The sequence below is a fragment of the Corynebacterium sp. HMSC073D01 genome, from assembly GCF_001815555.1.
Classification (GTDB): Bacteria; Actinomycetota; Actinomycetes; order Mycobacteriales; family Mycobacteriaceae; genus Corynebacterium; species Corynebacterium glucuronolyticum.
Map to the genome: position 1 here is coordinate 1 of NZ_KV821013.1, position 57671 is coordinate 57671.

At 56.8% G+C, this 57671-nt stretch carries 45 protein-coding genes (1 of these 45 running past the window's edge); 36 read left to right on the forward strand and 9 right to left on the reverse strand.

The window, feature by feature from the left end:
* Nucleotides 1-646 precede the first annotated feature (646 nt).
* The 23 genes from HMPREF3044_RS00300 (at nucleotide 647) to HMPREF3044_RS00410 (ending at nucleotide 28836) form a co-directional block, all read left to right on the forward strand.
* Nucleotides 647-1213: a copper resistance CopC family protein gene (locus HMPREF3044_RS00300; RefSeq protein WP_232621837.1), complete on the forward strand. Its 567-nt coding sequence runs from the start codon at nucleotides 647-649 to the stop codon at nucleotides 1211-1213.
* Nucleotides 1214-1352: 139 nt separating this feature from the next.
* Nucleotides 1353-2009: a copper chaperone PCu(A)C gene (locus HMPREF3044_RS00305; protein ID WP_005389858.1), complete on the forward strand. Its 657-nt coding sequence runs from the start codon at nucleotides 1353-1355 to the stop codon at nucleotides 2007-2009.
* Between the two features lie 84 nt (nucleotides 2010-2093).
* Nucleotides 2094-3356: a Dyp-type peroxidase gene (locus tag HMPREF3044_RS00310; RefSeq protein ID WP_070738901.1), complete on the forward strand. Its 1263-nt coding sequence runs from the start codon at nucleotides 2094-2096 to the stop codon at nucleotides 3354-3356.
* A 529-nt stretch (nucleotides 3357-3885) separates the two neighbouring features.
* On the forward strand, nucleotides 3886-5955 hold the full coding sequence (gene thrS, locus HMPREF3044_RS00315; protein WP_005389862.1) for a threonine--tRNA ligase: 2070 nt from the start codon (nucleotides 3886-3888) through the stop codon (nucleotides 5953-5955).
* Nucleotides 5948-6505, forward strand: a complete 558-nt coding sequence (locus HMPREF3044_RS00320) for an HIT family protein (protein ID WP_196793931.1) — start codon at nucleotides 5948-5950, stop codon at nucleotides 6503-6505. The genes thrS and HMPREF3044_RS00320 overlap by 8 nt, the downstream gene beginning before the upstream one ends.
* Nucleotides 6506-6507: 2 nt before the next feature.
* Complete coding sequence (pgsA, locus tag HMPREF3044_RS00325) at nucleotides 6508-7152, forward strand: phosphatidylinositol phosphate synthase (protein ID WP_005389865.1); 645 nt, start codon at nucleotides 6508-6510, stop codon at nucleotides 7150-7152.
* A gap of 401 nt (nucleotides 7153-7553) precedes the next feature.
* Nucleotides 7554-8363, forward strand: a complete 810-nt coding sequence (locus tag HMPREF3044_RS00330) for a phosphatidylinositol mannoside acyltransferase (RefSeq protein ID WP_005389866.1) — start codon at nucleotides 7554-7556, stop codon at nucleotides 8361-8363.
* A gap of 212 nt (nucleotides 8364-8575) precedes the next feature.
* On the forward strand, nucleotides 8576-9727 hold the full coding sequence (locus HMPREF3044_RS00335) for a glycosyltransferase family 4 protein (protein ID WP_070738902.1): 1152 nt from the start codon (nucleotides 8576-8578) through the stop codon (nucleotides 9725-9727).
* Entirely contained in the window at nucleotides 9724-10422 is a 699-nt protein-coding gene (locus HMPREF3044_RS00340) for a hypothetical protein (protein ID WP_070738903.1), read from the forward strand. The genes HMPREF3044_RS00335 and HMPREF3044_RS00340 overlap by 4 nt, the downstream gene beginning before the upstream one ends.
* A gap of 259 nt (nucleotides 10423-10681) precedes the next feature.
* On the forward strand, nucleotides 10682-11608 hold the full coding sequence (gene pdxS / locus HMPREF3044_RS00345; RefSeq protein ID WP_005389870.1) for a pyridoxal 5'-phosphate synthase lyase subunit PdxS: 927 nt from the start codon (nucleotides 10682-10684) through the stop codon (nucleotides 11606-11608).
* A gap of 585 nt (nucleotides 11609-12193) precedes the next feature.
* On the forward strand, nucleotides 12194-12913 hold the full coding sequence (locus HMPREF3044_RS00350) for a pyroglutamyl-peptidase I family protein (protein WP_231286052.1): 720 nt from the start codon (nucleotides 12194-12196) through the stop codon (nucleotides 12911-12913).
* The gene (locus HMPREF3044_RS00355) at nucleotides 12897-13760 is read left to right on the forward strand and encodes an acyl-CoA thioesterase (protein ID WP_005389875.1); all 864 of its coding nucleotides are present in this window, start codon (nucleotides 12897-12899) and stop codon (nucleotides 13758-13760) included. Before HMPREF3044_RS00350 ends, HMPREF3044_RS00355 begins: the two co-directional genes overlap by 17 nt.
* A 4-nt stretch (nucleotides 13761-13764) precedes the next feature.
* Nucleotides 13765-14400 (forward strand): pyridoxal 5'-phosphate synthase glutaminase subunit PdxT, encoded by a 636-nt coding sequence (gene pdxT / locus HMPREF3044_RS00360; RefSeq protein ID WP_005389876.1) that lies wholly within the window; start codon nucleotides 13765-13767, stop codon nucleotides 14398-14400.
* A gap of 339 nt (nucleotides 14401-14739) precedes the next feature.
* The gene (locus HMPREF3044_RS00365) at nucleotides 14740-15498 is read left to right on the forward strand and encodes a YebC/PmpR family DNA-binding transcriptional regulator (protein ID WP_005389877.1); all 759 of its coding nucleotides are present in this window, start codon (nucleotides 14740-14742) and stop codon (nucleotides 15496-15498) included.
* A gap of 480 nt (nucleotides 15499-15978) precedes the next feature.
* Nucleotides 15979-16647, forward strand: coding sequence for a crossover junction endodeoxyribonuclease RuvC (ruvC, locus tag HMPREF3044_RS00370; RefSeq protein ID WP_005394121.1), 669 nt, complete (start codon nucleotides 15979-15981; stop codon nucleotides 16645-16647).
* Nucleotides 16648-16961: 314 nt separating this feature from the next.
* Nucleotides 16962-17564, forward strand: a complete 603-nt coding sequence (ruvA, locus tag HMPREF3044_RS00375) for a Holliday junction branch migration protein RuvA (protein ID WP_005389879.1) — start codon at nucleotides 16962-16964, stop codon at nucleotides 17562-17564.
* 156 nt (nucleotides 17565-17720) lie between these two features.
* Nucleotides 17721-18818, forward strand: a complete 1098-nt coding sequence (ruvB, locus tag HMPREF3044_RS00380) for a Holliday junction branch migration DNA helicase RuvB (protein WP_005389880.1) — start codon at nucleotides 17721-17723, stop codon at nucleotides 18816-18818.
* Between the two features lie 579 nt (nucleotides 18819-19397).
* Nucleotides 19398-19802, forward strand: a complete 405-nt coding sequence (gene yajC / locus HMPREF3044_RS00385; RefSeq protein ID WP_005389881.1) for a preprotein translocase subunit YajC — start codon at nucleotides 19398-19400, stop codon at nucleotides 19800-19802.
* Between the two features lie 576 nt (nucleotides 19803-20378).
* Nucleotides 20379-22496: a protein translocase subunit SecD gene (gene secD / locus HMPREF3044_RS00390; protein ID WP_005389882.1), complete on the forward strand. Its 2118-nt coding sequence runs from the start codon at nucleotides 20379-20381 to the stop codon at nucleotides 22494-22496.
* A gap of 2 nt (nucleotides 22497-22498) precedes the next feature.
* Nucleotides 22499-23737: a protein translocase subunit SecF gene (gene secF, locus HMPREF3044_RS00395; protein WP_005394110.1), complete on the forward strand. Its 1239-nt coding sequence runs from the start codon at nucleotides 22499-22501 to the stop codon at nucleotides 23735-23737.
* Between the two features lie 564 nt (nucleotides 23738-24301).
* Nucleotides 24302-25984, forward strand: coding sequence for an ABC transporter substrate-binding protein (locus HMPREF3044_RS00400; RefSeq protein WP_005394108.1), 1683 nt, complete (start codon nucleotides 24302-24304; stop codon nucleotides 25982-25984).
* A gap of 7 nt (nucleotides 25985-25991) precedes the next feature.
* Nucleotides 25992-26534 (forward strand): adenine phosphoribosyltransferase, encoded by a 543-nt coding sequence (locus HMPREF3044_RS00405; RefSeq protein ID WP_070738904.1) that lies wholly within the window; start codon nucleotides 25992-25994, stop codon nucleotides 26532-26534.
* A 10-nt stretch (nucleotides 26535-26544) separates the two neighbouring features.
* Nucleotides 26545-28836: a RelA/SpoT family protein gene (locus HMPREF3044_RS00410; RefSeq protein ID WP_005394105.1), complete on the forward strand. Its 2292-nt coding sequence runs from the start codon at nucleotides 26545-26547 to the stop codon at nucleotides 28834-28836.
* Nucleotides 28837-29128: 292 nt separating this feature from the next.
* Here the strand turns inward: HMPREF3044_RS00410 and HMPREF3044_RS00415 are convergent, their stop codons facing one another.
* The 3 genes from HMPREF3044_RS00415 to HMPREF3044_RS00425 all read right to left on the reverse strand — a co-directional run bounded on the left by HMPREF3044_RS00415 (nucleotide 29129) and on the right by HMPREF3044_RS00425 (nucleotide 31403).
* Nucleotides 29129-29536: a hypothetical protein gene (locus HMPREF3044_RS00415; protein WP_005394104.1), complete on the reverse strand. Its 408-nt coding sequence runs from the start codon at nucleotides 29534-29536 to the stop codon at nucleotides 29129-29131.
* A gap of 283 nt (nucleotides 29537-29819) precedes the next feature.
* Nucleotides 29820-30203, reverse strand: coding sequence for a hypothetical protein (locus HMPREF3044_RS00420; protein ID WP_232621838.1), 384 nt, complete (start codon nucleotides 30201-30203; stop codon nucleotides 29820-29822).
* Nucleotides 30204-30515: 312 nt separating this feature from the next.
* Nucleotides 30516-31403, reverse strand: coding sequence for a peptidylprolyl isomerase (locus HMPREF3044_RS00425; protein WP_005389889.1), 888 nt, complete (start codon nucleotides 31401-31403; stop codon nucleotides 30516-30518).
* A 452-nt stretch (nucleotides 31404-31855) separates the two neighbouring features.
* Here HMPREF3044_RS00425 and HMPREF3044_RS00430 point away from each other — a divergent pair, with 452 nt between their 5' ends.
* Both HMPREF3044_RS00430 and hisS read left to right on the forward strand, forming a co-directional pair.
* Nucleotides 31856-32494, forward strand: coding sequence for an MBL fold metallo-hydrolase (locus HMPREF3044_RS00430; RefSeq protein ID WP_070738952.1), 639 nt, complete (start codon nucleotides 31856-31858; stop codon nucleotides 32492-32494).
* A 545-nt stretch (nucleotides 32495-33039) separates the two neighbouring features.
* Nucleotides 33040-34302, forward strand: coding sequence for a histidine--tRNA ligase (gene hisS / locus HMPREF3044_RS00435; protein ID WP_040428818.1), 1263 nt, complete (start codon nucleotides 33040-33042; stop codon nucleotides 34300-34302).
* A 171-nt stretch (nucleotides 34303-34473) separates the two neighbouring features.
* Here the strand turns inward: hisS and HMPREF3044_RS00440 are convergent, their stop codons facing one another.
* The 6 genes from HMPREF3044_RS00440 to HMPREF3044_RS12830 form a co-directional block, all read right to left on the reverse strand.
* A complete protein-coding gene (locus HMPREF3044_RS00440; protein ID WP_005389892.1) occupies nucleotides 34474-35874 on the reverse strand; it encodes an L-serine ammonia-lyase in 1401 nt (466 codons plus the stop codon).
* Between the two features lie 536 nt (nucleotides 35875-36410).
* On the reverse strand, nucleotides 36411-37061 hold the full coding sequence (locus HMPREF3044_RS00445; RefSeq protein ID WP_070738906.1) for an FMN reductase: 651 nt from the start codon (nucleotides 37059-37061) through the stop codon (nucleotides 36411-36413).
* A 3-nt stretch (nucleotides 37062-37064) separates the two neighbouring features.
* A complete protein-coding gene (locus tag HMPREF3044_RS00450) occupies nucleotides 37065-38177 on the reverse strand; it encodes an LLM class flavin-dependent oxidoreductase (protein ID WP_070738907.1) in 1113 nt (370 codons plus the stop codon).
* Between the two features lie 316 nt (nucleotides 38178-38493).
* Nucleotides 38494-39228 (reverse strand): CBS domain-containing protein, encoded by a 735-nt coding sequence (locus HMPREF3044_RS00455; protein ID WP_070738908.1) that lies wholly within the window; start codon nucleotides 39226-39228, stop codon nucleotides 38494-38496.
* A 691-nt stretch (nucleotides 39229-39919) separates the two neighbouring features.
* The gene (locus HMPREF3044_RS00460; protein WP_070738909.1) at nucleotides 39920-40816 is read right to left on the reverse strand and encodes a KPN_02809 family neutral zinc metallopeptidase; all 897 of its coding nucleotides are present in this window, start codon (nucleotides 40814-40816) and stop codon (nucleotides 39920-39922) included.
* Nucleotides 40817-40891: 75 nt separating this feature from the next.
* Nucleotides 40892-41152, reverse strand: a complete 261-nt coding sequence (locus tag HMPREF3044_RS12830) for a hypothetical protein (RefSeq protein ID WP_141759610.1) — start codon at nucleotides 41150-41152, stop codon at nucleotides 40892-40894.
* A 318-nt stretch (nucleotides 41153-41470) separates the two neighbouring features.
* Here HMPREF3044_RS12830 and aspS point away from each other — a divergent pair, with 318 nt between their 5' ends.
* The 11 genes from aspS to aroB form a co-directional block, all read left to right on the forward strand.
* The gene (gene aspS / locus HMPREF3044_RS00470) at nucleotides 41471-43279 is read left to right on the forward strand and encodes an aspartate--tRNA ligase (protein WP_070738911.1); all 1809 of its coding nucleotides are present in this window, start codon (nucleotides 41471-41473) and stop codon (nucleotides 43277-43279) included.
* A gap of 375 nt (nucleotides 43280-43654) precedes the next feature.
* Nucleotides 43655-44890, forward strand: a complete 1236-nt coding sequence (locus HMPREF3044_RS00475) for an aminoglycoside phosphotransferase/choline kinase family protein (protein ID WP_070738912.1) — start codon at nucleotides 43655-43657, stop codon at nucleotides 44888-44890.
* A 4-nt stretch (nucleotides 44891-44894) separates the two neighbouring features.
* Nucleotides 44895-46619: a replication-associated recombination protein A gene (locus HMPREF3044_RS00480; protein ID WP_070738913.1), complete on the forward strand. Its 1725-nt coding sequence runs from the start codon at nucleotides 44895-44897 to the stop codon at nucleotides 46617-46619.
* Between the two features lie 136 nt (nucleotides 46620-46755).
* Nucleotides 46756-49425 (forward strand): alanine--tRNA ligase, encoded by a 2670-nt coding sequence (alaS, locus tag HMPREF3044_RS00485; protein WP_070738914.1) that lies wholly within the window; start codon nucleotides 46756-46758, stop codon nucleotides 49423-49425.
* Between the two features lie 192 nt (nucleotides 49426-49617).
* Complete coding sequence (gene ruvX / locus HMPREF3044_RS00490) at nucleotides 49618-50187, forward strand: Holliday junction resolvase RuvX (RefSeq protein ID WP_005389904.1); 570 nt, start codon at nucleotides 49618-49620, stop codon at nucleotides 50185-50187.
* Between the two features lie 753 nt (nucleotides 50188-50940).
* Nucleotides 50941-52035 (forward strand): endolytic transglycosylase MltG, encoded by a 1095-nt coding sequence (gene mltG, locus HMPREF3044_RS00495; RefSeq protein WP_005389906.1) that lies wholly within the window; start codon nucleotides 50941-50943, stop codon nucleotides 52033-52035.
* Between the two features lie 756 nt (nucleotides 52036-52791).
* Nucleotides 52792-53607, forward strand: coding sequence for a shikimate dehydrogenase (locus tag HMPREF3044_RS00500; protein ID WP_070738915.1), 816 nt, complete (start codon nucleotides 52792-52794; stop codon nucleotides 53605-53607).
* A 152-nt stretch (nucleotides 53608-53759) separates the two neighbouring features.
* On the forward strand, nucleotides 53760-54263 hold the full coding sequence (locus HMPREF3044_RS00505; protein ID WP_005389909.1) for a prepilin peptidase: 504 nt from the start codon (nucleotides 53760-53762) through the stop codon (nucleotides 54261-54263).
* A 231-nt stretch (nucleotides 54264-54494) separates the two neighbouring features.
* Nucleotides 54495-55715: a chorismate synthase gene (aroC, locus tag HMPREF3044_RS00510; protein ID WP_070738916.1), complete on the forward strand. Its 1221-nt coding sequence runs from the start codon at nucleotides 54495-54497 to the stop codon at nucleotides 55713-55715.
* On the forward strand, nucleotides 55699-56214 hold the full coding sequence (locus tag HMPREF3044_RS00515) for a shikimate kinase (RefSeq protein ID WP_070738917.1): 516 nt from the start codon (nucleotides 55699-55701) through the stop codon (nucleotides 56212-56214). The genes aroC and HMPREF3044_RS00515 overlap by 17 nt, the downstream gene beginning before the upstream one ends.
* 499 nt (nucleotides 56215-56713) lie before the next feature.
* Nucleotides 56714-57671, forward strand: the 5' portion of a protein-coding gene (aroB, locus tag HMPREF3044_RS00520; RefSeq protein ID WP_070738918.1) for a 3-dehydroquinate synthase. It continues 128 nt past the right edge of the window; 958 of the gene's 1086 nt are visible here — the first part of the coding sequence; its start codon is at nucleotides 56714-56716; its stop codon lies off the right edge, out of view.

The following is a 57671-nucleotide window of genomic DNA, read 5'->3' on the forward strand; positions in this document are numbered from 1 at the left end:
GCGTTTCATTGGCCCGTGGCAAACAGGGCAGTTCGGTCTTGGTGTACTCATTCAATAAGGATCGAATACTGCCATTAGCACATTTGGACCGGGAAGTGGTGGAACCCGAAGGATCAGCCCCGGACGCCCTCACGCCGAGAGCGTAACATCAATGTTTCACCAGCCCACAGAGTAAAAACAACTCTAATTAGACACACGTTTTGGCGCTTAACCCGGGGGGTCTAGCTTCTGCCTGCCCATCCAGATCCTCGGAAGGGTTAGGAATCGGAGTGTGGGGGATCTTGGTGGAATCGATGGCGCGGATCAGGAGTGAGGTCTGGAGCCTTCCTCGTTAGGTGGAAAGGGTAGATGGGGATGGGTAGTGCATCTTCTATACGTTTTGAATTTCAGATATGTTGGGCCTTACTTGTGAAAGGTGAGGCGGGTTCTCTAGGCTGGTGTTTGGTTGGTATAACCAATACATAGGCAAGACTGTTTATCTCGGAATAAGTGATTGGTTGGAGTGAAAAATACGCGGTGCGATTGACCCCAAAAGGGGGTCATTGGAACTTAGCTGGATATTTCTTCGACTAATTGGGGTGACTGGAAAGTGACCCCAATCACTGGATTCGGGCCTTCCGGTCGATGAGAAAGGATGTACATACACGTGGCTTTGGTTCAGGACGCTTTCCTGCGGCTCGGTGCAATTGCAGTGGCGACACCACTGATGCTCGGTGGATTCGCTCCACTCGCGGCAGCTCATGATGTCGTCATGCACGCAACGCCCGAGGATAAGTCTGTAGTCGAAGAGTTCCCACACGAGATCGTGCTGGAATTCTCTGGCATCCCAAAGCCGAACTTCAATACCGTTGCAATTTCGAACTCCGACACAAAGGAAGTACTGTTCACTGGTCAACCTGACCTGGACAAACAATATGTATCTCTGAAGATTCCGGAGGATATTGACCCCGGTCCGGGTAACTATCTCGTTGGCTACCAGATCACCTCGTCGGATGGTCACGCCACCCGTGGCGGTACGACTTTTTCGGTTGGTGATCCCAATGCGGCAGCAAGCGAGACATCCGATGACCCAGCTGGCGGTGCCACAACTGTGGCGACCGCTAACACGGAATCCACTGACAACGGTGGCATCCCCGTGTGGGCGTGGGGACTCGGTGCAGTACTTGTTCTCGTCATCGTGGGAGGTGTGGGCTTCGCCCTCACTCGAAAATAGCGGACTCGCTGTGGACAGCAGGCGGGCAAAAGCAGCGCTTTCTCGTCAGTTGAGTAGCGAATTGATGTTTAACCCACATGTGCGCGTGTGCGTGTGTGTCACGTGTTGATAGGCCTTAAGGCGAAAGGAAAATAATTACATGAAGATTCAGGTTTCTCTCGTTGCAGTGGCTATGGCAGGAGCCATGGCACTCGCAGGTTGCTCCTCCACCGGCGAGAGCGCAAGCACCACCGCAGCTGACAACACGACGGCAGCAACCTCGACGGCTGTGAAGGCTAGCGACGAGAAATCCGCAGATGCTCTTTCATTCGAGGAGGCATTTGTGAAAGCTAAGCCTGAAGGCAAGGATATGACCGGCATCTTCGGTCACCTCGTGAACTCCTCCGACAAGGACATCCACATTGTCAAGGTGTCCGGGTCAGTCGATGCCAAGATGTGGCAGCTGCATGAGATGCAAGGTACCACCATGGTTGAGATGGAAGACGGCTTCGTCGTTCCTGCCGGTGGATCCTACGAGCTGAAGCCCGGTGGCAGCCATGCCATGATCATGGGCTACAGCCCGGAGATTGCCGCTGGCGACTCTCTCGATGTCACCTTCGAGGATGCCGACGGTAACAGCTACGAGTTCAAGGACATCCCGGTGCGTGACATCCAGTCCGGCATCGAGAACTACGGTCCGGATGGACAGGCTCAGGTGGATAACGGCATGGAAGACATGCACATGAATCACGAGGGTGGAGACATGGGCCACGGTGAGCACATGGAGCATGGCGACCACGCCGATTCCGCAAAGTAACGTTCACAATTTTTCCCATCAATCCAAACGGTCTCGCTGTACGAGCGTCGCGTGGCTGTTTATGAAGAGAGTGAGTAAGTAACAATGGCGCATGAGGACACTCATCATTCGCTTAGTCGACGCGGCTTCCTTGTCGGGTCTTCGGCACTCGCTGGTTCAGCACTGGCTGCTCCCGCATTTGCCAAGGATTCCTTGGACAAGAAAGCCAAAGAACAGGACATCACCGGGGACGGCCCAAATTCTGACATGCCTCTGAAGAACACAGAGGTGGAATTCGAAGGCGAGCACCAGGCGGGTATTTCCACCCCGCCCCAAGCGTTTGCCAACGTCTTAGGGTTCAATCTGTACCGTGATGTCAAGCGTGATGATGCTAAGCGTCTCTTGCGTCTGTGGACAGAGGATGCTCGACGGTTGACCACCGGCAAAACGCCGGTGGGTGACCTCGAGCCTGAACTCGCATGGACCCCCGCGAACCTCACGATGACGTGCGGGCTGGGGGAGCCATTCTTTGACAAGCTTGGACTAACAGATCAGAAGCCGAGCTGGCTGCATGACATCGACGCGTTTTCCAAGGATAAGCTGGAAGATGAATGGGGGCAGACCGATATCTGTGTGCAGATTTGTGCAGATGATCCGATTACCCTGGCCCATGCAACCCGACACTTCATCCGCTCTTCCGTTCGCTATGCCGAGGTGAAGTGGCTGCAGCACGGCTTCCTCCACGCCTCCGGAAGCGTCGAGAAGGGGGCAACGGGCCGTAACCTGTTCGGCTTTAAGGACGGTACGGTGAATCCCTCCTCCGATGAGGAATACGCTGACCAGGTCTGGATTGACGAAGGGCCGGATTGGGCGAAGGACGGGACGTGTCTCGTCGTTCGCCGTATTGCCTACAACATGGATGAGTGGGAGAAGCTCGACCGTGCTTCCCGCGAGATGGTCTTCGGGCGCACAATGACTGAAGGCGCTCCGCTGTCCGGCGGCGACGAGTTCACGCCGGCTGACTACAAGAAGACCGATGAGCTTGGACTTCCGGTCATTGATCCGATGAGCCATATGGCGCGGGCGGTCAATCCAGATGACGAGCCGAACCAGAAGTTGAAACGCCGGGCGTACAACTATGATCTGCCACCGGTTCCCGGAGACATTGATCGATCGAATTCCGGTCTTATCTTTATCTGCTTCCAAAAGAACCCTGAGGAGCAGTTCACGGCCATCCAAAAGAGGCTTGACCAGGCTGATCGACTCAATCAGTGGACTACGCATATCGGCTCTTCCGTGTACTTCTGCCCGCCAGGTGTGGGTGAAGGCCGCGACACGTACTGGGCTGAGGGACTACTTGAGTCATAAGCCTTCGAAGGCGATGAGTTGATGAGGTGCATCGATGTGTAAAGCATATCGGTGCACCTCGGTCTGTGTGGGGTCGACCAACGTCCGCTTGCCAGAAGCAACGCGCAGAGGTGGCACGTCGTCGTGCCTCTACGGGACAGTCCATGCTCATGTTGTGTCATGTCTAGGGCATTGACTTATGCTGATCTGTGGGGATCTATGCGGCCCTTTGAGGACCTATGGGGGCGGAGATCCGCTGTGGGGCGGAGCCATTGCGATGCGAGGCGATGCAGTGGGGGGATGCACCGACCGGCGGGCATACTCGTGCGCTGTCGGCCCCGAATAATCATCTCTTTATAAGGCCGGTACAGCGTTGTCCACGGTTGGGGAGTACGATGACACCAGCTCTGCTTTCAAACGTCGACAAGCAACCACGAGGAAAGCGCACGTTGCGTAACTACCGTGCCAGCGTGGCGTCGGAAAGCCTGGGCGACCTTCCTATTACCAGGGGAGGGGAAACAGAAAATGCGGGTGACGTTGCCGGCCAGGTATGTCGGTGCGCACCCCCAACATGAAAGTGGAATCCACTGTGACTGAATTTTTGGTGCCCGCTGGCGTCCCCGCCGGCAAGGCTATGCGCGAACTGGATCTCCCATCCAAGGGACCTGACGCCGTCGTTTGCGTCAAGACCGCGGAGGGTGACCTCAAAGACCTGTCCTTCACCCCGGAGGTAGACACGACGATGACCACAGTCATCGCCGCATCCGATGAGGGGCGCGGAGTCATTCGTCACTCCGCCACACACGTAATGGCGCAAGCCGTCCAGGCCGAATTCCCCGGCACGAAGCTCGGAATCGGCCCGGCTGTAGAGAACGGTTTCTACTACGATTTCGGCACCGAGCGCTCCTTTACCCCTGAAGATCTGAAGAAGATCGAGAAGCGGATGAAGAAGATCATCAAGACCGGCCAGCGTTTCGAGCGCTTCGCCTGGGAATCACTTGATGAGGCACGCACCGCAATGGCGGAGGAGCCGTACAAGCTGGAGCTCATTGAGGATAAGTCCAAGGGGACCGTCCTCGATGAGGCTGCCGATGTGGACGCTCACGGTGAACTCACAGGCTACCGCAACGTCAACCCGCGGACGAACGAAACCGAGTGGTTCGACCTCTGCCGCGGTCCGGCACACGTCCCCACCACCCGCTACATTCCAGCGTTCAAACTTCTGCGTTCGTCCGCTGCATATTGGAAAGGTGACCAGTCCCGCGACGGCATGCAGCGCATCTACGGCACCGCCTGGGAGTCTAAGGAGGCTCTCGACGATTACCTCACCATGCTGGAAGAGGCAGAAAAGCGTGACCACCGCCGTCTTGGCCAGGAGCTGGATCTGTTTAGCTTCCCTGACGAGATCGGCTCAGGTTTCCCGGTATTCCACCCGGACGGAGGAATCATCCGCCTGGAGATGGAGGAACACTCCCGTCGCCGGCACCTGGAGAATGGCTACTCCTTTGTGAACACGCCTCACATCACCAAGGGCGACCTCTTCCAAAAGTCCGGTCACTTGGACTTCTACGCGGACGGAATGTTCCCGCCCATGCAATTGGATGGCGAGTACGACGAGGACGGCAACTGCACCAAGCAGCCGCAGGACTACTACGCCAAGCCGATGAACTGCCCGATGCACAACCTTATTTATGCTTCCCGTGGCCGTTCCTACCGTGAGCTGCCGCTTCGCCTGTTCGAGTTCGGCACCGTGTACCGCTACGAGAAGTCCGGCGTGGTGCACGGCCTCACCCGTGCCCGCGGCTTCACACAGGATGATGCTCACATCTACTGCACCGAGGAGCAGCTCGAGGACGAGCTGACCGGCGTATTGAACTTCATTTTGAGCCTGCTCAAAGACTATGGCCTCAATGACTTCTACCTAGAACTCTCCACGAAGGATCCGAACAAGTTCGTGGGATCTGACGAAATCTGGGAGAAGTCCACGGCGATCCTCGAGCGCGTAGCCAAGGCCTCCGGGCTTGAGCTTGTTCCTGATCCCGCCGGCGCAGCTTTCTATGGACCGAAGATCTCCGTTCAGGCTCGCGACGCCATCGGTCGTACGTGGCAGATGTCCACGGTGCAGTTGGACTTCAACCTGCCCGAGCGTTTCGAGTTGGAGTACACCGCCTCTGACGGCTCCAAGAAGCGCCCGATCATGATCCACCGCGCACTGTTTGGCTCCATTGAGCGTTTCTTCGGTGTGCTTCTCGAGCACTACGCCGGTGCGTTCCCGGCTTGGCTCGCCCCGCACCAGGTCACCGGTATCCCGGTTGCCGACGAGTTTGTCGATTACCTGGAAGGTGTCATCGGCAAGCTGAAGGCGCAGGGAATCCGCGCCGAGGTGGACACCTCGGATGACCGGATGCAGAAGAAGATCCGCAACCACACGACGGGCAAGGTCCCGTTCATGTTGCTGGCTGGTGCTCGCGACCAGGAGGCCGGGGCTGTCAGCTTCCGCTTCCTTGATGGTTCCCAGGTAAACGGTGTTCCTGCGGACAAGGCTGTAGAAATCATCACGTCGTGGGTCCGTTCCCGCAAGAACGAGCAGCCCAGTAAGGACACCATCAACCTTGACTAGTGGTGAAGAAGCGAGTCGTTCTGACCGGTTGGAGCGCCTGTGGGCGCCCTACCGGCAGAGCTACATCGTCAATGATGATCGCAAGAAGGTGAGTGATCCTTTCGTGGTTATCCCGGAGATGGAGGACCGCGAAGGCCTCATCGTCGCTCGTGGCACAACCTGCTACGCGGTGATGAACAAGTTTCCGTACAACGCCGGTCACCTCCTCATCGTCCCTTTCCGCAAGGTGGCGGACTTGGAGGAGCTAACTGAGGATGAGTACCGGGAGATTATGGATTGGGCGCGCGTCGCCGTCCGCGTGATCAAAGAGGTCAGCTCACCCGATGCGATGAACGTTGGCTTCAACCTTGGTCGCGCATCTGGCGGTTCCGTCGGTGAGCATCTCCACCTGCACATCGTGCCACGGTGGTCGGGTGACTCGAACTTCATGACGATCATCGACGCAACCAAGGTTCTTCCGCAAACTCTCCAGCAGACCCGTGATCTGCTCGCGCGCGCGTGGCACGACGCGGAGTGGGCTCCCGGTGACGTGGTGTTGGGGGAGGAGTAGCTGTGCTCAGCGTTCATGGACGAAAGCCTGCGCGCGTCATAGTTGAGCCCGTTGCTGACCTTGCTCTCAGGGCGGGACTGACCCCCAACACGGTGACCGTCGTTGGGGCGGTATTGACCACGTTGGCGGCTGTTGTCCTCATTCCTACTGGGCACCTTGTGGCAGCAGCGGTCGTGTCTGGTTTGTTTTCTGCCTTCGACATGATCGATGGCACCATGGCCAGGCGCAGCGGTGGCGGTACGCGGTTCGGTTCAACGCTTGATGCTTCATGCGATCGGATCACCGACGGCGCACTCTTTTCCGCCATCATCTGGTGGGAGGTGTTCGTCGCCGGGACGGATCGGGCGACTGTTGCCGCCACCTTTGTGGCCCTGATTGGTTCCCAGGTGACGAGCTACGTCAAGGCGCGTGGCGAGGCAAGCGGTTTCCGGATGGTCGGTGGACTCATTGAGCGCCCGGAGCGGCTAATTATCGGCTACCTTGGCATCGCGCTAGCTGGTTTCGGTGTCCCTTGGGGCTTCGAGGTCGCAATGTGGGTCTTGGCTGTTGGCTCTGTGTGGACTGTCATTCAGCGACTCATCATGGCGTCCCGCGATCCGCTGGCCGGCAAGATGAGTGCCCCTCCGGCCGGTGCCGAGGATCAATAATCTCGAACCGCTGGAGACCTCAGGTTGAGCCCTCCCACTCTGCTGAGTGGGAGGGTTTTCGTTTTCTGAGGGTTCAGGCTTGTCGACGATTACGTGATCGGTGGCGTCTGCTTAGTCACGCGCCTTGTAGCTTGTACGCCTGACTCCGATCCACATCACTGTTGCCGTCGGGATAGACCCCGTGGGCGCCGTCGGGGATAGGAACCCTGTGGGCGCCGTTGGGGCAGTTGTGCGGATGGGGCCTCGTTCCAGCTTCAGTGCACGCGCTGATTGCAAGGCTCTCAAGGGAAAAGCGATCTCTAATTACCAGAACAGAATCGGGCGGAAACACAAGCTGATAGGTTGGTAGGGTGAACTCCAATGGAAGAAAAACCAGTCTAATTCCGTTGTTTTGGCGGTTAGTGAAAAAACACGAATGGACGGCGGCTGGTTACGTTCTCGGTTGGTCCGTTGTCTCCCTGCTGCCAGAATCGTGGGGCCGGGCACTCTTTCGGTTCGCTGCGCGCCGCGTGGGCGGTAATGCACAGTTGGAGAAGAACCTGACTCGCGTGCTAGGCCGTCCCGCCTCTAGAGAAGAAGTACGACGCGGACTGGAGTCGTATGCCCGTTACTGGTATGAAGCCTTCGCTCTCCACAAGATCGTTCCAGATACCCTCACCATCGAGGGGATAAACAACCTCGACCGTGATCGCGGTGCCATCATCACGCTTACCCACAGTGGAAATTGGGATTTGGCCGGTGTAGCCCTCGTGCTCGAAGTAGATGGCTTCTCCACCGTTGCCGAGCATCTTCAGCCCGAAGAGCTCTACCAGGCCTTTGTCTCCTACAGAGAGGAGTTGGGCTTCACGGTGTATCCGCACGATTCTCACCCGCTCACGAATCTTGAAAAGGATGTATCGAGTGGCTCTGTCGTGGCCATGATGGGGGAACGAGATCTGAAAGGCCGCGGTGTAGCCGTTTCATTTTTTGGGGAGGCAGCGACCTTCCCGGCAGGGCCTGCTGTGCTCGCTCAGCGCACAGGGGCACCGCTGCATGTTGCAGATGTCTACTTCACAGGCTCCGGCTGGGGTCTCTCGTTGCGGCCGGCGATTCCTGTGACGACAGTTGAAGAGACCACGCAGCGCATTGCCGATGAATTTGAAGAAACGCTATCCGCTCACCCCACCGATTGGCATATGCTACAACCCGTGTGGCTTGCGGACAGGACATAGCCGGATAGGCACGGGACGGATAGGGGAAGCCCGACGAACCTTGCCGAAGCTCGCTGCAGCCCACTGAAGCTTATCGATTCCAACGAAGCCTACCGAAGCTGGCTGCAGCACACTGAAGCCAGCCGAAGTCCCGCAGGTCAGGTGATAGGTGGTGGTATTACGGATGGTGGCGCGCCGAAACCTCAGGTTTTGTGACTAGAGTTAGTTCAATCATGCGTGTCGGAATTGTCTGCCCCTATTCTTTTGACGAACCAGGTGGCGTCCAAAACCACGTGCTCGAGCTGGCGAACACCCTCATCGCCTCCGGGCACGATGTTCGTGTACTCGGACCGTGTTCTCCCTCCACACCACACGTTCCCTCGTTTGTGACCCGTGGTGGAGCAGCAATCGGGGTTCCCTACAACGGATCAGTAGCCCGCATCGCCATTGGACCCCATGTCACGAGAATAACGAGGCGTTTCATCGAAGATGGGGGGTTCGATGTGCTCCATATTCACGAGCCCAATTCACCCAGCTTCTCGATGGAAGCACTACGGCTTGCCCACGGACCAATCGTCGCCACCTACCACGCATCTGCAGAAAAATCTTTCCTGCTCAAAGTCGCGCAGGCGACTTTCCTCACTCCGATGTTGGAAAAGATCGGGGGCGGAATTGCCGTTTCGGACATGGCCCGGCAATGGCAGGTTCAGCAGCTCGGAGGTGACCCTGTAGCCATCCCCAACGGAATCCATGTCCAAACCTTTGCAGAACAGACGCACCGTACGCAGCCTCGCCGTCTTGCGTTCGTAGGGAGGCTCGATGAGCCTCGGAAAGGCCTCGACATTCTCCTCGGTGCCCTGGAACAGATCAATAATCAGGACGGATGCGAGTATCACCTTGACGTAATCGGGGGCGGAAAACCCCGACAGTCCACTCCTCGGATTACCTATCACGGCCGGGTTACCGATGAGGAGAAGGCGCGACTTTTGGGTGAAGCGAGCATCTTCATCGCACCGAATACTGGTGGCGAGAGTTTTGGTATCATCTTGGTTGAAGCGATGGCCGCTGGGTGCGCCGTCGTTGCCTCGGACATTCCCGCTTTCCGTGCAGTACTTGGAGATGCCGGGCTCACCTTTGCCAATGGGAATAGTGGCGCATTGGCCCGAGTCCTTCAGAGGCTGTTGCACGATCCAGATCTGTTAGCTGACCTTCGTGGACGAGGGGAGAAACAGGCTGTGCAGTACGACTGGTCTGTTGTGGCCAAGAAGGTGCTGCAGGTGTACGAGACGGTGGCGGATGGTCACCCCGTGACATGCAAGCCACTGCGACGTTATCGTCCGAGCTTCCTGCGACAGCTGCAGCCCGGGAAGGGGAACCGAGCATGAGTCACGCAGGTGTTCTTCTTCTCGGAGTCATCCTCACCGCCGTTTTCTTGTGGTGCTACTTCACCGCCCAGCGCCTCAATCGCTTGCATATTCGCATGGATAGAGCCCGCGACTCGCTGGAGGGTGCACTCAACCGGCGGGCAGCTGTCATCGGGGCGCTGTATCCGTCACTGACCGCGCAAGCGACGGCACTCGAGGATATTCCGCTCACGTACGAGAATTTTTCTGATCGTAGAGCCGCTGAAAATGAGCTCCTGCGGCGACTCCCCGCTTCGGTTTCAGGTGACGGGTTCCTCGTAACTGATAGCAACGAGGCATCCATGGTTAAGGAGGAAACAACGACAGGGGAGGAGCCCCCGACTAAGGAGACCGCCCCGCCAAAGGAGACCACCCCGCCTAAAGAGACCACCCCATCGGGGGAGGGCACCTCGATAGGGGAAGAGACAGTCGAAAACGACGTGGCTGCGGTGAGAAAAGTACGCACAGACACAGTGCTCAATGCAGAGTCTGCTGTGACCGCAGAGGCGGCCGAGGGGGCGAGAGCACTAGTGGCTCTGTCGGATGCGAACGTTCGCGTTCATCTCGCCACGCGGTTCTATAACCAGGCAGTGACAGATACGCGCCATGTGAGGCACCGCCCGCTGGTTAAACTCCTTCACCTTGCTGGAAATGCACCCAACCCCGCCTATTTCTAACCGTGGCAGCGCGCCTCACCGTTGAGCTCCTCCTTTCCCCAGTCGACTGTGCCGGCTACCGTGCCTAGCTACGTGAAGGTGAGACGGAGCGTCGACAAGCCCCGGTCTTGTCCGCCGGAAACCGTGTGCTTTCGGGCACTTCAACTGGTGAAAAGCCTGCATCCATCTTCAGTTCAATTTTCTCGTCGGAATTGGTTTTCTAAAAGTTAACCTGGGATTCATGCAGCCGCTATGATTGGTGGGGGATTCCGGTCTCAAGATGACTACGAAAGAAGGAGATCTAGTGTCTGATAATCAGGCTCAAACCGAACACGGTACCGCTCGCGTGAAGCGCGGCTTGGCTGAAATGCTCAAGGGCGGCGTCATTATGGACGTTGTCAACCCGGAGCAGGCCAAGATTGCTGAGGATGCCGGCGCTACTGCCGTGATGGCTCTCGAGCGTGTTCCTGCCGATATTCGCGCCGAGGGTGGCGTGTCCCGCATGAGTGACCCGGACATGATCGATGGGATTATTGACGCGGTCTCTATTCCGGTGATGGCGAAGGCTCGTATTGGCCACTTCGTTGAGGCACAGGTTCTCCAGTCCCTGGGCGTTGACTTCATTGATGAGTCTGAGGTGTTGACCCCTGCGGATTACAAGAACCACATCGATAAGTTCCAGTTCACCGTGCCGTTCGTATGCGGTGCAACCAACCTTGGTGAGGCACTGCGTCGCATCAACGAGGGTGCTGCGATGATCCGTTCTAAGGGTGAAGCAGGCACGGGCGATGTGTCCAACGCTGTCACCCACATGCGCACCATCCGCGCGGAGATCAACCGCCTGTCCTCTATGGCTGAAGATGAGCTTTATGTTGCGGCTAAGGAGCTCGGTGCACCGTATGCTCTTGTCCGCGAGGTAGCTGAAAACGGCAAGCTCCCCGTCGTGCTCTTTACGGCTGGCGGTATCGCAACGCCTGCCGATGCTGCGATGATGATGCAGCTGGGCGCCGAGGGCGTATTCGTCGGTTCCGGCATTTTCAAGTCGGGCGATCCGGAGAAGCGCGCAAAGGCTATCGTCCAGGCCACGCAGAACTACGATGATCCGGACACCATCGCTCAGGTGTCCCGCTCGCTGGGTGAGGCCATGGTGGGCATCAACGTCGATGACCTGCCTAAGGATCACCGCCTGGCTGACCGCGGCTGGTAGTGAGCGCCATCTAACAACCAAGCCCATCCGGTTTGATTTTGCCCCTTATGGGGGCAAATCCGGGTGGGCATTTTGCTGGGCAGGGTGCCTCGTTTCGGGCTGATCACATTCTAAAGTACGTAGTTGTTCCCATGCTGTGGGCAGACCAAGGAGCCTGCACAGCTCGTTTCGCGTCGGGGACGAGAAACACAAAGAGGAAACAACAGGTCATAGCCACGTTTACGCTAGTGGCGCCAGGCGCTCTGGTGGTGCCAGCTACGATGCAGACCGCTGTGGCGGTGGCTCAGGTAGCAGTGCGGGCAGACTCAATTGGTGAGAGCAATGGGCGTAGGAATCCAGGCTGGGATTTACATGGGTACACGTAGTGCTGAGGCACAATAGGGGGTAACCGCAGCGGAGAGGGCTACCATCAGATGGGGTGCCCCTGTTCCATTAGTGAAATGGATGGTGCGGGACGCGTGAATCCATAGTATGGAGCGGCGCGGTTAGAGAATCGCTTGAATGAGCACCGCGTAAATTAATTCGGCACCGCTCACAAGCTCGCTGCCGCATCGCAGTCAGATCTGCGGATTAGAAGGATGAAAAGTGGCCATAATTACCGGTTTCGAACCATTTGGTGGACGGACAGAAAACGCCTCGTGGCGCGTGGCGGAACGCGTTGCGGGAACCTTCGCGGAGGAGGGGTTTGACATCCAAGCGAAACAGGTACCCGTGGAGTTTGATGCGATTGGCCCCTTTCTTGCGCATCACAGGCGCGAGACCATCATCAGCATTGGCGAGGCTGCTGTTGCAGATCGTGCCCGCCTGGAGATAGCGGGGCGCCTGTGGCAGCATGGCACAGACAATACCGGAAAGTACTTTAACCGCCCGCTGGCCTCCATCCTCCTTTCGCGGACCCACGAATCTCTAGTAGCTCGTGTGCAGGCAAACACGACGGGGAGTGAAACATCTCTCCCACAGCGTGAAACCAATGACGGAGCTCGGCGCCGATCCGGGGTACGGGTTCTCTACGACGGCCCTCGTCCACCGGCCGCAGTGATCGGCGAAAACGGACTCGAGTATGCGGTACGAGCACCTGAAAATGTAGTAAATCTTGCGCGTAAAGCCGGATTGGCCATTTCAAGCGACGCGGGGCTGTACATTTGTAACACAACGACGGCTCTCGGCTACGCGTTTTTGAATACGTTTGCGTTTCTTCACGTTCCTGCAGTTGAACCGTCAGAGAAAACACTCACTGCGGTCAGCGCGTTTGTCCGCTCCCTACTCGTACACGCACACGGAGGTGACCATGAAGTCCAAGATTGAGAAAACACTGAGCCTGGAGCGCATTGATACCGATATCTTCGTCGGTCCGATCGTCGAATCGCACTTCATCCGCACATTTGGTGGACAAATCGCTGCACAGACCCTTGTCGCGGCGACACAAACAGTGGACTCCGATCACACCGTCCACTCGCTTCACGGTTATTTCATCAGGCCCGGTAGGGCAGAGCTGCAAACAGTATTCCTTGTGGAGCGAATTCGCGACGGCCGCAGTTTCGTGTCCCGCCAGGTTAAGGCTGTCCAGGAGGGCAAACCGATCTTCATCATGCAGGCCAGCTTCCACCGACGGGGAGACACAGGCATTGAGCACGCGGACCGAATGCGTGATGTGCCCTCTGCGGACGAGCTCCCGGAGGGGCCACTCGAATCCATGAACGCCACATATCGCGCACTGCTCGAAGAATGGAGTGATTGGGACATTCGTGTCGTACCGCCGGATCGTTACCAGCACAACCCCTATACGCCATCTCAGCAGGTGGTGTGGTTCCGTGCGAAGGACAAGCTTCCCGACGATGAAACCTTCCATATCTGTACTCTGACCTACATGTCGGATATGACGCTGCTCCAGTCTGCTCTTGTCCCGCATCCGCACATTGATGTCCAGGAAGCCTCTTTGGATCACGCTATGTGGTTCTTGCGTCCCTTCCGTGCCGACGAATGGCTTCTTTATGACCAGGTATCGCCGAGTGCAGCAAATGGGCGAGCGTTGACGCAGGGTAAAATTTTCGATTCAGCGGGAAACCTCGTAGCTGTAGCCACGCAAGAGGGACTCACCCGCACGCTTAAAGATGGAACTTCGCCGGTTCCCATGACGAACTTGAAGGGATAACCCTATGAAAATTGGCATCCTCGCTGTACAAGGCGGAGTAGCAGAACACGAGCGTACGCTCCGGCAGGTGGCGGAGAAGTATCGGGATAACTCTGATTCGTCGTGGGGCAACCTCGAGATTGTGCTCGTTCGGCGGGCGGAGCATCTCGAGGGGATCAACGGTCTCATCCTCCCTGGTGGTGAATCGACAACGATGTCTCGTCTGCTTACCCTGTCTGGCATGGATACTCTCCTCAAAGAGGCGTTGGATGCGGGGCTGCCCGCCTACGGAACATGTGCAGGCATGATTTTGTTGGCTTCCAATGTTTTGGATACCCGCCCGGATGCAATCTGGCTCAGTGCCCTCGACATTACGGTCCGTCGCAACGCTTTTGGCCGACAGCGGGATTCCTTCGAGGCCGACCTTACGTTCACCGGAATCGACGAACCGGTTCACGCGACTTTCATCCGTGCCCCCATTGTCGAGGATGTTTCTGACAAGGTCGAAGTGCTGTGTCGCGAGCCAGAGGGACGCATTGTCGGTGTGCGTCAGGGGCGCGTTTTAGCTACGTCCTTCCATCCGGAAGTCAGCGGTATCACGGATGTCCACGAGTATTTCCTATCGATGTGTGAGGACGCGAATTTCACCTATACCGCCTAGAATGTGACCGCTGTCAGCCACGGTTGTTGCTGCCGAGGAAGGGCAACCGGCGCCGGGGCACTCCGAGGCCGCAAAGGGGTATTAGGATTCACCAACCGTTTTTTCGTCGGCCTTCCACCAGTGAGCGGGGGAATGAAGGTAGGATGGTGGCGATCACCGCCCCCGCCCTGCGGATCTAAAAGAGCCGCGAATGGAGGACAGCGCTGCGGAGCGTCGTGCCCTGGATCGTGTTCCTCCACCGGTTGATCGGTAACCTGTGGGGTGGGGTGTACGAACGAGTGCAGAAGGCACTCGTATAATAACTACGTTCAGTTAAAGCAACGGAAAGGATCCTGGTCTATGTCGGGTCACTCAAAATGGGCAACCACGAAGCACAAGAAGGCCGCCAACGATGCTAAGCGTGGCAAGGAATTTGCCAAGCTCATCAAGAACATCGAGGTAGCTGCCCGTACAGGTGGCGGGGACCCCGCTGCAAACCCGACCCTGGATGACATGATCCGCAAGGCCAAGAAGGCCTCCGTCCCGAACGACAACATCGAGCGCGCCCGCAAGCGTGGCTCCGGCGAAGAAGCCGGTGGCGCTGACTGGCAGACGGTCATGTACGAGGGTTACGGCCCCAACGGTGTCGCTATGCTCATCGAGTGCCTCACCGATAACCGCAACCGCGCAGCAACTGAGGTGCGCACGCGTATGACCAAGAACGGTGGCAACATGGCCGACAGCGGTGCCGTGAGCTACATGTTCTCCCGCAAGGGTGTAAGCACCGTGAAGAAGGGTGAGCTCACCGAGGACGATGTTCTCCTCGCCGTCCTTGACGCTGGCGCAGAGCAGGTTAACGATCTCGGTGAGATGTTCGAGGTTGTCTCCGATGCCTCCGACACTACCGCTGTGAAGGACGCACTTCAGGCCGCTGACATTGAGGTCGAGGACACCGATTCCGAGTTCCGTGCCTCCGTCGAGAACCCTGCGGATCTCGCAACGGCGAAGAAGATCCTCAAGCTCATCGATATTCTCGAGGAGTCCGACGATGTTCAGAACGTGTACACGAACATGGACATTCCTGAGGACGTTGCAGCCCAGCTTGAGGACGAAGATTAATCTCGCTTTCTGCTCCTGGTAACCGATGTCAGGTCCAGGCAGATGGGTATAGCAGGTCACCGTATATTCAGTGGCGGTGGCCTGCTTTCGTCATTGTTGGGTACCCCGTCGCCATGAATGTTCCTGGTGCGAATTCCGCTGGAGCATCTTTTGTTGCTATGGGGGATTGGTGCTTGTCGACGCTCCGCTGCCTAGGTTCTTGGTCTTGGTGCCGTCCCCGTTGGTTCTTGAGGGATAGCACGGTGCTGCCCCTAGCTCCACGCGACGGTGTGCGGACAAAGACTTAAGCACGCGGAATGCACACCCGCGAACACCGAATGCGGACCCACGAACATGGGATACTGACCCCGCGAACATGGGATACTGACCCGCGAACACCGGATGATGCGTTGTGTAGCAGTTGCAACGACATCGAGTGGCTCTCGTGTGCTACCTTATATTGGAACGTAAATTCGAATACACGGGAAAGAGTTTGTCAGGATGGAATCAACAGTGGGGCTCAGGGTTCTGGGCATAGACCCAGGTCTGACACGCTGTGGTTTATCCATTGTGCAGGCAGGGAAAGGCAGAACGGTCATTCCCGTCGCGGTCGGTGTGGCGCGGACACCATATAAATCATCCATGGGTGACCGCTTGAAGGAACTGTATGAGGCGATCACGGATTGGATTGCGGAGTACAAACCGGATGTCGTTGCAATGGAACGTCTCTTCGAGCGTGGGGAGGTTTCGACCGTTTTGCATACAGCGCATGCTGTAGGAGTGCTTATACTCGCGGCTTCGCAGGCGAATCTCGACGTGCACGAATACACTCCTTCGCAGGTTAAAAAGGCGATTACTGGTAACGGTCGAGCCGACAAGAAGCAAATGACTGCCATGGTGACGCGGATTCTGGGTCTTGAGAACCCGCCAAAGCCCGCAGACGCGGCCGACGCACTGGCTATCGCGATCACTCACTGCTGGCGTGCACCCCAAATTCTCCGTGAGGAAAAAGCGAAGGAGCAGCTTCGCAAAATGGGTATCGACCCAGATCGTGCAGCCGGACCGAAGGGCATGAACACGACGTACCACCCGCGCGTCGTGCCAACGCCTCAAGTGACTGGAGAATCTCTACGCGACCTCGGAGGGGCGCAGTCATGGGTGAGGCGTTGATCGATCCAATAAGACGTAGATCGGTGGCACCTGTAACCTGCGATGCCGGTGGTCATGTGTGGTATGCCGCGCTCGACGGCAGTATCAACCAAACTGCGGCACTGGTTAGGACGGGTGTGATCAGAGGTCAGCAGCAGACGTTGCGCCGATACGAGTCGCATCCAATATGTACAGATATCTAGCACAATGATGCACTTTGAATGCACAGTGACGTGCCAACTCTCCGCTGTGGTCGGGGCGTGGCGGAGTTCATAGAATAGTAAAAGTGAAAGTGGAGACGCGCGCTGCATGCGCGTCGAATAAAGGAGTAGTAGATGATTGCGTCCCTTCACGGTGAGGTTGTTGCCAAGTCGCTTACTGGCGGTGTCATCGAATGCGGTGGTGTCGGTTACGAGTTCCTCGCCACCGCGGCGACCCTTGCAGAATTACCGCTGGGGGAGGATGGTCGGGTTCTAACCACCATGGTGATCGGGGAGAAGGTTGTAACTCTCTACGGCTTCGCCCATGATTCGGAGCGCACAATGTTCTCGCAGCTGCAAGGCGTCCAAGGCCTCGGGCCGAAGCTGGCGCTTGCATGTTTGAACACGTATTCCCCATCGGAGATCGCAGTGGCTGTAGCCAACGATGATAAGAAAACACTGCAGGCTATCCCCGGAGTTGGCGCGCGCATGGCCGCGAAAATGACAGCTGTTCTCGACGGAAAGCTAGACGAGTTCATTGATTCGACCGCCACTACTTCGTCCGCCGCTGAACCAGTAACCGGTGGATCGGAAACCGTAGTTGCTGCCCTTGTTCAGCTCGGGTTCGATGAGGATTCCGCCAATCACGCTGCAGCCTGGGCAGAAGAGTCCAACCCAGGTGGCGACACGGGAACAAACCTTCGCCATGCTCTGCAGTACCTAGGTAAAAAGAAATAGCAGCAAGCGTGGTACTGACCGAATCGGTCGAGTGAAACTCGTGTTTTTACCGACTTTTTGTCTAGTCGGTGGACCGCAGGAACACCCTAGGCCGGAGATTCAAGATACAAAGATTCAAGATAGCTGTAAGGTCGAATAAGAAAGGGGGCTCATGCCATGGCCAATGTAGAAAAGACGGAGTTCGTATTACCTGGAGATGACAACGCTCCAGGCAATAACGTCGGTATCGGACGAAACCCAGAGTCGGCTGCCGTCAGCCCTGAGAAGCAGGAGACTGATCACGATTTAGAGGTGAGCCTTCGCCCGAAGTCTATCGATGAATTCATTGGCCAAGATAAGGTCCGTAAGCAGCTCCGCTTGGTGTTGGAAGGTGCCAAGAAGCGTGGGTCGGCACCGGACCACGTCCTGCTTTCTGGTCCGCCTGGTCTAGGCAAGACGACTATGGCCATGATTATTGCGCAAGAGCTCGGCACCTCGCTCCGCATGACGTCCGGGCCGGCTCTTGAACGCGCTGGTGACCTCGCAGCCATGCTGTCCAACCTCATGGAAGGCGATGTGCTTTTCATCGATGAGATTCACCGCATTGCGCGCCCTGCAGAAGAGATGCTGTACATGGCGATGGAGGATTTCCGCATCGATGTGATCGTCGGTAAGGGCCCCGGTGCTACTTCTATTCCGCTGGAATTGGCACCCTTCACACTCGTCGGTGCGACTACGCGGTCAGGGATGCTCACGGGCCCGTTGCGGGATAGGTTCGGTTTTACAGCGCACATGGAGTTCTATTCGCCCAAGGACCTGACCGCAGTGGTCCTTCGCGCAGCGAAGATCCTCGGAGTCAATATCGATAAAGAGGCCGCTGCTGAGATTGCCGGCCGTTCGCGGGGAACGCCACGTATCGCTAACCGTCTCCTGCGTCGTGTACGTGATTACGCTGAAGTCCATTCAGATGGCCACATCGACGTGGATGCCGCAAAGACAGCGCTTGTCGTGTTTGACGTGGATGAAAAAGGGTTGGATCGGTTGGATAGGGCTGTGCTCAACGCGCTTATCAAGGGGCATGGCGGTGGCCCGGTTGGCGTTTCCACTTTGGCCATCGCGGTCGGAGAAGAACCGTCGACAGTTGAGGAGGTGTGCGAGCCGTACCTCGTCCGCGCTGGGCTTATTTCTCGTACTGGGCGTGGACGTGTGGCAACGGCCGCAGCCTGGCAGCACTTGGGCCTGACTCCACCGGATGGTGCTCTCGGACTTTTCTGACACGTCTGGATCGAGGTCTCTTTTCGCTCCCTTTGGCTCGTGTTTCCTGTCTCAGGCTACAGTTCCTAGGTTCCATTTTCAGCTCTCATGTAACGTACTGTGGCTGATCGCCGGTCCTGTCTCTAAACTCGCCGGTTCTGCCAAAGTGACGGTGCAGGCCTCACACGGCAGAGCCTGAATACGGAGGCTGACGTTGGGGAGTCTATTTCTGCGTCGAAGGGCATTTCTTGCTTGAGTTTTAATTCTCTACTGCCGCTTTCGTTAGCTAAGCCCCAGATCGCATTGGTAAACGGAAGGAAGATGAGATTCCGTAACACCGGGGGAGATGTGTCCAAGTTCTTACGTGAAGCTGCTGCTTTTTGTGCGCTGCTGCTCTTCGTAGGCTGTTGGTCTTTGTGTGCTGCTGTTATTCGCCTAGAAGTCCCGCGAGAGAAAACTAGTTGGAGCAGTCAGTGCCACGTTGGTCCAGTACGGAACAGGGATGATAGTGGTGAATCTGGCGATATCTCCTCGTAGTAACTCTGGTCCGCGGGTGCCCTACGTTTCTCTTGTCGGCCGTTTTCTGGAACAATTCAGTTCATGGATCTCATTATTCTTCTCGTCATTCTTGTCATCTTTGCTGCCCCCATGTTCTTGATGCAGCGTAAGCAAAAGAAGCAGATGGAACAGCTCCGGAGCATGCAGGGGCAACTGCTTCCCGGCGATCACGTCGTGACCACCGCTGGCCTCCATGCTCTCGTTCATCTGGTGGACGAGGATGAGGTGGACCTCGAAATCGCCCCTGGTGTCATTACCCGCTGGGAGAAGATCGCCATTGTGAAGAAGATTGAGGACTCTCCCGAAGCCGCAAATAATGCCTTCATCGAGTCTCCCAAGACCGAGACGGAGGCCGCTGGTGGTGCAACGGAGCACACCGATGGATACGAGCGCCCACAGAGTTTTGGGTCCGATGCAGGTCGACCTGACGATGGCGACGCGCGCTAACCTCCGAATGGTAACCCCACCATCCCGTCTTGCACGAGCAGGTCTAGTCGGCTCATAGAAATCCGCGTCCGCTTTTAGGAGTCCGCTAGGACGACCCCGCCTGTAGAGTCCGGTACGTGGGTCCGCTCATCAGGCCCGTTCTACTTGCGCGAGTAGGACGGGTCCTTTATTTATGGTGGAGATTTATGGTGGAGGTATGTGCGGTGGAGGAAAATTGCTTCTCAGCGAGCGTGCAACCTTCTCTCCGGCAGCGAGGCCAGTGTGCTACCCTCCGGCGTGACAGTGAGCGTTGCAGCGAGAGAGCCAGCACAAGCGGTGCAGATGACGTCTCTCCGTGTGATGACTGGAAAGGGCTACTACCGGGCGTCGAAAAGCCAGGAAGACAGGGGTGGTGCGTGCGCTTTAGCAGCGCATGTCGTAACATAGACCCGTTGTGCACCCTTCTCTATGAAGGGTAAAACAGTACTACTTGCTAAACGTGGCGCTCACAAGCGTCAGAGATGATAAGTTGACTGGCCATGATACCGGCAACCAGTTCGGTTGCCACAGGTGCACGCCACACCGGGCGCGCTGCTCATGGCTTGTCGTGGAGGATTTACATTGGCGTCACAATCTGAACGCAAGGCCGAACCTAAGGCTCGGCGCACCACGGATTTCGTAGGTCGCTACCCGTGGGGTGCCCTGGGTATCTTCGGAATCATTCTCATTCTGGTGTACTCGCTCCTATTTTTTACACCCGGCGCAAACACGCCGAAGCTAGGCATTGACCTGCAAGGTGGTACACGCGTTACGCTGGTGCCGCAGGGGGGCGAACCTACCCCCCAGCAGCTGGACCAGGCTCGCACGATTCTTGAGAACCGCGTGAATGGCATGGGCGTGTCTGGTGCCGAGGTGGTAACCGACGGCAACACGCTCGTCATCACTGTGCCTGGCGAGGACACAGCACAGGCCCGTAACCTTGGCCAGACCTCGCAGCTGGTTTTCCGCACAGTATCGCAGCCAGCTGCTCCGCAGGTGGATCAGATCATGCCCACCCTGACGGATATGGCTAACCGTTGGGTTTCCTACGGGCTTGTTACGCCGGAAAAGGCCAACGAAGTACTCAAGCAGTACCACGACCTGCTTAACCAGCAGGCTGCTCAAAATGGTGGGGAAGAGGCTGCTCCCGCAACCGGCGAGGCGCCGACCGTAACTGCCGAGCCGTTGCCAGAACCGAAGAACTCCATCGAGGAGCAGAAGCGGCGCGATGAGGTCTTCGACATGATGTTGAAGGATCGTCAGTCCACTGAAGGTGCTACCCAGATGGCCGCAGCAGCCCTCATGGAATGCTCCGAGGAAAACACCCACGACCCGATCGCTGGTGGCGACGACCTGTCCAAGCCACTCGTCGCTTGCTACCCGGAGATGGGTCAGCCATTGCTTCTCGGACCCTCTCCACTGTTGGTGGGTGAGCCTGAAGACGGACGTCGCCTGACTGGTAACGAGATTGATACCAACCGCCCGATTAACGGTGGCATCAACCCGCAGACCGCACAGAACGAGGTCGTTTTCACCTTCAAGTCTGACAATGGGGAGACCGGTTCTGAGACGTGGGCCAAGCTGACGCAGGAGTACCTGAACAAGCAGGTCGCTGTCACCTTGGACTCGCAGATTATTTCGGCACCGCAGGTGCAATCGGCCACGCCGGTTGGATCCTCCACCATGATTACCGGTATGAAGAATGAGGAAGAGGCCAAGACGCTGGCTAACAACCTCCAGTACGGTGCCCTTCCGCTGAGCTTCGTCGGTGAGAATGGTGAGCGTGGCGGCACGACGACAGTGATCCCGCCGACACTCGGTGCAGCTTCGCTTCGCGCCGGCCTCATTGCAGGCCTGATCGGTCTCCTCGCCGTCGCCGTTTTCTCCTTGGTCAACTACCGCCTTTACGGCCTGCTGGCAATGTTCACCCTCGTGGCATCGGGCACGCTCGTCTACGGCTCCCTCGTCCTTCTCGGCCGATGGATCGGATATTCGCTCGACCTCGCAGGCGTTGCAGGTTTGATCATCGGTATCGGTACGACGGCCGACTCCTTTGTCGTTCTCTACGAGCGCATTAAGGACGAGATACGTGACGGCAGAACATTCAGGTCAGCAGTTCCGCGTGGTTGGGATCGCGCCCGCAAGACGATTATCTCCGGTAACTTCGTCTCCGTCATCGCCGCGGTGGTTCTCTACATCCTCGCCGTTGGCGACGTGAAGGGCTTCGCCTTTACCCTCGGACTGACGACGGTGTTCGACCTTGCGGTGACCTTCTTCGTCACCGCACCGCTGGTTATCCTCGCCTCCCGGAAGAAGTTCTTTGCTAAGGCGAGCGTCAACGGCCTAGGCAAGGTGTACGAGCTCGTTGAACAGCGCCGTGCAGCCGGCGAGCAGCTGGCCGCCGATACCGGCTGGTACAACCAGCGGATGCTTGCCAAGCGGAATGCGGGTGCCACGGATGGCGAATCCGTCTCCGACGAGGACGGCAACATAGAATCAACTGCCACAAGCGAAGCACCGGAATCGAATATGATTGCCGACGACCGTCCATCATCACTTATCACCCTTGAGGAATCCATCGCCAACGAGCCAAAAGTGCCCGAACACCTGCGAGCTCCGCTCCTTGATGATGGCAGCCCAGATGGTTCCCATATCGTGAACCAGGAGGAGAAGTAACAATGACTACTCAGGTACGGGTCGACAACGACGTAACCCCAGAAACCAACCACTCCTTCTTAACGCGGCTGTACACCGGCGAGGGTGGCATCGACTTCGTCGGGCGTCGCAAGCTGTGGTACATCATTACCCTGGTCGTGCTTGCGGTCTGTGCCCTTGGCATCATCTTCCGGGGCTTCACCCTGGGGATTGATTTCCAGGGTGGCACAAAGATGACGATGCCTGCTGCAAACCTGGATACTGCAGCGGTGTCCCGCACATTTGAGGAAGCCACGGGTGTCACCCCAGAAGGCGTGCAGATCGTGGGTGCACAGGATTCACGCATCCTTGAGATCGCGTCCGAGCGGCTTTCCGACGAGCAAATCATGTCTGCTCGGGAGGCTCTGTACACCGAGTTCCAGCCCAAGGACGCGTCGGGCGAAGTCACTCCCGATGCCGTCGGCGATTCTACGGTGTCAGAGTCGTGGGGTTCCACGATCACCAACCGAATGATTGTTGCCTTCGGCGCATTCCTGCTGTTGATCTTCATATACATTGCCATCCGCTTTGAGCGTGACATGTCCGTTGCCGCAATTGCGGCGCTGGGCGTCGACGGTGTCTTCATCGCCGGCTGCTATGCGCTGTTTGGCATGGAGGTCACGCCTGCCGTGGTCATCGGTCTCCTCACGGTCTTGGCCTTCTCCCTCTACGACACGGTGGTCGTGTTTGACAAGGTGCAGGAGAACACCGAGGGATTCGAGCACACCACGCGGAAGACGTATGCTGAGTTGGCTAACCTGGCTGTGAACCAGACCGTCATGCGTTCAATCTCCACGACGGTTATCTCCGCCCTACCGATCATCGCTCTGATGATTGTGGCGGTGTGGCTCATGGGTGTTGGTACTTTGAAGGATCTGGCCGTGGTTCAGCTAATTGGCGTTATTGAGGGCACCTTCTCGTCCGTGTTCCTCGCAACACCCCTTTTGGTCAGTATGAAGAATCGCCAGAAGAAGTTCAAGAAGCACAACCTGCAGGTTGCAGCCGTTCGCGGGACTGACGTTGATGGGGCAACCTACCAAGAGGCCGTTGAGGCTGGACTGGTGAATGAAGATGGTACGGCCGCTGTAGATGAGCATGACGAGGTTGTGGGAGCGAATGGCCTTCGTCCCACAGGAGTCAACTCTGAGGATGCCGAGCGGTTTAACACCCCAGATGGTGAGACTTCGTTGGGCGCTAGCTGGCGACCAACGCGTCGTTACTAGTAGCGCTCCTTCGATCGCACGGCGAGGCAGATCACCGAAAACCCTCGTGCTGGCGCAACAACTTGGTCGGAGGCAGACCACTCAAAAGTCATAATTCGATTTAGACCCCGCGCGGGAGTCCGGTTTTACGAACTCCCTCGCGGGGTCTTGTCATCGCTGATCACGGTGCCGCCTGTTGCGCATCGTGAGCGCCCATAGAACGCCTGTGCTTATGAGACGCGCGTCAATCGCTGTCGCGTGAGTCTTGTGGTTGGCATTGGAAGGGCAGCAGAGCTGCAATGCGTGCCTAGGTGAGAAAAAGGTTTCGCGACTGTGCGAGATCATTCTGCGTGATTTTCCTTCGTTTCCTCCAGCGACAGCAGCGATGGTCGGGAGAGAGGTGAGCGGAGCATTAGCCAACAGCCTGAAATGATGGGACAGATGTTATCTAGCGTTAATCAAGTCAACGGCATAGAATAGTCAGGTACGCCTCGCCTACGTTCAGGCGGCGCTTGTAAAGCGGGGTGGGTTTGGGTCTTAGGGTGCGACGCAGCTCGTCGCACGAGGTGAGTGAAGGAGATTTACGTGACAGTACGCAGAGCTATCCGAGCACTCGTAGCAGCGGTGTGCTCGGTAGGGCTTCTCGCATCCTGCTCATCCGGTGGGAAAGATGGAAATGATGAGAAAATCTTTTCCTACTTTGTCCCCGGGGACGTCGTGACAACGAACTCAGCAAGCTATATCGGTTTCCTCACCGATTCCGCACTTGTCAGTCCGCGCCTTTTCCCCGGTGTTTTCGTGCACGGCCCAGCCGGTCAAATGATTCCGAACCGGGATGTAGCGACAGCACAGCTGCTTCCCGGGGCCAAGCGCCAGGTCGTGTACACCATTTCGGATACAGCCACCTTTTCCGATGGGGTACCTCTGACATGCGATGACTTCGCCCTCGCAGTGCAGGCCGGAAAATTCCCGGAAGTTTTTGACTCCCACCTGCCACTTATGGAGCAGATCGAGGGAGTTAAGTGCCAACCTGGAGCGAAAGAATTCACGGTCGTGTTCCATGAGGGACAAGGGCAGCGTTGGAGGAACCTGTTCCGCTCAGGCACCGTTATGCCAGCCCACGTTCTTGCCACGAAATTTGGTCTCACGGAGGCGGATTTCCTTGCACGTGTGCAAAGTGGCGACGTCGCACAGATGCAGGAGATCGGTGATGCATGGGCACAGGACTTCCGCGTTGATAACTTTGACCCAGCCGTACAAGTTAGCTTCGGCCCGTATCGTATCGAGCGCGTGACTGAGGGCGGCGGGCTCGTGCTGGTCGCGAACGAACACTACAACGGTGATGCCCCCGCGATCTCCCCACTTGTGATTCGTCCACATGGCGGATCCACGGGTGAGTTCCACGAGTCGGGGGGAGTCATCGGTATCGCTGACGTTCCGCGTGTGGCTGATGCGTCATGGACGGATAAGAAGAGCGGGTACGCCGTTGAGCCAACAAGCGGGAAACTGATAGACCAACTTGTGCTCTCGAAGACCGGAATTTTTACTGCGCCTGAGGATCGGCAGGCGTTCGCGGCCTGTATTAACCAGGAGGCAGTTGCACAGCAGTCAACCAGCGTATCTGGGGTCCCCGTGACCCCTCTTGGAACCCGGTTGTCCTCTGCCGAAACCCCTACAACGATCGCTACTCAAGATATAGGTGCGGCACATATGGCCGTTGACCTCCCGCTGGCAGAGCGGCTTCGCGGTAAAACAATTCGCGTTGCATACGTGGGTCCGAATGAGCGATATGCCGCGATGGTGGAGGCGATTCGTCAATCCTGTGAGCCGGCAGGAATTACCGTCGTCGATGTATCAGCGGATTTCGACCCACAAGCCGCGACTATTGAGCCCCCAACTGTCGGTGATGCTGCAGCGGCGTACCCCACCGATGCAGGGATTGTCCCGGAGCAACCCGTCGAGCCACCGCTGACCACGTACGCGGCGGGAAATTACGCTACAGCATCTGGCGCTGTCGTTCCGCCGATGGCGGATGCCTTGCTTATAGCAGTGGAGCCGGCGTTTGAATACGGTCACGTTGCGGCGTCGACGGAGGATCAGGAGGAAGTGAGGAAGGCAGAAGAGATGCTGTGGCAGGAAGTGCCGACCATTCCACTGTCCTCTCAACCCCGAGTATTTATTATGGATACGACAGTAGACAATGTAGTGATCGGAACGACCCGTTCCGGGATCGGCTGGAACATGGACCGCTGGGCCAAAAGGAGCTAAATAACTCATGACATTCAACACCGCGCGCGAGGCTCTCGACGAGCTAACACGGCATGTACCGGGTTTTCCTGAAGAAGGAGTCGTTTTCGAGGATCTGACACCTGTCTTTGCCAACGCTAAGGCATTTACGCTCGTCATCGATGAGCTCGCATCGTTTTCTCAGAAGCTCGGCGGGGAGGTGGTTGCGGGACTGGATGCGCGAGGCTTCCTTGTTGGCTCTGCCGTTGCCTACAAGCTCGGACAGGGGTGTCTCGCCGTGCGGAAGAAAGGCAAGCTTCCGCCACCGGTCATCACTGAGGAATACACTCTGGAATACGGAACGGCAGCGCTGGAAATCCCGGCGGAGGGCATTGACATCCAGGGTAAGAAGATTGTGCTTATCGACGATGTTCTGGCAACCGGTGGGACTTTCATGGCCGCCACCGAGCTTGTTCAGCAGGCTGGTGGGGAAGTTGTCGGTTACGTTGTCATTCTTGAAGTGGACGGTCTCGGTGGCCGCGAAAAGCTCGGAAATGCTCCACTTCTGGTACTTTCCGTAGACGGCGAGTAAATTTTAATAAATGGCAGGTGAATCAAACAAGCAGCGTCCGCGACGGAGTATGTCCGCCCGCCTGGCAAAAAGTCTCACGGGAGGGTGGTCGAGGGTCGACCCGGCTATTGAGCCACTGCTATCTATTCACCGGAAGTTTTACCCGAAGGCTGATGCCGATACCATCGAGCGCGCCTATCATACCGCCGAGCGCCTTCACGAGGGTGTCCAGCGGAAGTCCGGGGATCCGTATATTACGCATCCGCTGGCCGTAGCAACCATCTCTGCAGAGATGGGCATGGACACGACAACGGTTGTCGCCTCCCTCCTTCATGACACCGTGGAGGACACGGAGTACACCCTCGAGGACCTCACTCGAGATTTCGGGGCTGAGGTTGCCAAGCTTGTCGACGGTGTCACGAAGATCGATAAGGTCGCCCTCGGTGCGGCTGCGGAGGCTGAGACAATCCGCAAGATGGTCGTCGCCATGGCTGATGACCCGCGCGTGCTTGTGATTAAGGTTTCGGACCGACTTCATAACATGCGTACGATGCGCTTCCTGCCTCCAGAGAAACAGGCCAAGAAGGCGCGCCAGACGCTGGAAGTCATTGCTCCACTCGCGCACAGGCTCGGGCTGGCGAGCGTCAAATGGGAGCTTGAGGATCTATCTTTTGCCATCTTGTACCCCAAGAAGTACGACGAGATCGTTCGCCTTGTTGCAGAGAGAGCTCCTGCGCGTGACCGCCAGCTCAAGGAAATTATCAGCGCCGTAAAGAAGGAACTGAAAGCCAACCACATTATCGCTGAGGTTGTCGGTAGGCCGAAGCACTACTGGTCTATTTACAAGAAGATGACCGATCGTGGCCATGACTTTAACGAGTTGTTTGACCTCGTGGGAATCCGGATCCTCGTGGATACGAAGGCGCTCTGCTACGAAGCCATTGGCGTCATGCATTCGCTGTACCCCGCGCTACCAGGACGCTTTAAGGACTATATCTCTAATCCCCGCTATGGCGTGTACGAGTCGCTCCACACGACGCTGCTCGGCCCCAACGGTAAACCTCTCGAAGTGCAAGTGCGTACGCATGAAATGCACTATCAGGCGGAGTACGGCATCGCCGCGCACTGGCGTTACAAGGAGACTAAAGGAAAGCACACGGGTGGCCAGGCTGAGGTTGACCAGATGGCCTGGATGCGTCAACTGTTGGACTGGCAAAAAGAGGCGAGCGATCCGAACGAATTCCTCGATACCCTTCGCCATGACCTAACAGCTAAGCAGATTTTCGTCTTCACACCGAAATCTGACGTTGTGAATCTACCTGCAGGCTCGACCCCGATTGATTTCGCTTACCAGGTGCACACGGAAGTCGGACACCGCACTATCGGTGCCAAAGTAAATGGCCGGCTGGTAGCTCTGGAGACAAAGCTCAACAATGGCGACAGGGTAGAGGTGTTCACCTCTAAGGATCCCGACGCGGGTCCCTCCAAGGACTGGGAATCATTCGTCGCTTCGCCACGTGCGAAGACGAAGATCCGCCAGTGGTTTGCCCGCGAACGCCGCCAGGAAGCCCAGGAAACTGGCAAAGAAGAACTCACGGCTGCAATGCAGCGATCGGGATTCCCACTTTCCAAGGTCTTCACGGAAAAGACCGTCAAGACGGTTGCTGAGGACCTGCACTACAACGACGTTGCACCGATGTTTGCTGCAATCGGGACGGGGACAGAATCCGTCGCTCACGTGGCAAAGCGACTCATCGCACTTTTCGGCGATGAAGAAGAGCCGATCGATCAATCAAAGAGCGGTGAAGCCCTTGCGGAAGAGCTCATCGCTGCTGGCCCTCGCATCCACCCGACGGATAAGAAAGGCAATGATGCCGGGATCCTCGTTGAGGGCGACCCAGATATTGCTGCAAAGCTTGCCCGGTGCTGTATGCCCGTTCCTGGCGACGCGATCTTTGGGTTCATTACCCGTGGCGGTGGCGTTTCCGTTCACCGGACGGACTGCACGAATGCCGCTCAGTTGAGGAAAGAACCCGAGCGCTTAATCAACGTCACCTGGGCAAGCCAAGGGCAGGGAGTTTTCTCCGCGACTCTGCAGGTGGAAGCTCTCGACCGCGACAACCTTTTGTTTGACTTGATGAAGGTGGTCAGTGATCAGAAGGTTTCGCTTCTAGCCACGTCTTCTCACTCCAGTGACGACAACGTTGCGTTCTGCCGGTTCTCCTTCCAGGTTTCGGATACCAAACAGCTTGGTGCCCTCATGTCTCAGCTGCGCAACGTGGAAGGCGTGTATGACGTGTATAGGCTCACTTCTGGGGGATAGGCCAAAACTAGTTCTTGAATTCCTAAAACGGGGCACCTGGCCCTTTAAATTGCCGGACCTTCAGGTGAGGAAATTCTGGAATGGCGTTTTGGCCTGAACTCTCGCGGAAGGAATGAAGGAAAGAGGTGCGTTCGAAGCAGCAGATTTGAGGGATCTGTAAACCGTCGCAACTGAGGTTTTGTTGCCGGTCGATTCTCCCCGTTGCTACTAAAAGAGGAGAAGCTTTTTAAAGAAGAAAAGGCACCTGCCAATTAACAGGTGCCGGAGTTACTTTCTTAAAGCGCGAGAAAGGCTACTTGATGAACTTCTGAGCGGTGGTGTAGATAGCGAAGAGCGCGCCAATCGCCGCAGAGATAGCAGCAATGTAGGAGGAGATATCCTTGATGACATCGAGCGGCTTCTTGTAGTTGCACCTGGTGTTACCGGCGGTCCACATGAAGTCGGCCTTGCTGCTGGCGGTGTCGCAAACTACCTTGCCATCCTTGTCGTATACGATCTGCTGGGCGAGATCGCCATCCTTGTCAGGCTTCTGGTAAAGCTTGAAGACTTCCTGCGAAGAACCTTCACCCTGGGTGATATCGCCATGGTACTTGTAGCCCGACGGCGGGTTGATAGTAGTGGTGTTATCGTCGGCGAGTGCGGTGGTCGCACAGCTAAGTGCAACAGTGGAGGCTGTGGCAACGGCTAGAAATTTACGCATACGTCGATAATAAACGGACGGTGGGAGTTACGCAAGGCAAAACAGACAATTGGGGAGAATTTGAGGTGGTTGAAAATGTCAACGACTAGTTCGGTCGTGACGGTTTTGCTTGGTTTCAGGAAATTAGTGTTTCAGAGTTAGCGACGAGTCCTTAAGGTAGAAAGGTGAACTGTCGTTAGGGAATTTCGTTGTTTTTGCTTTGCAAACGCAAATGATTGACCTGGTGTACATAAAAGGTAAGAGCACGCCGAAGCGTGCCCTTTTGGAGTCTTGAAACGTTTGACTACTTGATGAATCGGTTGGCGTTGTTCACGATCCCCATTACAGCGGAAATAACCGAAGAAATCGAAGTGATGTAGTTAGTAATTTCCTTGATCACTTCCAAAGGAGTGCGGTAGTGGCACCGACCGTTGCTTACAGTAAACATGAAGTCGTTGATACCGGGGTTCAGAGTATCGCAGACAACCTTATTGTCCGGGCCGGTAACTCGAGTTTCCTCAAGCTTCCAAGGCTTCTCGTCATTCCAGCCAAACTCATAGTCGTAGGCTTCATCGGAGGAACCGAGCGGAATAGTGGTGGGCTTTTCCCAGTCCAATGCAGATGCTGGAGAAACGAGGCCGAATGTGAGCATTGCAGCCGTCGCTGCGGCGAAGATAGATTTGCGCATATCAAAATTCCTTACGTGGAAGTCGAAAATATGTCTGGCTTGGGGCGAGCTGTTAGCCAGCTCTGATCTCTCAAAGGCTTCCGAGAAATCTTCTGGCTGAAAGTATAGACGATAATCCGCCCGCTGTGCAGTAGCAATGAACAAGTTTGTATCGCAACGGTCAAATTCGGTGGAGTCCGGTACCAAAACGAACGTTTGGTGCACACCTGAAATTCCCTGTGTAAAGTCTGAGCAATTGCAAAAGCGCCATTCTTCCCGAAAGCGGGGGAAGAATGGCGCGGGGAAAAGTGGTTCAGCAAGCGGCCTTTACAGCTAGTTCACCTGCGCGGTTTCAATACGAACCTCTTCAGCCGGGGCGCCGTCTGAGCCACCGGTCTTTGTGCCCTTCGCAGCGATGCCGTCGATTGTTGCGAGGCCTTCATCAGAAATCTTGCCGAAATAGGTGTACAGCGGGGGCAGCGGCGAATCCTTGTAGTTGAGGAAGAATTGGGATCCATTTGTGCCGATACCTGCGTTCGCCATCGCAATAGTGCCGCGCTGGTAGTTCACGGGCGAGGACTGATCTTCTGCTTCGTCGGTTGGGTACTCGTTGGCGAAGTTGAAGCCGGGGCCGCCGGCACCGTTACCAGTGGGGTCGCCACACTGCAGCACGTAAATGCCGTTTGTAGTGATGCGGTGGCAGACGGTGTCATCGTAGTAACCGTTAGACGCGAGATGGGTAATCGCATTTACTGTGCACGGGCTGACAGAGCGGTCAAGGGTCATCGGAATGTCACCCTGGTTGGTTTTGAGAGTGACGTTAACAGTTCCGGTAGCAGGGATATCCTGAGTATCCGGTGCGGAAACTTCCCGTGCAGCGCCGCCTTCTTCGGGGTACTCACAGGTGACAGTCTCCGGCAAAGCTTCCGAACGAGTGAGAGCCAGCGCAGGAGCGGTAACCTCTGGCTCCTCGGTAGCCGTGGTCATTGTAGTGGACTCGACAGTTGTCGTGCTGTCTTCGGCTTCGATCTTTGCACCATCGTCTTTCGTAGCGAAGAAGTAGATTCCCGCCACAACGAGAACGATGACGAGAGCAGAGGCGAGGATCGTGCCCAGCGGGCCACGCTTCTCCTTGCGCTCTCGTGTTGCGAGATCCTTGCGCAGCTTCTCCAAAGATTCCTCGCGAATCTGCCTATTGTTTTGTGAGTCGGAATTAGACACTAAAAACTCCCTGTCGGCTCAACTGTTAATAAAACTGTATTTCGTGCGCATCTTATCTTAGCCCTTGCGTTACTACGTCCATTGCTTCTGCTGGCTGGGAGAAGAAAACACATGGCGGAGGGTCGCAGTAATCGGGAAAGCAAACGAGCGCACGGGAATAAGGGGGCCGATGATTAAGTCAAGAGAACTTCCTAGGTCGGACTACCTCTTAGGCCGTTTTGCCTTTCATAGGCAATTTTTCCTTTCATAGGCAATGGCACTTTCCGCCCTTCTCCCAGTTCTCTTCGCGCTGCAACCTGGTCATCAGGCGAAGAGTTAAAGGAAGACCAAACCGAAATTAGGAAAGGAAAATGTGGCTCTGGGGCTCGTGGTGCTCACAGGGTATCTGCATTGACGGTGGGAATTCGCAAACGTACTTATTTCGACTCCTTTGTCTTGGTAGGCTAAAGCCCATGGAATGCAAGATCGCGGTAACTGGTCCTTTTCAGGCCAACACGTACGCTGTCATCGATAACGGTCATGCGACGGTCATTGATCCAGGTATGGGGGCTGCTCAGGTTCTAACGGAATTCTTTGAGAAGGAAAAACTCATTCTGGACTCGGTCGTGCTTACGCACGGCCACATCGATCATGTTCGCGATGCCGCCGCGCTTGCCAACCCTGCTGGGGTGCCCGTTTACTTGCATCCAGATGATTGGTTCATGATGGATGACCCAGCTGCTGGAGTCTCTCCTGAAGCTGCTCGCGCGTACCACGCGGAAGACATGGAAAAGGTAGACGATCTACGCGAGTTGACCGAGGACTCTGGAGCAATCATCGCCGGCCACCAATTCGAGGTCCGGCACTGCCCGGGGCATTCTCCGGGATGCGTCATCCTTGTAAGCGAAGAAGTTAAGTCCGTTTTCACAGGTGACGTTCTGTTCCGTGGATCCATGGGCCGGGTAGATCTTCCCGGTAGCTCACCGGCAGCTATGCGGGATTCCCTGCACAATAAAGTGAGGACACTACCCGAGGCCTATACGTGTTTCCCCGGTCATGGACCCGGAACAACAATCGCTGCAGAACTAGAAAACAATCCATACTTGCGGTAGTCCATTGGATAGCCATGTGGCTAAAGATTCACGTGGGTACTCTGTCCTCCTAACGCGGAGGGTTTCATTCAACTACAGAATGATTGAGGTGCTCGAATAGTTATCACTAGCTTGCAGTTACCGGGTGTTATCTCCCCTTGTTTTTCTGCACGCAAGGTTGGTGTTCACAGCGCGTGGCGTTTTCCAGCCACCCTGAATATATAAAAGTGCTGCATGTCGAAGTCGACTTTTTGCGAGCAAAGCTCGCAGTGGGATGGAGGCGCAGGTGAATTCTTTTAGACCGGAGCCAGATCGGCTTGATCCAATTCTTCCGAGAGTAACGTCCGGTTTTCATTGGTGGGCAGAAGGTCGCGTGCCTTTCCAGTCATGCAGTCGGGCCTGTGTTCAGGCCAGTGCATTCCGGCTCAACTGAAATCATGAATGTGGTCGCGGCCGGGGCTAGTCCACAGAGCATAGCGACCAGTTTACGACAACTCGGCCATTTGTGGACTGATCTGCACAGGGGGCCGTCCTTCAGCTTCGGGTCTCGAGTAAGATGCTTAAATGTGACTGACGTATCATTTTCTGCTCCTAAAGGTGTACCCGACTACGTGCCCCCGGTTTCCCGCGAGTTTCTTGCGGTACGGGAGACGTTTACTCACGAGGCTCAGCGTGCCGGTTTCGAGCACATCGAGCTTCCTATTTTCGAGGACACCCACCTTTTTGCGCGTGGCGTGGGCGAGTCCACGGACGTTGTGACGAAGGAAATGTACACGTTTGAGGATCGTGGCGGTCGTTCTGTGACGCTTCGTCCTGAAGGCACAGCTGGAGTTATGCGTGCAGTGATTGAGCACAACCTTGATCGCGGACAACTACCGGTAAAGCTCGTGTACTCGGGCCCGTTCTTCCGGTACGAGCGACCGCAGGCGGGACGCTACAGGCAGCTGCAACAAGTAGGTGTGGAGGCAATCGGCGTAGACGATCCGGCGCTGGATGCCGAGATCATTGCACTCGCTGATCGATGCTACAAGTCTGTGGGCTTGACCGGGTACCGGTTGGATCTGTCAAGCCTTGGTGATGCCGAATGTCGCCCGGCTTACCGCGAAAAGCTTCAGGCTTTCCTCCGCAAACTTCCGCTGGATGAGGAGACCCAGCGTCGAGCTGAAATTAATCCCTTGCGCGTTCTGGACGACAAACGTCCAGAAGTGCAGGAGATGCTTGTCGACGCGCCACTTCTCCTGGATCATCTCTCAAACTCGTCTCGAGAGCACTTTGAGGTAGTTAAGGGGCTTCTCGGCGACTTCGGTGTTTCCTACACCATCAACCCGAAGCTCGTGCGTGGCTTGGATTACTACACCAAGACCTGCTTCGAATTCGTCCACGAAGGGCTTGGCGCTCAGTCCGGGATCGGTGGCGGTGGCCGCTACGACGGTCTCATGGCTCAGCTCGGAGGACAGGAGCTTTCCGGAATCGGCTTCGGTCTCGGTGTTGATCGCACTTTGCTTGCACTGGAGGCAGAAGGTGTATCCGCAGGCAGCCCCAGGCGGGTGGACGTGTACGGCGTCCCACTCGGTAGCGAGGCAAAGCGAGTTCTCGCAGGTGTGGTCAATAATCTCCGAGCTGCGGGAGTCAGTACCGATATGAGCTATGGTGACCGTGGGCTGAAGGGGGCTATGAAAGGTGCGTCCCGCTCCGGCGCACGCTACTGCCTCGTCCTCGGCGAGCAGGAGCTCGCAGACGGAAATGTCGCCGTCCGTGATATGAATAACCATGAGCAGGAAACCGTCTCACTGAGCGCGGTGCAGGCATTCCTGGAGGAACGACTCTAGAAAACGCTGCTACTGACAGACGAGAACCGGCCCGGGCGAGTGCGTAGGCCGGTTTTTGTTCGCAGTCCACGAGTACTGGGCGAGCATCGAATGGTTCAGTGTGAGCATCTCAAAAAGCGTGGACCTGTGTGTGCAGGTCCACGCTTTTAGCTGCTGATTTTTACAGAATGCTTAGCACTCGGTGATAGTGACCGGGAGTCCGATGTTGACCGCCAGGCCACCCTTTGAGGTCTCCTTGTACTTACTCATCATGTCCAGGCCAGTTTCCTTCATCGTGACAACCGCATCGTCGAGAGAAACATGGTGACTGCCTGTACCCATGCGTGCGAGCCGGGCGGCATTAATGGATTTCACTGCACCGATCGCATTGCGCTCGATGCACGGAATCTGAACCAGGCCACCGACCGGGTCGCAGGTGAGGCCAAGGTTGTGCTCGAGAGCAACCTCAGCGGCGTTTTCTACCTGGGCGGGGGTGGAATCGTAGAGCTCTGCCAGGCCCGCAGCGGCCATTGCGCACGCAGAGCCGACCTCTCCCTGACAGCCGACCTCAGCACCGGAAATCGAAGCGTTTGTTTTGATGACGATGCCGATGGCAGCAGCGGTGAGGAGGAAGCGTCGAGAAGCCTCGCGGTCGAAGTTGGGCAGGTACGTCTTGGCGTAGTACATCACGGCGGGGATGACACCGGCAGCCCCGTTGGTCGGTGCAGTGACGACGCGACCACCGGCAGCGTTCTCTTCATTGACAGCCATGGCATAGAGGTTGACCCATTCCATAGCCGTCAGCTGGCCGGCACGCTCAGCGTTTTCGTGCCGGAGAAGCTTCTGATGCAGCGCATAACAGCGGCGCTGAACGCCGAGGCCACCAGGAAGGATGCCACGACCGCGCATGCCCTTTTCGACACACTCAACCATCGTGTCCCAGACAAGATCGAGGTGGTTGTTGACGAACTCCTCGGAACCATGGAGTGCAACCTCATTTTCCATCATGATCTCCGAGATGGACATGCCGGAGCGCTCACACCGGTCGAGCATCTCTGCGCCGTTGGTAAACGGCCACGGGACCTTCACGTCTTGGTCCTGGGTTGCGACACCGCCGGACGTTTCTCCCGGTGCGTCCTGAGCCGCCTTGAGCTCCGAGGCTGATTGGATGAAGCCACCGCCGACCGAGAAGTACGTCTCAGTTTGGTCGGTCGGCTCGTCGTTCTCGTCGAGCACGGTGAAGATCATGCCATTGGGGTGCTCGGGGAGAGCGACATCGTTGAAAATGATGTGGAAGGAAATTTCCTTCCCGTCGATGCTCGTGATCGAACCATGGGTGGGGACGGCTGCACCCGGCTTAGGGTCGATGTCCAAGGGAACAGTGACCGGCTCATAACCTGCCAGTCCGAGTACGGAAGCACGGTCAGTTCCATGCCCATGGCCGGTGGAGGAGAGAGACCCCCGAAGCTCGATTCTCACGTTGGTGGGGTGGAACTCCTCAGCAAATCGTTTGGCGGCTCGCATCGGGCCGACCGTGTGTGACGACGACGGTCCAATGCCGATGCTAAAAATGTCAACAGCGCTGATGGTCATGATCCCTACTCTAACGGAAAACTATGACACCTCGTTAAATCGAAAAGGTGCCTTATACAGTCTGATGTATAAAAATTCACGTCCCTCGGTCGCGCTGTGAGAAAGTGCCCCGTTAATTAGGTTTCGTTCGGAATCTAGAGAGACAATAATCACATACCGTTATGCGTGCGGTGTGGTAGACACCATCCGCTAGTGGGGGCGCTGAATGCTGGACTTGAGCAGAAAATGGTACGGCGTGGCAACACCTCCACGATGTCCGTTGGTAACTGTCGCTTTCTTTCTCTGTGTCGATTCAGTTCTGAGAGCGTGCGGGCTGAGAATTACAGCAACCGTGGTGAACCGGAAGCAACCAGGGGACGATGGGGCCAACAAGATGGGTGATGCAGGAAGGCTCAAGCTGTCAGGACGAGCAAATGGCTTACTAGCACTTACTAGCACAGGTGGCAATGGCTGGGCAGAGTGTCCGTTGATTGCTGCCTAGCGTAGCGAGCACCGGGGACGCCAGGTGACACCGAGCTGGTGCCGGAGAGCTTTGGTTACTCTCCTGTGTGCTTGCGGAGAAGGGACGTGAAACTTTTCGGGTTGGATTCAGTTAACGGGGCAGTTGGCCCGTCTGACAACGGTCCTCCAAGGCCACCTGCGTGATCTCGCTCAGTGACAATTTCGCGTGCGAGTTGTCCGGCGGCGCGGGCAATACGGTGATCGATCGCCTCCGAATGCTCGCCTGCAAAATCTTCCGTCGCGACAAAGACTGCCGTCGGAACAATACGTGCGCGGAGGAAGGAGAACAGCGGTCGCATTGCGTGCTCGAGCATGAGGGAATGCCTGGGGGTACCTGCCGTGGCCGCTAGAAGAACGGGCTTGTCCGTCAGTAGATCTTTGTCCATGACGTCGAAGAACATCTTAAAGAGGCTGGAGTAGCTCGCTGAAAACGTGGGGGACACTGCGACGATGCCGTCTGCGTTTCCGAGAGCTTCGTAGGCGGATGCTAAATCAGCCGACTGCGCACCCGATACGAGGGCTTTAGCCAAATCGACGGCAAGATCGCGTAACTCGATCGTGGTTATGTTGGCCTCCTCTCCGCGAGCACCAACAGCTGCGTTTACTGAGTCGGCAATTCTTTGTGCGACAGAGGAAGTTGTCGAGGGCTGAGAAAGGCCCGCTGTTACGACAACGATGGTGCACATTGATTAATCATCCTTTCCAGGCAGGACAGCAAAGTGGGGAGAGTCTCTGTGTGCGTCGAGGTACGCGTGAGTGGGTGGGTCGCTGGGAACATGGTCAGGTCGACGCTCCTCGAATTTTTCCCTCAACACTGGCACTACGTCACGGCCTAAGCGCTCAATCTGATCCAAAACGACATCGAGGGGGAGGCCAGCATGGTCAATGAGGAATAGCTGGCGTTGGTAATCGCCGACCCACTGCGCAAATTGGAGCGTACGGTCAATAACCTGTTCAGCTGTCCCAACGGTCAGTGGGGTAAGTTCCGTGAACTCTTCCAAGCTCGGTCCGTGTCCATAGACGGGTGCGTTATCGAAGTATGGCCGGAAGAAGTCTTTGGCTTCTTTCTCTGTATCTGCGATAAATACCTGGCCCCCCAGACCGACGATCGCTTGATCCGCACGACCGTGGCCAAAATGCTCGTATCGCTGCCGGTAAATCTGGACCATGCGAGCTGTATGCTCCTTGTTCCAGAAAATGTTGTTATGGAAAAATCCATCGCCGTAAAATGCTGACTGTTCAGCGATCTCTGTAGAGCGGATGGATCCGTGCCAGACGAATGGTGGAATTCCGTCGAGGGGGCGTGGAGTTGACGTAAAACGGTTGAGAGGCGTGCGAAATTCGCCTCTCCAGTTAACAACATCTTCGCGCCAGAGCCTGCGCAGCAGATGGTAGTTTTCCACAGCAAGCGGGATGCCTTTGCGGATATCCTTGCCAAACCACGGGTAGACCGGGCCTGTGTTGCCACGCCCCATCATGAGATCGACTCGCCCACCGGCCAGATGCTGAAGGAATGCGTAATCCTCTGCAATCTTTACAGGATCGTTTGTTGTGATCAGGGTCGTAGAAGTAGACAGGATAATATTTTTCGTCTGTGCCGCGATGAATGCTAAGTGGGTCGTGGGAGAGGAAGGAACGAACGGCGGATTGTGGTGTTCACCAGTTGCGAAGACATCAAGCCCAACTTCTTCGGTCTTTAGGGCGATGCGGGTCATAGCCTCAATTCGTTCGGCCTCTGTGAGCGTGCTCCCTGTGGTCGGGTCTGGGGTGACATCGCCAATAGTGAAAATTCCAAACTGCATTGTTCTCCTCGTCTCGTCTGGTGTTCACACACATACGTATGCTCACACACATACGTATGTTCACACACGAACGTATACAGCGTGCGTGGTGCGGATTCCGGGGCAAGGCATGTAGGCAGACCACGTGACGCGAAATCGCTTCGCCCACGGTGCTATGCGCATCGCAGAGAGTGCGAGCTTCCAGGTTAGGTCAACCTACGTTGCTCTAGGAGATTCAACGCTCGACAGGCGAAGTTATTCCGCCCACGGCGCTACAGTTTCGTGTCTGATAGTTGAACCCGCTCGCTGAAATAAACGAACGGGCCAGTTACGACACTTAATCGGCAAAAACGTCAAGGGAATCCAAGAGAAGCGCAACGTCTGCTTCTGAGACGACCCGGAGGGGGCGCTCGTCCTTCTTCCCGTGCTCAGTAATGAGAATAATCCGTGGGGGGCGTTGTTTCTTTCCTGCGCGCATAAGAGTCTCAGCTACGTTGTAGGACGTGGCGGTGCGCGGGAGGAAGGCCACACGCTGTGAGTCTCGTGCACGGTCGAGGACATCTTGAACAGATATGGCACTGAGCTCGCCGTCATCGAGGATATCCTCAGCCAGCCACTTGGCAATTGAGTTGGCGGTGAGCACACCAATGAAGGTTCGGCCTTCGTAAATAGGAAACTGGGAAAACCTCGTGCTCCGCAGTTTAGCCAAAACATCGCGCACAGACGTGTCCGGGGCGAATGTGACAACGTCTTTCTGGGGGAGGACCGATAGCGCCAACGGGGGATCGGTGAGGAATGCGTAGATTGCAGAGATATCGTTGATGATGTCTTCGCGTGGATCTGCTACCGGTTCGCCGTGCAGGTACGAGCCGTGGGTGATGGAGTTGCGTAAGTTTGCTGCTGCTTGCAGCGTGTCGGACTGCGCGGGGGTGATGATGCGCTTCTTTTCGCACAACCGAACCATCCACGTGAATGAATCCGACGGTTTGGCATCAAGCAGGCGACGTATCGTTGCCTCGATATTGTTGAATACCGTCAGAAACGCGAGAGCCGGATCCTCGTTTTGTGCCATGGGATGTGGTTCCTCCTTGCCGTCGCGTCGGCGATGTCCGTTGATAGCGACACCAGTAGGAAAAGGGTCCTGTGGTAGCGCACCTTTGGATGGTTAGGGCGAGGCTATCTTTTGCAGACGCCGATCTCGTTAATACATCAGTTACCTCAGTCTATGCTGAGGTGGCCTGGTATGCAGAGATATCTGCAAGATCAGCGGCGTGTACCCGCTAGATCAGGCTGGCGTTGTTCCTATGTCTCAGTGGGGTAATACCTCTGGAAGTGGTTTCCATAACCCCTGGATCAGGTTGCCCCAATAACCGACACTTTCCATGGTGACTATTGCCGGTCCTCGAGCGAGAGACGGCCTATCCAAAGGGTGCGAGTCCAAAAGCGGCGAGCTAGCGAACGAGAAATGGGGATACGCAGCCAGATAAGGATCGGTGCCGTTGGCACACATCGTTGCCTCCGCGCGGAGAAATATCGCCAACTGGTGAACCTCAATACACCGGTAGCGATCGTGGGATGGTGCACCGCACGGTCACTGCAGAGGAGGATGTGAAGGGCACCATAGAGAATATTCCGCTCAAGAAAAATGCCCCGCTCAATGAACTGTGCCCCTTCAGCTGGAATCGGGTTCTTCCGTCCAACTGTCGGGGCACGTATCGAGCCAGGGCAGGTGAAGTCGGGCCGAAAGGTCCGGAACTATGCAATTACTGCTGATATACCCCGCGTTCGAGGAAATCACAGCTAGCCATTGAACCAGTTTCATAGCCAGTCAGGAAAGCCTGTGTACGCTGCTCAGAAGAGCCGTGGGTCCATTGGTCTGGGCGAACTTGGCCGCCGGAACGCTTCTGGATATTGTCATCGCCCACTGCCTTGGTCGACTGAATTGCCGAAGCAACCTGTTCGTTGGTGATCGGCTCGAGGAAAGCATCCTGGCCCTGTGCAGCGTGGTGAGCCCAAATCCCGCCATAGCAGTCTGCTTGCAGCTCAATTTTCACAGCGTTGGAGTCCGCGCCGGGGTTTTCGTAATCGCTGAGGCCCAGCGTTCCCTCCAGCTGTTGGATGGAGTGGCCAAACTCGTGGGCAACGATGTACTCCTGAGCAAATGGATCGCTTGACCCGCCGAGCTGCTCAAGAAGACTAAAGAAACTGGCGTCGAAATAAGCAGTGCGGTCAGCTGGGCAGAAGAACGGGCCTGTGTTAGAAGAGGCCTGGCCACATGCGGTGCTTACCGTCTGGTTGAAGAGGTGGAGACCAGGAGCCTCGTATTCAATACCGGCCTGCTTGGGCAACTGCTCGGTCCAGACCTGGTCGAGGGATTTGGCGGTCCACTCCAGGCGACATTCTGTGTTTGTGTTGGCATCCTCTGCAGTTTTGCAGATGACCTCGCCGTCCGTCGAGGGGGCCGGCGCTTCCTGGGTGTCATAGGTTGATCCGCCACCAGTGAGGCCGCCAAGCAGACCCGGATCGATGCCGAAGAAGAGAGCTACGAGGACGATGAGGAGGCCGCCGATACCGCCTCCAGCGATCATGCCGCCACGTCCGCCACCGCCACCGCGGGATGCTCGGTTGGAACTAGAAGTTAAGCCTTCACGGAATGTCATGCGACTATTCTTTCATGCCTGGTGATTTCAGGCGCGGGTTACCCGTCGCTGTGTGCAGATTTGGGGGTAGCTTTCTTAGTACTGCAAAAGATCGCGGGAGCATTCAAAAAGGGAACCGAGAGAATAGAATCCGACGGTGAGGGGATGCGTCGACAAGCAGTGGGGGATGCGCTGGCGGAAGCTGAAGATGAGAAGAAACCGCACAGGGTCTAGAGGGGTCCACTCCACAGGTGGACCCAGTGCCGTGGCCTCGGCTTGGGAAGAGGCACTGCGAGCGTGCTCCAAGCCCGCATCGTGCCGGCCACAGAAGGGCTCATGCCCCGTTAATGCCTTCATGTAGAGACTGACCTCCACCGTGAGAAAAGGATGCGGGCAGCTCGCAGTCTCTGTTGTGGGTGATACTTATCTGTTGCGCATGCCTGAAACGTCTTGGGGCTCTTCCGTGGCTAGAAGGAATGGGAGCGTTGTAGTGAACGACGTGGGGTTCGTGACTGGGTGCACGGGGCGCGGTGGTGGCGAGTAAACTACCATTCAATGTGTGCCCACCGGCACGAAAGCGTCGATGGCACATGAAAATGTAGTGAATTTATCTTCAGGCGTCGCCGGAACACGGTACGTCAGAACATACATATGGACGAAAGGAAGGCACGACAGGTGCTTCGCACTCATCTAGCAGGCGAATTACGCAAAGAGAACGCCGGCGATACTGTCACCCTGACCGGCTGGGTAGCTCGGCGGAGGGATCACGGTGGTGTGATCTTCATCGATTTGCGTGATAGGAGCGGTCTTGCACAGGTTGTCTTCCGCGAGTCGGAAGTTGCTGAGCAGGCCCACCATCTCCGCAGCGAGTTTTGTATCAAGGTTACGGGCGTAGTTGAGGCTCGCCCGGAAGGGTCCTCGAACCCGAACCTTCCTTCCGGCGACATCGAAGTTAACGTCAGTGAGCTGGAGATCCTCAACGAGTCCGCAGCTCTCCCGTTCCAGATCGATGACCCCTCTTCTTCCGGTGAGGTAGGCGAAGAAACACGCCTCAAGTACCGCTACCTCGATTTGCGCCGTGAGCGCCAGGCCGATGCCCTGCGTCTGCGCTCCAAGGCTAACCGCGCCGCTCGTACTGTGTTGGACAAGCACGATTTCACTGAAATCGAGACCCCGACGCTTACCCGCTCTACTCCGGAAGGTGCGCGTGACTTCCTCGTCCCTGCTCGCCTGAAGCCGGGCACCTGGTACGCGCTGCCGCAGTCCCCGCAGCTGTTTAAGCAGCTGCTCATGGTCGCAGGTATGGAGCGGTACTACCAGATCGCTCGTTGCTACCGTGACGAAGACTTCCGCGCGGACCGCCAGCCTGAGTTCACACAGCTGGATGTGGAAATGAGCTTCGTTGACCAGGACGATGTTATCGTTTTGGCTGAAGAGATCCTCACCGCTCTGTGGGGTCTGATCGGGTACGAAATTAAGACCCCGATTCCGCGTATGACCTACAAGGAAGCGATGGAGAAGTACGGCTCCGACAAGCCGGATCTCCGCTTTGACATCCAGATCGTGGAGTGCACGGAGTTCTTCAAGGACACCACCTTCCGCGTGTTCCAGAACCCATACGTCGGTGCCGTCGTCATGGACGGTGGCGCATCCCAGCCGCGTCGTCAGCTCGATGCCTGGCAGGACTGGGCCAAGCAGCGTGGTGCCAAAGGACTTGCCTACATCCTCGTTGGCGAGGACGGCACCCTCAGCGGCCCTGTTGCCAAGAACATCACCGACGCCGAGCGCGAGGGTATCGCAGCTCACGTAGGCGCCAAGCCCGGTGACTGCATCTTCTTCGCAGCCGGCGACGCAAAGAGCTCCCGCGCTCTTCTCGGTGCCGCACGTGGCGAAATCGCCAACAAGCTTGGCCTCATCAAGGAAGGCGACTGGGCATTCACCTGGGTTGTCGATGCTCCTCTGTTCGAGCCGTCTGCAGATGCAACCGCTTCCGGAGATGTGGCCCTTGGCCACTCCTCCTGGACGGCTGTTCACCACGCCTTCACCTCCCCGAAGCCGGAGTCGATGGATACCTTCGACACCGACCCGGGCAGTGCGCTCGCCTACGCCTACGACATCGTGTGCAACGGCAACGAGATCGGTGGTGGCTCCATTCGTATCCACCGTCGTGATGTCCAGGAGCGCGTGTTCAAGGTCATGGGGATCACTGAGGAGGAGGCCCGTGAGAAGTTCGGGTTCCTCCTCGATGCCTTCGCCTTCGGCGCACCGCCACACGGCGGTATCGCCTTCGGCTGGGACCGTATCGTGTCTCTGCTCGGCGGCTTTGACTCCATCCGCGACGTTATCGCTTTCCCCAAGTCCGGTGGCGGAATCGACCCGCTGACCGATGCTCCGGCAGCCATCACGCCCGAGCAGCGTAAGGAAGCTGGCATCGACTTCAAGCCAAAGAAGAAGCAGGATGATACGGCGAAGGAAGCAAAGTAGGACTGCCATAGCTTTATCTAACGCATAGCTTTACTTCGCATGAGAACAGGTGAGCCGGGATCCACGTACGGATCCCGGCTTTCCTTGCGCTCTAGTCACAATCGGTGATCGGGACGCATAGGGAAAGTTCCCATGCTCAGGGGAGCCGGACGATGCAACGTTCCAGCTGCTGTCTGGGAAGCCTGCGGGGGAGGGGATTGCTGTCTTCATTCTCTGCTGGTACGGAGCTGAGATGCAGGGAAATAAGCGACGGGGTTAGACGGTGACCGGCCATCACACGTCAACCTCCACTCCAATCAGCAGCTGTGCGGTACCCGATATGCAGCTGATTCTCCTCGCTTCGGGGGCGCGTGGCCGCGCGAATGTAAGGTATACATGAAAGAAAGGATAGGGATGCAACCTCCGGACTCGCAGACAAATAGCAGTGCGCAGTACCAGACGCTCGTCGAGAAGGCGGAAGCGCTGTTGTCGCGTCGCTTTGGTGGCCAACAAAAACTCACGGTTGTGGACGACATGTCCAACTCACCAGGGACGACAGTTGTGCGTGTCAGAGTTGTCCCTAATCCGTTCGTTGAGCAGCGCACCCTTGTGGTCAAACAGACGGAGGTTCGGGATCACCCGTACCACCGGTACACCTTCGAGTGTCAGCTTGTTGCCTACCAGTTCTTGACTGCGTTGCCCGAAGATGTACGGCCTGGGCCGATACTGCTCGGCAGCGATGTAGACAGCAGAATTCTTATCATTTCGGATACCGGGGATGCCGACACGTACGCTGATCTCCTCGTTAGCGACGATGAGGATCTTCGTCTTTCCGTGATCCGCAGGCTGGGGGCGACCCTTGGCCGCATGCATGCAGGTACTGCCGGTCACGAAAAGCACTTCAACACCCTTGTCCAACGGATGGCGCACCTGGATCACTCGATCGAGCAGTACAAGTCGCTGCACACCGATTCCCTTCGCGCGGCGGTGGAAGAAGGGACGCGCCTGTTGGGAGAAACAGGGCTCGATGTTCCCTCTCAAGCCACCGAGCTAGCCAAAGATGCGGTTCGACGTCTAAACCAGTCCAATTTTAAGGCTTTTACCCCCTTCAATCTCGCGCCCGACAACATCATCCACGGTGACCGCACGAGCTTCTTGGACTACGAGTGGTGCGCGTACCGTGACGTAGCATTCGACATTGCATGTGTAGCCACGGGGTTCCCACAATATGTGTCCACCAACCCGCTCACTGCAGAGGAAGTCGATGCATTTATTTCCAGCTGGACCGCCGAAATCACGGATGTGTGGCCTTCGCTGGCAGATCCGGAACGGTTGCAATCACGGATTGTGACGGCGATGGTTGGTTGGGCTTTCGGCTCTCTGGCTTATATCCACCACGGCTCGCTCAGTAAGATTATCGAGATCAGCGGCACAGAGGTTCCTCCAGTTCCGGATAGCGGTTTTGCCGTCTTGCGCGCTGATGACGCAGAAATCCAGCGTTTGGTTGAGCTCGGTCGGCAGGATCTGACAGAGACGTTTGCTGCACTCGCCACGTATTCGGGCAAGAGCGACAGGTTCACTGATGTGAGCCGGTTTGCCAATGATTTTGTTTCCTGGTTGCAGGAGCGGTGAGACAGTGGCGCAGGATTCACTTTTTGGGCCTCAAGACACGAAGAACGATTCGGCTCAGCGGTACTTCCATCCTGGCGGACACGCTCCGCTTGCTGTGCGGATGCGTCCACGGAGTCTTGATGAAGTTGTCGGCCAGCAACACCTCCTCGCACCGGGGAAGCCCCTACGCAGGCTCATCGAGGGCGACGGTGAGGCATCCGTTATCCTTTACGGGCCTCCCGGAACTGGGAAGACGACGATCGCTTCGCTCATCTCCGTCGCTACTGGCAACAGGTTTGTGGGCTTGTCGGCACTTGATTCCGGGGTGAAGGAAGTACGTGCAGTCATCGATACTGCGCGAAAGAAGCTCATTGAGGGAACGCGCACTGTCCTGTTCATCGACGAGGTTCACCGTTTCTCCAAAACGCAGCAGGATGCGTTACTGGCGGCGGTAGAGAATCGAATCGTGCTGCTCGTTGCCGCAACCACCGAAAACCCCAGCTTTGCGGTGAATGCGCCGCTACTCTCGCGGTCTCTCCTTCTCCAGTTGGAGAGCTTGGGACCAGAAGATCTGAAAACGGTTGTACTCCGTGCATTGGAAGATGAGCGGGGGTTTGGGGGCGACGTAGGTATCACCGACGACGCCCTGGATCAACTGGTAACGCTTGCAGGTGGAGATGCCCGCCGCGCATTGACCTACGTGGAAGCCGCAGCTGAAGGTGCACGCAGCATCGACGCGGAACGGGGCTCTGCCGGCGATGGGAATTCCCCATTCACTGAGGAACGCTCCGGTCAGCGGCGAGAATCCGTCGCTGGTTCGGATCAACCCTCTGAAGCCACCGAAGCCACTAATGCCGCTGGACCCACGGGGATCGATGCACATAACGACGAGGCGGAGGTCACCCCAAGTGGAAAAAGCTCCGCACAACGCGTTCCCACTCCGCCTGGAGCAAACGCGGACATCGCGGAGCCTGAAAGTAGCGCGCATCCCGGAGGTAGCGCGCATCCTGAAGGTAGCGCGCTTCCCGGAGGTAACGCGCACACTGAAGGAAGCGGGGACTTTTTGTCTGTCGATGGTGGGGATCCCGAAGACGGTGCGCAGTCACCGACGCGGATAATCACGCTGGAGACTCTCGAAGAGACAATCAACAAAGCGGTGGTGCGCTACGATCGCGACGGTGATCAGCATTACGACATCATTAGCGCATTTATTAAATCTGTGCGCGGCTCGGACGTGGATGCAGCCCTGCACTACTTGGCGCGGATGATAGAGGGTGGAGAGGATCCGCGGTTTATCGCACGCCGGCTCATCATACTGGCCAGCGAAGATATCGGGATGGCTGATCCGACTGCGCTGTCCACTGCAGTGGCGGCAGCACAGGCCGTCGCGCTCATCGGTATGCCAGAGGGGCGCCTCAGCCTTGCACAGGCAACGGTGCATCTCGCGCTTGCGCCAAAGTCGAATTCGATCATTACTGCCATCGATAACGCGCTGGCCGATGTGCGGAAAGGGAAGAGCGGGCCGGTCCCTCGCCATCTCCGCGATGGACACTATGAAGGCGCGAAACGTGTTGGTGCAGCTATCGGGTACACGTATCCGCACGATGACCCCCGCGGGATTGTCACACAGCGCTACATGCCTGAAACGTTGGACGGTGCAACGTACTATCAGCCAACATCCCACGGCAGAGAAGCGAACATACAGGGGTTTGCAGCCAATTTGAGGTCCATCGTGCGCGGTGGGAAATAGGACGGTCACCGTTTTGTTGTGACTCACCCCGTGCGGACGTTGGCATGTGGTGGGGGTGAGACACGAGGGCAAGCACAGTGGTGGGGTAACATATCCCAAGTTAAAAATATTTTTCGCGTGAGAAAGGCCATCAGGCATGCAGACCCATGAGATTAGGGAACGTTTTACCAAGCACTTTGTGGATGCGGGCCACACCCCGGTACCCAGTGCGTCCCTGATCCTCGATGATCCCACCCTGCTGTTTGTCAACGCAGGCATGGTGCCCTTTAAGCCGTACTTCCTGGGGCAACAGAACCCGCCCTTTGAGAATGGCACGGCAACAAGCATCCAGAAGTGCGTGCGTACCCTCGACATCGAAGAAGTAGGCATCACCACCCGTCACAACACGTTTTTCCAGATGGCTGGTAACTTCTCGTTTGGCCAGTACTTTAAGGAAGGGGCAATCACTCACGCGTGGACGCTTTTGACCGGTTCGCAGGACGAAGGTGGCTACGGCCTTGACCCTGAGCGCCTGTGGGCAACGGTCTACCTCGACGATGACGAGGCAGCAGAGATCTGGCGGGACAAAATCGGCGTTCCCGAAGAGCGTATTCAGCGCCTTGGCATGGCGGACAACTACTGGTCCATGGGTATTCCTGGCCCGTGTGGTCCGTGCTCTGAGATCTACTACGATCGCGGTCCGGAATACGGCAAGGACGGCGGCCCGGTCGCCGATGACAACCGTTATCTCGAGGTGTGGAACCTCGTGTTCATGCAGAACGAGCGCGGTGAGGGTACCGGCAAGGACAACTTCGAAATCCTCGGCCCGTTGCCGAAGAAGAACATCGATACCGGCATGGGTGTCGAGCGTATCGCCTGCATCCTCCAGGGCGTGGACAATGTGTACGAGACAGATTTGTTGCGTCCCGTCATCGATGCTGCGGAACGCTTGACTGGCTCGACCTACGGTGAGGGTTCTCACGAGGATGACATCCGCTTCCGTGTGATTGCGGATCACTCCCGCACCGCGATGATGATCATCCTTGACGGCGTTACCCCGGGCAACGAGGGGCGCGGCTACATCCTGCGGCGTCTTCTCCGTCGCATCATCCGTTCTGCTCGCCTCCTTGGTGCTAAGGGCAACACGATGGAGACGTTCATCACCACGATTATGGATACGATGACGCCCTCCTACCCGGAGATCGAGAAGGCCCGCGAGCGCATCCTCACCGTGGCTGTGAATGAGGAGAAGGCTTTCCTTCGCACTCTCGAGTCCGGCACGGAGCTTTTTGAGCAGGAAGTGTCCGCAGTTAAGGGTGCCGGCAAGACGGAAATCTCCGGCGAGAAGGCGTTCACGCTGCATGACACATACGGTTTCCCCATCGACCTGACACTGGAGATGGCCCGCGAACAGGGCCTGACTGTCGATGAGGAAGGCTTCCACTCCTTCATGGCGGAGCAGAAGGCCCGCGCTAAGGCTGACAACCAGGCCAAGAAGCACGGTGCTGCGGATCTGACCGTTTACCGTGAGTTTGTGGATAACCATCCGACGGAGTTCATTGGCTACGATCAGCTGGAGGGCGAGAGCCCAGTGATCGGCCTTGTCGCCGGTGGAGAGAAGATTCATTCGGCCAAGGAAGGGGACGAGGTCGAGGTCATCGTCGAGGCCACCCCGATGTACGCGGAGGCAGGCGGTCAGCTCGGTGATCGCGGCACGATGACGATCGGCGATGCCACTCTGAACGTCAATGACGTTCAGAAAATTGGTAAGAAGCTGTGGTTGCACAAGTCCACCGTCACCGCCGGCGGATTCGAGGTCGGGGATACTGCTGCTTTGCATGTGGATGAGCAGTGGCGTCACGCTGCTCGCCAGGCACACTCCGCTACACACCTCATCCATGCCGCACTTCGACAGACTCTTGGGCCGACAGCAGTTCAGGCCGGCTCCATGAACAAACCGGGTTACCTCCGCTTCGACTTCAACTATGCTCAGGCTCTTACTCCGAAGCAGCTTGAGGAGATCGAGCGCATCACGAACGAAGCGGTGGATACGGATTGGACTGTGAACACCAATGAGATGCCGCTTGAGGAAGCCAAGGCGATGGGTGCGATGGCACTGTTCGGCGAAAACTACGGTGACATTGTCCGAGTTGTCGAGATCGGTGGACCGTTCTCGATGGAGCTGTGTGGTGGTACCCACGTGGCCCGTTCTGCGCAGATCGGGCCAGTGGCCGTGCTCGGCGAATCCTCTGTTGGTTCTGGTGTCCGCCGAATCGAGGCCTACTCCGGTCTCAACTCTTTCAGCTACCTGTCTAAGGAGCGCAGCCTGGCGGAAGGACTCGCTACGGCTCTCAAAACCCCGAGTGACGACCTACCGGAGCGTATTGCACAGCTGACGGAGAAACTGAAGGCTGCCGAAAAGGAAATCGAGAATCTGCACGCGAAGGCGCTGGCTGATCGTGTGGGTGCACTCGTTGATTCCGCGAAGAAGGCCGGTTCTTTTGAACTCATCGCTGAGAACCTCGGTGAGACCGTTGGTGCCAAGGATCTTCGCGCCATGGCGCAGGATTTAGCCAACCGACTCGGGAGCTGTTCAGCGGTTGTCGTCCTTGGTGGATCGCAGGGCGGAAAGGCTCCGTTTGCCGTTGCCGCTACTGCTGCCGCTGTCGACGCAGGTATCAAGGCCGGAGATGTGGTCAAGGTGATTGGTGAACACGTTGGCGGTAAGGGCGGTGGCAAGCCGAATTTGGCTCAGGGCTCGGGATCGAACCCTGCTGGATTCACCGCAGCTTTCGACGCGGTTACCCGCGATTTGGCTGCTCGCTAACTGATGGGGAAGAACAGGCGCACGGGCAATGGCGGTGGACGCTCCTCGCAGCAGCGAAGGGGCGGACGCGGTAACCGCCAGTGGCATCGGGCAACCGGTGGTCATAGAGGCAACCGGCCCAGTAGGCAAGGGGAGTCACGTGCCCCTGAAAAGGGAATTGACCCCCGTCTCGGTGTCGAAGCCTTGCGCTTGATGGGGCTTGAGGATATCGAACCTTCCGTAGCGGGGGTCGACGATCCTGGGGATGGTCGCCGACTAGCGCTAGATGTGGGGACTGTCCGAATCGGCATCGCTTCATCCGATCGCGATGCCCGAATGGCCATGCCCGTGGAGACTGTTCCCAGATCTCATAAGCGCGTCGGGAGCGAAATTCCAGACGGCGAGGATATTCGTCGAATTATGCAGATCGTGCGCGAATACGAACCTGTCGAGGTCATCATCGGATTGCCACGGGACCTGAAGGGCAACGGTTCGGCATCAGTTGTCCATGCTCGCGATATCGGTCAGCGCCTGGAACGCGTTCTGGCTGGGGCCGGGCAAGCAATTCCGGTTCGGTTCGCTGATGAGCGCCTGACCACCGTCATCGCCACGCAGGCTCTTCATGCCTCTGGCCTGACGGAACGCGCGGGGCGTAAGGTGGTCGACCAGGCGGCCGCTGTGGAGATTTTGCAGACCTGGCTCGATGCTCGGCGGAGTTATTTAGCTACCTCGCAAGACAAGACACAGGACGAAGACGGCGAGGCGGATGCCAACGGGGTGTGAACGGGTCTCTGCCCCGCTTTACCGCAGTTATTGTCTACGCATTTTGTCGTGGTCCTAGTGGTAGTCCTCGTACCTACATGACTGTCCTCGCTGCGAACACCCCACGGATCGATACTTCTGTCGCGTTCCTGTGCTCTTTTTGGGCGCGGGCGTTTTTTGGGTGCGGGTGTTTTGGGCACGGGCACTGCTTTCTGCATCTGCCGGTTCGGTAATGCACAGCTCGCAATGCAGGGGAGGGACATAGAGTCCCGAATGCTTCTGTCCTGACATCTCGCAGCCGGTAGGCTTTCCCGGTTGGTGGTTACCTCTCGCCGGTGTGTGGGCCTAGCTGGCGATTGGTTCGAGGTAGCTCTTTCTTTTCCGCCTCGAGGTTCACCACTCCAGCTGAGGATTCTGGTGCAATACAGTCCCCATTGCAGCAACCTCTCCACGGCAACGATGAGAGGTCGAAGGTTCATGTGGCTTGTCGACGCCAGGTAGCTGGTCGCTTCGGTGTCTTCGAATAGTCACCGTCTGTGCGCAAGCAAAGTGGTGAGAGGTAAATTTTTTATTAATTCCTAACCGATATTGCCGGGTCGTTGCACACGGTTTGGTAACAATAGGATAAAATTTCTGATTATGGCACGTAGATCACCAGCTCTCGGAGGCTCAGAACCAACGTCAGACTCGGCGTTTCGCAATGGTTACTGCGGTGCGCATGGCTCGCATGCCGGCAGCAGTGGTACTGGAGATGGACGTGGCCGGCGGATCGGCGTGCTTATCGGCCTGATCCTCACACTCATCGCTGCAATTGCTTTCATCGGAGTCAAGGCCCAAAGTGGTGGGGATTTTCGCGGAGATGGTAACGGACAAATTGTGCTAGCAGAAATCAAGCCAGGGTCAACGCTTTCAGAACTGGGACCGACGCTGGTGGAGACGGGAGTTGTTTCGAGCAACGAGGCTTTCCAATCAGCAGCGGCAACGAATACAAAAGCAGCGGATGTAAAACCCGGATTTTACAAGTTGCAGAAGAAGATGAGTGCCGAGGCGGCTGTCAACGCGTTTGTTAATCCAGAAAACGCGATTGATCTGCTGAAGGTTCCTACCGGCGCAACCCTCATGGATTCCAAGGTAGTTGGTGGGGACACTCGGTTCGGTATTTACTCACTCATCTCTGCTATTTCCTGCAGCGTGGGTGATTCCTGCTTGAGCCCAGAGGAACTGCAGTCTGCAGGCGCAAACGCAGACCCAACCTCGCTTGGCGTGCCGTCATGGGCAATGGGACATGTGCAGGAGGCTACAGGTGACCCGAAGCGCCTCGAAGGGTTGATTGAACCTGGTGAATACGTTATCGACCCCGAGGCGAGCGCAGAGGAGATTCTCACACAACTGGTCACAACCTCCGCTCAGAGCTTCACAGAAACTGGAATCGTCGAGCGTGCCGGAGCAATCGGTTTGAGTCCCTACGAGCTGCTTACGGCAGCATCGCTGGTGGAGCGGGAGGCTCCCGCTGGCGAGTTCGATAAGGTGGCGCGCGTCATCTTGAATCGCTTGGCAAAGCCGATGCGTTTGGAGTTTGATTCCACTGTCAACTACGGCCTGGACGAGCAGGAAGTTGCAACGACGGACGAGGATCGCGCCCGCGTCACTCCCTGGAACACCTACGCAAAGGACGGTCTTCCGGCCACACCGATCGCCTCGCCGTCTATCGAAGCAGTGACTGCCATGGAGAATCCGGCACCCGGCAATTGGCTATTCTTTGTCACCATTGACAGGGACGGAACGACTGTCTTTAACGACACGTTCGAGCAGCACATGGCCGATACCCAAAAAGCTGCAGATTCAGGAGTCTTGGATTCCAACCGCTAGCGGAGGATCAGAGGCCTTTTAGTGGATAAGGGAGCGCCCTATGGGCGCTCCCTTCCCTTTATTTCCCTATTTACTGGTCACGTTTAACCGCCGGACTGTTCTGTCTCCCCATGTCTCGCTACCAACGTCGTGTGATATTCAGGAGAATGCGGTTTGCGTTTGCGCTCAGATGACGTAGGCCGCACCCTGCCGATCATCGTGAACATGGACGAGTGCGGGAGCACGAGCGCGGACACGTCGATGTGCTTTACATCTTTTCTACCCAGCTTGTACGGCATCCCAGCTTGAACGGCATCGCTGTGTGCTGAGATTCCACGTATGTTCTCTCTCCTCCGTGCGACAGCGTGGAAGGCTCCCGCAGGCTCCCGGTTTGGCCAAAGCGCGAATCGCTTCGCCGAACACGCTGAGTACCAGTTGGCAGCCGAGTTTCTCCCGACAGTATGCAGGAATACGGATGCGGCCCTTCTTTCTCTCCTGGTACATTTGCTCCTAACAGTGCTCTCGCACACGGCTCATTGGCCACGCACGCGCCCTTTATTAATCGCTCGCCAATCATCCTGGTGTCTGGATCGTGGGTTGGTGTGCACGTTAGGTTTCGTTCTCGTTTGTCACTGACATGTTTGTCGAGGTAAACCTAATGAGGGCACCGACCTGCGGGAGCTGTGTTTGGAGTGTGTGGAACGGCAGCATGCGTGTGGTCAGCGTAAAAATCGAGCATTGCGCGTGCGCAGTGCACAACTTATCAGTGGAGAATCTATGAACACCTGCTATGTAATCGGCTCACCCATCGCCCACTCACTGTCTCCGGTACTGCACACGGCCGGCTACGAGGCGTACGGTATTGCCGCCGAATGGACATTTCTCCGTCACGAATGTGTGGCCGAGGAGGTGGCAGACTTTATCTCTCACCTTGACTCATCGGTGCGGGGAGTGAGCGTCACGATGCCATGTAAATTTGTGGCACTGGATGTCGCAGATGAAGTTTCCGATCGGGGAGCCACAATTGGTTCCGCCAACACTCTTGTGCATAACGAGGATGGGACGTGGTTTGCAGACAATACCGATTGTGAAGGAATCCTCGGTGCGCTTGAAGAGCTGGGTGTGGCTGGCACTGTGCGTGGGCGTGACGCTGTTGTCATTGGCGGAGGTGGCACATCGCGGCCAGCATTGTGGGCTCTTGGATATCTTGGTGCGTCGGGTGTCACCGTAGTTAATAGGACCGACAAATCTGATGAACTGCGCCCCATCGTCGGTGATGCGGACTTCCACTACGTCGATTACTCCGTCGACCTAGCTTCACTGACTTCAGATGCCGCAGTTGTGATATCAACAGTTCCATCTGTGGTTTTAACAGGAAAAGAAGAGGACATTGCCCAATGTCCGGTCTTAGATGTCATTTACGATCCTCGCCCGACTCCGTTGGCAACCGCCGCGCGAAAGAAAGGGTGCAGCGCGGTCGAAGGCAACGTCATGCTCTCCTACCAGTCCTTCTCCCAGTTCGAGCAGTACACCGGGTTGCGGGCTCCTCGCGACGCAATGCGGAATGCTTTGGATGAATATCTCGCCGAGTGAAACCCCGACATTGATACGAAGGATGAAGCGTACTCGAGGTAACGGTGTGCCTGGTGGACGAGTAACCATGTGCGTCGACAAGCAAGGGCGTGCGAAACCGGTTGTGCGGGGCAAGTCGGAAGCGCAACCACTATGTTCGTACACTGGGGCTCATGTGGGGGACCATCGCTCAGGCAGAACAACAGTTACCAGCCACGCACCTGCTCGTCGGTGTTATTGCGAAGGGTGTTGATGAGTGGGTGGGGACAGCTGTTCTGATCCTTACCTTTGTCTGGATGTGCCTGCTTGTCGGATGGGATGTGTGCTTTCGGCGGTTGCCCAATTGGCTGACAGTCCCAGCCTGGCTTGTCGCTCCTACTGCATGCGTGGTCCTTGACGGGGCGCATGCTCAGGAACGGCTGTTAGCTGGAGTGGTCTGGGTGGCGCTCTACCTCGCTGTTGGTCTTCTAACGGGCGGTGTCGGCGGAGGAGACATCAAGCTCGCGTTTCCCCTCGGGATCATTGTCGGTTTTCCGTATCTCTTCGCCGCTGTCGCCGGTGCGTCTGTAATCACACTCCTTTCCGCTCGCCCCACACACCCGGTAGCCCACGGGCCTGCAATGATCCTTGCGGTTGTCCTGTGCTACTACGCTCGTTCACTTTGTGCAGGGTTTTAGCGTGAAAGCATGGGGGACTGGCTTTGGTTTCCCGAAGGTGAGCTAGTGGTGCGGGCTGACAGGTGTGCGTGGAGGTTGGCTGTAGGCACGCAGTGCGGATGTGCGTGGGTGACGTTTCCGGGCGAACAGAGCCGTGCGCAGAGTTGGGAAGAAGGTGCACAGAGTGGGGAAGAACGTGCACAGAGCGGGGAGGAAATTGTTTTTCACGATATTCGTGAAAGAATATGCTCTATGCTTCGATGGTCTACTTCAGGAGAATCACACGGACAGGCGCTAGTAGCCCTGATTGAGGGGATGCCCCGCGGGATCGAAATGAGCACCCGCGATGTGCAGCGTGCCCTCGCACGACGTCGGCTCGGATACGGGCGTGGCGCCCGGATGAAGTTCGAGGCCGATGAGGTCACTTTCCTGGGGGGTTTTCGCTATGGATATACTCTCGGAAGCCCGATTTCCATTGTCATCGGAAATACAGAGTGGCCGAAGTGGACGACGATTATGAGCGCCGACCCCGTTGACGAGAATGATCCCGAGGTAGATAAGGCGCTGCATTCTGGCAGGGGAGCAACGCTGACTCGGCCACGGCCGGGTCATGCGGACTTCGCGGGCATGATCAAATACGGTGCAGAGGACGCGCGTGACATCTTGGAGCGTTCCTCTGCGAGAGAAACCGCAGCACGGGTGGCATGTGGGGAAGTGGCCAAACAGCTGCTGGCACAAGTCGCGGGGATCACCATCCTGTCCCACGTCGTATCGATCGGTGGGAGTCAACCGAAAGACACGAGTGTCCCCCAGCCGGGGGACGAAGAACGCATTGATGCTTCCCCGGTCCGCGCAATGAGCGAGGAAGCGACTGCAGCTATGGTCGCTCGCATCGACGAAGCGAAGAAACAAGGCGACACTCTCGGCGGTGTGGTTGAAGTGGTAGCGCATGGGCTGCCGATTGGATTGGGATCACACGTGACGGCTGGAAGCAGGCTGGATGGCCAACTGGCCCAGGCCGTCATGAGCATTCAGGCCATCAAGGGCGTGGAAATTGGTGATGGATTCGAAGAAGCCAACCGGCCCGGAAGCGCCGCTCACGATGAGATTGTTACTGACGACGGTGTGCCTACTCGCGCCAGCAACCGAGCTGGTGGACTCGAAGGCGGAATGACCAACGGCCAACCACTCGTCGTCCGAGCCGCAATGAAGCCAATTTCGACCGTTCCACGAGCGCTACGTACGGTGGACATGTCGACGGGCGAACCGGCTACTGCAATTCATCAGCGCTCCGACGTATGCGCTGTTCCCGCTGCAGCCGTCGTAGCTGAATCTGAGGTGGCACTTGTACTTGCTCGGGCAGTCCTAGACATGTTCGGTGGAGACACGGTGGGTGAGATCACGAAGCGGGTTTCTGACTACCGCTCGTACGTCAACGAGCTGTTGACGTGGGGGAATGATGCGCATGAGTAAGCCGCGCGTTGTTCTCGTCGGACCGCCCGGAGCTGGGAAGACCACCATCGGGCATCGACTAGCAAGCACCCTCAACATTCCGTTCATTGACACTGATCAGCTCATCGAGAAGGAATACGGGAAGGCGTGCGGAGACGTGTTCTCCGAACTTGGTGAAGCTACATTCCGAGATGTCGAACGTGAAGCCATTTCTCTGGCTCTTTCCAACCACGGAATCGTCAGCGTGGGTGGCGGGGCAGTAACTACGCAAGCGACTCGAGATTTATTTGCCGGTCACACTGTGGTGTGGCTTGATGTCTCAGACGAGGCTGGCTTCGCTCGCACCAGCGCAGAGGGAACGCGCCCGGTGTTGGAAGCTGAAAATCCGAAGGAGCACTACGCAAAGCTTCTCGCAACACGGCGGGACTGGTACCGCGACGTGTCAATGTACCGTGTCCGTACCGACGACAAGCGACCGACCGCCATTGTAGGGGAGATCCTCGAGATCATTTGGGGGTAGTCGCTATCGCTATAAACACCCGCGTTCCTTCGGTGCGACTGGAGGGACGCAGCATGTGAGCTAAAGCGTTAGAGGAATCGCTGTTCGTTCCTGCGAAGCCGAACGGAGGACGAGCAACAACCGGCCGATAAGTGGTGACCGTGGTCCTGAATTTACCCCGGGAACGTCAGTGGAACCGTGGTTAAGCTTCGGTGCTAATGAGTTGTAAGTGGGGGAGAGTCGGTAAGTATTGTCGGAATTATTGGCCGACGTGCTCATCGTGGGGGAAGTGTACGGCTCATAACTCTTGAAGATTGCGCTAATTGTGCAGATTTCGGGGGTAGGCGTTCGTTGGAAAAGTGCAGGTCAGAGCCGTTGGTGCTGAAGAATTGAGCTAAATTTGTTCAGCATGTGGCAAAATTACCAAAGAAGAAACCGCTATGTTACGTAACTTCGCGTGATTTTCTCTAAAATTTTAGCAAATAGATGTAGGGTCGCTACGGGCCGATGGAGGTAGAGAATGCCAGACAGGCAGAGCATCGTTGTCAATGCTCAAAGGCAGTACACTGTCACGATTGGGAACGACCTGAAGAAAGAAGTTGTAGCCTTTATCGCAGGTTTGGAGAAGGCTCGTCACGTTGTCCTCGTTCACCAGCCAACATTGGCTCACGCTGCTTCACAGCTGGAAAGTGAATTGTCCCTTTCTGGGCTCGTAGTGACCCTGGCTGAAATCCCCGATGCTGAGGCTGGCAAAACTTCTGCCGTACTAGAAAAACTCTGGGACCTGTGTGGGGAGAATAATATTTGCCGTTCCGACGTCGTTGTCGGGCTCGGTGGAGGTGCAGCGACAGATCTGGCAGGTTTCCTCGCTGCCACGTGGATGCGCGGTGTCCCACTTGTCAACATTCCTACGTCCTTGCTTGGCATGGTTGATGCTGCTGTAGGCGGAAAAACCGGTATCAATTCCTCCTACGGCAAGAACCTTGTCGGATCGTTTTACGAGCCCAACGCCGTTTTTGTTGACCTCGACTTTCTTTCCACACTTCCGGAGGAAGACCTCATTTCCGGGGCAGCCGAAATCATCAAGTGTGGTTTCATCAAAGATCCCGCGATCCTCGAGATTGTAGAGAAGAATCCGGCGTGCTTCCAGGAGAAGGCGGCGGACCTCACCTCAGTTATTACGCGCTCCATACAAGTTAAAGCCGATGTTGTCTCTCAGGATCTCCAGGAGAGCGGTCTACGCGAGATCCTTAACTACGGGCACACATTCGGTCATGGTGTGGAGAATTACGAGCAGTACACTTGGAAGCACGGCTATGCGGTTGCTGTGGGGATGGTATTTGCCGCACAGCTTGCAAAGAATCGTGGCCTGATCACGCAGGATCTCGTCGATCGGCATATCAAGATCCTCGACTCTGTCGGCCTTCCGACGACGTATAAGCAAGGTATCTTTGGCCTCGTTTACGAGTCCATGAAAC

What these genes read in the sequence shown, in the direction of transcription:
- HMPREF3044_RS00305 (WP_005389858.1), top strand. Translation starts at nt 1,353, where the DNA reads ATGAAGATTCAGGTTTCTCTCGTTGCAGTGGCTATGGCAGGAGCCATG.
- HMPREF3044_RS00310 (WP_070738901.1), top strand. Translation starts at nt 2,094, where the DNA reads ATGGCGCATGAGGACACTCATCATTCGCTTAGTCGACGCGGCTTCCTT.
- thrS (WP_005389862.1), top strand. Translation starts at nt 3,886, where the DNA reads ATGTCGGTGCGCACCCCCAACATGAAAGTGGAATCCACTGTGACTGAA.
- HMPREF3044_RS00335 (WP_070738902.1), top strand. Translation starts at nt 8,576, where the DNA reads ATGCGTGTCGGAATTGTCTGCCCCTATTCTTTTGACGAACCAGGTGGC.
- HMPREF3044_RS00340 (WP_070738903.1), top strand. Translation starts at nt 9,724, where the DNA reads ATGAGTCACGCAGGTGTTCTTCTTCTCGGAGTCATCCTCACCGCCGTT.
- pdxS (WP_005389870.1), top strand. Translation starts at nt 10,682, where the DNA reads ATGACTACGAAAGAAGGAGATCTAGTGTCTGATAATCAGGCTCAAACC.
- HMPREF3044_RS00355 (WP_005389875.1), top strand. Translation starts at nt 12,897, where the DNA reads ATGAAGTCCAAGATTGAGAAAACACTGAGCCTGGAGCGCATTGATACC.
- pdxT (WP_005389876.1), top strand. Translation starts at nt 13,765, where the DNA reads ATGAAAATTGGCATCCTCGCTGTACAAGGCGGAGTAGCAGAACACGAG.
- HMPREF3044_RS00365 (WP_005389877.1), top strand. Translation starts at nt 14,740, where the DNA reads ATGTCGGGTCACTCAAAATGGGCAACCACGAAGCACAAGAAGGCCGCC.
- ruvC (WP_005394121.1), top strand. Translation starts at nt 15,979, where the DNA reads ATGGAATCAACAGTGGGGCTCAGGGTTCTGGGCATAGACCCAGGTCTG.
- ruvA (WP_005389879.1), top strand. Translation starts at nt 16,962, where the DNA reads ATGATTGCGTCCCTTCACGGTGAGGTTGTTGCCAAGTCGCTTACTGGC.
- ruvB (WP_005389880.1), top strand. Translation starts at nt 17,721, where the DNA reads ATGGCCAATGTAGAAAAGACGGAGTTCGTATTACCTGGAGATGACAAC.
- yajC (WP_005389881.1), top strand. Translation starts at nt 19,398, where the DNA reads ATGGATCTCATTATTCTTCTCGTCATTCTTGTCATCTTTGCTGCCCCC.
- secD (WP_005389882.1), top strand. Translation starts at nt 20,379, where the DNA reads ATGGCTTGTCGTGGAGGATTTACATTGGCGTCACAATCTGAACGCAAG.
- secF (WP_005394110.1), top strand. Translation starts at nt 22,499, where the DNA reads ATGACTACTCAGGTACGGGTCGACAACGACGTAACCCCAGAAACCAAC.
- HMPREF3044_RS00405 (WP_070738904.1), top strand. Translation starts at nt 25,992, where the DNA reads ATGACATTCAACACCGCGCGCGAGGCTCTCGACGAGCTAACACGGCAT.
- HMPREF3044_RS00410 (WP_005394105.1), top strand. Translation starts at nt 26,545, where the DNA reads ATGGCAGGTGAATCAAACAAGCAGCGTCCGCGACGGAGTATGTCCGCC.
- HMPREF3044_RS00415 (WP_005394104.1), bottom strand. Translation starts at nt 29,536, where the DNA reads ATGCGTAAATTTCTAGCCGTTGCCACAGCCTCCACTGTTGCACTTAGC.
- HMPREF3044_RS00420 (WP_232621838.1), bottom strand. Translation starts at nt 30,203, where the DNA reads ATGCGCAAATCTATCTTCGCCGCAGCGACGGCTGCAATGCTCACATTC.
- HMPREF3044_RS00430 (WP_070738952.1), top strand. Translation starts at nt 31,856, where the DNA reads ATGGAATGCAAGATCGCGGTAACTGGTCCTTTTCAGGCCAACACGTAC.
- HMPREF3044_RS00440 (WP_005389892.1), bottom strand. Translation starts at nt 35,874, where the DNA reads ATGACCATCAGCGCTGTTGACATTTTTAGCATCGGCATTGGACCGTCG.
- HMPREF3044_RS00445 (WP_070738906.1), bottom strand. Translation starts at nt 37,061, where the DNA reads ATGTGCACCATCGTTGTCGTAACAGCGGGCCTTTCTCAGCCCTCGACA.
- HMPREF3044_RS00450 (WP_070738907.1), bottom strand. Translation starts at nt 38,177, where the DNA reads ATGCAGTTTGGAATTTTCACTATTGGCGATGTCACCCCAGACCCGACC.
- HMPREF3044_RS00455 (WP_070738908.1), bottom strand. Translation starts at nt 39,228, where the DNA reads ATGGCACAAAACGAGGATCCGGCTCTCGCGTTTCTGACGGTATTCAAC.
- HMPREF3044_RS00460 (WP_070738909.1), bottom strand. Translation starts at nt 40,816, where the DNA reads ATGACATTCCGTGAAGGCTTAACTTCTAGTTCCAACCGAGCATCCCGC.
- HMPREF3044_RS12830 (WP_141759610.1), bottom strand. Translation starts at nt 41,152, where the DNA reads ATGAAGGCATTAACGGGGCATGAGCCCTTCTGTGGCCGGCACGATGCG.
- HMPREF3044_RS00475 (WP_070738912.1), top strand. Translation starts at nt 43,655, where the DNA reads ATGAAAGAAAGGATAGGGATGCAACCTCCGGACTCGCAGACAAATAGC.
- alaS (WP_070738914.1), top strand. Translation starts at nt 46,756, where the DNA reads ATGCAGACCCATGAGATTAGGGAACGTTTTACCAAGCACTTTGTGGAT.
- ruvX (WP_005389904.1), top strand. Translation starts at nt 49,618, where the DNA reads ATGGGGCTTGAGGATATCGAACCTTCCGTAGCGGGGGTCGACGATCCT.
- HMPREF3044_RS00500 (WP_070738915.1), top strand. Translation starts at nt 52,792, where the DNA reads ATGAACACCTGCTATGTAATCGGCTCACCCATCGCCCACTCACTGTCT.
- HMPREF3044_RS00505 (WP_005389909.1), top strand. Translation starts at nt 53,760, where the DNA reads ATGTGGGGGACCATCGCTCAGGCAGAACAACAGTTACCAGCCACGCAC.
- aroC (WP_070738916.1), top strand. Translation starts at nt 54,495, where the DNA reads ATGCTTCGATGGTCTACTTCAGGAGAATCACACGGACAGGCGCTAGTA.
- HMPREF3044_RS00515 (WP_070738917.1), top strand. Translation starts at nt 55,699, where the DNA reads ATGATGCGCATGAGTAAGCCGCGCGTTGTTCTCGTCGGACCGCCCGGA.